The organism is Micromonospora sp. CNZ297 (assembly GCF_007827625.1).
On sequence record NZ_VISU01000004.1, the window covers coordinates 56,062 to 113,732 of the forward strand.

Below are 57,671 nucleotides of genomic sequence, written 5' to 3' on the forward strand. Positions count from 1 at the left end.
GTGCCTGTCGCCACCAGGACGGCGGGGCCGGAGAGCCAGCACGCATCGGCTGTCACGGTGACCGTCAGACGCCCGCCTGGCACGTCGACTGTCATCGTGCCGGTGTCCAGGCCGGCGTCGCGCAACGCCACCGCCGCCACCGCGCACGCGCCGGTCCCGCAGGAGAGCGTCTCGGCGGAGCCGCGCTCGTAGACCCGCATCAGCACGTGCCCGTCGGTGCCGTCGACCGGCTCGCCCGGCGTGGTGAACTCGACGTTCACCCCGGACGGGAACGCCGAGGCGTCGACCTCGGGCGCGCGGGTCAGGTCCAGGCCGGTGAGGTCCAGCGCGGCGGGCAGCGCGCAGACCAGGTGCGGGTTGCCGACGTCCACGGCGGTGCCGGCCAGCGTCAGCCCGCCGAGCGTGGCGATGGCCGTGTCGTACAGCCGGGGGCGGCGCATCTCGACCGCCGCGTCCGCGCCCTCGACACGGGCCCGCACCAGGCCGGCGCGGGTCGCGATCGGCAGCGTCCCGCCCGACGGGGCGGCCAGCGAACGGTCCAGCAGGTAGCGGACGAACACGCGGGCCCCGTTGCCGCACATCTCGGCGAACGAGCCGTCGGAGTTCCAGTAGTCCATGAACCACTCGGCCTCGCCCGCCAGCGCGACGCCCTCGGGGTGCTTGGCGGCCCGTACGACGCGCAGCACGCCGTCGCCGCCGAGGCCGCGCCGCCTGTCGCAGAGCGCGGCGACCAGGCCGGGTGTCAGGTCGAGGGTGCCGTCCGGGTCGGGCAGGATGACGAAGTCGTTGCCGGTGCCGTGACCCTTGGTGAACTCCACGCCCCCATCATCGCCGATGCTCGGCGACCACCCGCAGGGCAGTGTCGAGAAACGCGGGCGAAGCCGAGTCCAGCCAGTGGATGCGCGGGTCACGCCGGAACCAGGAGCGCTGCCGCCGCACGAACCGGCGGGTGGCGCGGATCGTCTCCTCGTGCGCTTCGGCCTCGGTCAGCTCGCCGGCCAGGAACCGCAGCACCTGCTGGTAGCCGAGCGCCCGGCTGGCCGTCCGCCCCTCGGGCAGCCCTTCGCCGACCAGCGCCCGCACCTCGTCGACCAGTCCGTCGGCCCACATCCGGTCCACCCGCAGCGCGATCCGCTCGTCCAGGAGCGGGGTGTCCAGGTCGACGCCGAGCTGCACGGACGGGTAGTACGGCGTGGGTGACGGCAGCGACGCGGTGAACGGCGCGCCGGTCAGCTCGATCACCTCCAGCGCCCGCACGATCCGCCGCCCGTTGGTGGGCAGGATGCTCGCCGCCGCGCCCGGGTCGGCCTCGGTCAGCCGCGCGTGCAGCGGCAGAGGGCCGACCGCCGCGAGTTCCGCCTCCAGCCGCTCCCGCAGCGCCGGGTCGGTGCCGGGGAACTCGAACCGTTCCAGCACCGCCCGCACGTACAGCCCGGAGCCGCCGACCAGCAGCGGCACCCGGCCCCGGGCCAGGATGTCGTCGACCGCCGCGCGGGCCAGCGTCTGGTATTCCGCGACGCTGGCCGGCTCGGTGACCGGCCAGATGTCCAGCAGGTGGTGCGGCACGCCCTCACGCTCGGCCGGCGTCAGCTTCGCGGTGCCGATGTCCATGCCCCGGTAGAGCTGCATCGAGTCGGCGTTGACCACCTCGCCGTCGAGCGCGTGCGCCAGCGCGATGCTCAGCGCCGACTTCCCGGCCGCGGTCGGCCCGACCACCGCCACGACTGTCACGACCGCTCCCAGTTCGCCACGAAGTAGGCAACGCCGTAGGGGGCGCGGTGGTAGCTCAGCTCGCCGCGCCAGTCGCCGCCCGCCGCGCCGACCGCGCCGGCCAGCACCTGCCACGGCGCCCGCCCGGCGACCCGCAGCTCGGCGGACAGCACCGGGTCCAGGCCGCGCAGGGCGTCGGCGTCCGCGCCCGCCAGCGCCGCGGCGACCCCCTCGTCGTACGCCTCGGCGCGCGGGTCGTCGTACCCCGGCGCCTTGACGCCCCGGCAGGCGGACCCGTCGCCGAGCACGAGCAGCGCGACCCGCGGGTCGTCGTCGAGGATCAGGCTCGCACCGAACGCCGCGCACTCGGCCGGTGTGGCGTCGTGCGCCACGGAGCGGGCCAGCCGGGGCAGCTCGGTGCCGGACCGGTTCAGCAGCCAGGCGCCGATCGTCAGGCTCAGCGGCAGGACCTCGCCACCGGAGCAGGAGGTCTTCCACAGCCGCACCGGCCGGTCGAGCCCGAAGCGCCGCAGCGAGCCCCAGTCGGCGGCGTTGAACCGGACCGTCTCCGGTCCGCCGCCGACGAGCAGGATCGCCTCCGGCTCGGCGGCGAGCAGCCGGGCGACGGCGGCGTCGGTGGCGGCGCGCAGGTCGTCCAGCTCGGGCGCGGCGGCGCCGGCCAGCTCGGGCACGATCAACGGCGGGTGGGGGCAGACGGCGGCGGCGACCAGGGGCACGCCCCCAAACCTATCGGGGTCCCCCGGTGCGTCCCCGCGCCGATCCGGTCATCGGGGGCGTACAACACCGTATGGTCACGGTCGGCGACAGGCGCTCGACACGGACGGGGGCGGACCTGTGACAATGCCGGGAGAAAGTTTGCTGCGCCGTGGCGGCGAACGAGGGGGCTGTCCCCTCGACGCCGGGAGAACGAGGATGGGCACATGAGCGACTGGACTGCCTTCGGACGGGTCGACGAGGACGGCACCGTCTACGTCAAGACCGCCGAGGGCGAGCGGGTGGTCGGATCCTGGCAGGCAGGGGCACCGGAGGAAGGGCTCGCCCATTTCGCCCGGCGCTACGCCGATCTGGTGACCGAGGTCGACCTGACCGAGGCGCGGCTCAACTCGGGCGCGGCTGATGCCGGCCACTCCCTGACCACGATCCGCCGGATCCATGGGTCGCTGGCCGAGGCGCACGTGGTCGGTGACATCGACGCCCTGGCCGCCCGCCTGGACAAGCTGGCCACCGTCGCCGAGGAGAAGGCCGGCGAGGCCAAGGCGGCCCGCGAGGCCGCCCGGGGCGAGGCGCTGGCGCGCAAGACCGCCCTGGTCGAGGAGGCCGAGAAGCTGGCCGCCGAGTCGACCGGCTGGAAGACCGCCGGTGACCGGCTCAAGGAGATCCTCGACGAGTGGAAGACCATCCGCGGCGTCGACAAGAAGACCGACGGTGAGCTGTGGAAGCGGTTCGCCGCCGCGCGGGACGGCTTCACCCGCCGCCGGGGCGCCCACTTCGCCTCCCTCGACCAGCAGCGCAAGCAGGCGCAGACGGTCAAGGAGGAGCTGGTCGCCGAGGCGGAGAAGCTCAAGGAGTCCACCGACTGGGGCGTCACCGCCGGTCAGCTCAAGGACCTGATGGCCCAGTGGAAGGCCGCGCCGCGCGCCGCCAAGGAGGCCGAGCAGAAGCTCTGGGAACGGTTCCGCGCCGCGCAGGACGAGTTCTTCACCCGCCGCAGCGAGGTCTTCTCGGCGCGCGACAACGAGCAGCGCGCCAACCTGGAGCGCAAGCAGGCGCTGCTGGCCGAGGCGGAGGCGCTGGATGTCGACGGCGATCCGAAGGGCGCCCAGGCGAAGCTGCGGGAGATCCAGGCGCAGTGGCACGAGGCCGGCCGGGTGCCCCGCGAGGCCGCCGCCGGGCTGGAGCGCCGGCTGCGGGCCGTGGACGACAAGGTCCGCGAGGTGATGGACTCGGCGTGGCGGCGCACCTCCAAGGAGGACAACCCGCTGCTGGCGCAGATGCGCGCCCAGGTCGCCGAGGCCGAGGACCGGCTGGCCCGGGCCCAGGCCGCCGGTGACGCCCGCCGGATCAAGGAGGCCGAGCAGGCGCTCGCCTCGAAGCGGCAGTTCCTCCAGCTCGCCGAGCAGGCCGGCTGACGGAAGCACCCCGGCCGGGCAGGCCGGCGGACAGACACATCGGGTGAGCCCCCGGCCGGGTCGGCCGGGGGCTCACCTGCGTCCGGGCCGGGTTGACGCATCGAGGTGGGCTGATCAGAATGAGCGGCGGAGCCAGGTTCAGGCACCGGCACGAGGGCACCGACGGCTGATCTCGCCGTCGACGATCGCCGGTGTGACATCTCGCGGGTGGCCGTCCACACGACACGGCCCGGCGCGCGCTGCGCGCGTACTCGATGACGAGCGGGACGTGCCTCCTGGTCCTGCCGCCCGCGGCGCCCGTGCGGCGCGGGCATCCGAAGTGGAGCTTCCATGCACCGACGCACCGCCCTCGGCGGCGCCCTGACGGCGCTCGCCACCGCAGCGGCCGGCGTTCTCGTCGCCGCCGCCGTCTCCACCGCACCGGCCGCCGCGGCGGCCGGTGGCACCGGTACCGGTTACCTGCACACCAGCGGCAACAAGATCGTCGACAGTACGGGCGCGACCGTCCGGCTGACCGGCATCAACTGGTTCGGGATGGAGACCGACAACAAGACGTTCCACGGCCTGTGGTCGAGCAACCCGTGGCGCTCGCAGCTCGACACCATGGCCCGGCTGGGCTACAACACGCTGCGCATCCCGTACTCGAACGACGCGCTCAAGTCCGGCGCGACCGCGACCGGCATCAACGACTTCGTCAACCCGGACCTGATCGGGCTGTCGCCGTTGCAGATCCTCGACAAGGTCATCGACTACGCGGGCAGCAAGGGGATGCGGGTCATCCTGGACCGGCACCGGCCCACGTCGGCCGGGCAGTCGCCGCTCTGGTACACCTCGACCGTCTCCGAGGCGACCTGGATCAACGACTGGAAGATGCTGGCCCAGCGGTACGCCGGCAACACCACTGTGATCGGCGCGGACCTGCACAACGAGCCGCACGCCGAGGGCACCAACCCGGCCGCCACCGGCGCCTGCTGGGGCTGCGGCGACACCGCCCGGGACTGGCGGCTGGCCGCCGAGCGGGCCGGCAACGCGATCCTCGGCGTGCAGCCGAACTGGCTGATCTTCGTGGAGGGGGTGAGCTGCCCGAGCGGCGGCCTGTCGAACGTCTGGGACAACGACCCCAGCAACGACGAGGACTGCGGCTGGTGGGGCGGCAACCTGTCCAAGGCCGGGCAGTTCCCGGTCCGGCTGAACGTGGCGAACCGGCTGGTCTACTCGCCGCACGAGTACGCCACGTCGGTCTACCGGCAGGCCTGGTTCGACGACCCGTCGTACCCGGCGAACATGCCGGCCATCTGGGACAAGTACTGGGGCTACCTCTACAAGCAGAACATCGCGCCGATCATGATGGGCGAGTTCGGCACCACGCTCCAGGACCCGAAGGACAAGATCTGGCTGCAGAACCTGATGGCGTACACCGGCACCGGCGTGAACGGCATGTCGTTCACGTACTGGTCGTGGAACCCGAACTCGGGTGACACCGGCGGCATCGCCAACGACGACTGGACCACGATCAACCAGCCGAAGCAGGACATCCTGACGCCGTACCTGATCCCGCCGACCGGCGGTGGCGGCACCACCAGCCCGTCCCCCACCGGCACGCCGAACACGTCGCCGGCGCCGACCACCCCGCCGCCTCCGGTGACCGGTGGCTGCACCGCCACCTACAAGCAGATCAACTCCTGGGCGGGCGGCTTCCAGGGCGAGCTGACCGTCAAGAACACCGGCACCGCCGCGGTGAACCCGTGGTCGGCCACCTGGACCTGGCCGTCCGGGGTGACGCTCGCCAGCGGCTGGAACGCCACTGTCACGCAGTCCGGCACCACGGTGACGGCGGCCGCGCCGGCCTGGGCGTCGTCGCTGGCGCCGGGCGCGTCGGTCACCGTCGGCTTCACCGCCAACGGCACCGCCGCGACGCCGGGCAGCGTGAAGCTCAACGGCACCGCCTGCTGATGTAAGGAAGGGCCCCTTCTTAACGCCTCCGGTAGAGGAAGGGCCCCCTTTTAACACCGAGTGTTAAAAGGGGGCCCTTCCTTACATGCGGTCAGGGGGCGGCGCAGCCGCCTACCGGGGCGGGTGGGGCGGCCGGGGCGCCGATCGTCGGCAGGCCGAGCAGCACCCCGGGGGTACGCGGAACCTGTCCCGCCTCGGCCGCGTCCCCGGCCCGGGTACGCCGGTGCGCCAGCGGCGCGCCGTCGGCGTTGAGGTGGTGCGGGGCGGCGTACGTGACAGTGGTGTGCACGATGTCGCCGGGACGGATCCGCCCGGCCAGGTCACCGGTGGCGAAGTGCACCAGCCGGCCGTCGCGGGCCCGGCCGGACATCCGGCCGGTGCGCTCGTCCTTGCGGCCCTCGCCGACGGCCACGAGCACCTCGACCGTCTCGCCGACGAGCTTCTTGTTCTCCGCCCAGGTGATCTCCTCGACGCAGGCGATCAGCCGCTCGTAGCGTTCCTGCACGACCCGCTTGGGCAGCTGCCCGTCCATCGTGGCGGCCGGGGTGCCGGGGCGCTTGGAGTACTGGAACGTGAACGCCGAGGAGAACCGCGCCTCCCGCACCACGTCGAGCGTGCGGGCGAAGTCGGCCTCGGTCTCGCCGGGGAAGCCGACGATGATGTCGGTGGTGATCGCCGCGTCCGGCATCGCCGCCCGGACCTTCTCGATGATCCCCAGGTAACGCTCCGACCGGTACGAGCGGCGCATCGCCCGCAGCACGTCGTCCGAGCCGGACTGCAACGGCATGTGCAGCGAGTGGCAGACGTTAGGCGTCTCGGCCATCGCGGCGATCACGTCGTCGGTGAAGTCCTTCGGGTGCGGGCTGGTGAACCGCACCCGCTCCAGCCCGTCGATGTCGCCGCAGGCGCGCAGCAGCTTGCCGAACGCGTACCGGTCGCCGAACTCGACGCCGTACGAGTTGACGTTCTGCCCGAGCAGCGTCACCTCCAGCACACCGGAGTCGGCCAGCGCGCGGACCTCGGAGAGGATGTCGCCGGGGCGGCGGTCCTTCTCCTTGCCGCGCAGGGAGGGCACGATGCAGAACGTGCACGTGTTGTTGCAGCCGACGGAGATCGAGACCCACCCGGCGTACGTCGACTCGCGCCGGGTCGGCAGCGTGGAGGGGAAGACCTCCAGCGACTCCAGGATCTCGACCTCGGCCGCGGCGTTGTGCCGCGCCCGGTCCAGCAGCGCCGGCAGCGAGCCGATGTTGTGCGTGCCGAAGACGACGTCTACCCAGGGCGCCTTGCGGACGATGTCGCCGCGGTCCTTCTGGGCCAGGCAGCCGCCGACGGCGATCTGCATCCCGGGGTGCTTCGCCTTCACGGGGCGCAGATGACCCAGGTTGCCGTAGAGCCGGTTGTCGGCGTTCTCCCGGACCGCGCAGGTGTTGAACACCACCACGTCGGGCTGCTCGTCGGCCTCCGCGGCGCGCACGTACCCGGCGTCCTCGAGGAGGCCGGAGATGCGCTCGGAGTCGTGCACGTTCATCTGGCAGCCGTACGTACGCACCTGATAGGTGCGCGGGCTGCCCGCGGCTGCGGTAGTCATGACCCGGACAGCGTATCCGGGTGGAGCCGATCGGATCGAACGAGGAGGAGTCGTGTGCCGGAGCATCAAGACCCTGCGTGAGCCGTACGTCCCGGTGGTGACCGAGGAGGACATCCGCGCCGCCGCGTTGCAGTACGTCCGGAAGATCTCCGGATTCCGTACCCCTGCGGCGCACAACGCGGCCGCGTTCGACGCCGCGGTGGACGCCGTGGCCGCCGTCACGGCGACGCTGCTCGACCAGCTCGTGGTGCGGGGGCAGCAGCCGGCGGCCCGGGGCTGAGCCCGGGGCCGCCACCGCTCGCCGCCGGAGGGGACACGGCGGCGAGCACCTGTCACGGGTGCCGGCCGGCGTCCGCGATCAAGCGGCGGCGAGCGCCGGGGCGACCGTGTCGGGGGCCCAGCGGGAGCGGTGGCACTGCGACCAGCCCCGGCAGCGCGCGTCGGCGACGGTGCAGAGCCGGTGGTGGCTGAGCACCTCGCCGTCGTCGGTGTCGGCCACGTCGAAGTGCACCGGCCGGATGGTGCCGTCCGGCGCGACCAGCAGGTGCCGGCCGGCGTCGAGCGTGTCGTCGCGCATCAGGCAGTTGCGGCCCAGCAGCCGGGCCAGCGCCGCGATCGCGGGCAGCTCGGACAGGCTCTCGGGCACCCCGTAACAGTCGACCACGGTGCCGTACAGCCCGGGCGCCTCCCACACGTCGCAGACCACCGCGTACGCGGGGAGCCGCATCGGGTCGGCGACGGCCATGGGCATCACCACCCGGCCGAGCGCCTCGGCCAGTGCCGGGTAGACCTCCACCGGCTCGCCGCCGTCGATTCTCCAGTTCCACAGCTCGGTCATGCCGCCTCCTCGCTGCGCTCGTTCCACCGGCCTCCGGATCGGGCCTTAATGTCGATGGTGGGGTGCATTTGACCTCAGCCGGGCGCAAGTTACCGGTCTGTGACCATTCCGGGCAAAATTCCCTCGGGCGACGTTGCCCGGAGTAGCTGGAAGATGACAGTTTATCGGGTACGGTGCCGCGGCGACGGCCCAGCCGCGCCGTGGATCCGGCGGCTCAGCGCACCCGGATCAGGTGCTCCGACGCGGGCAGCAACTCGCCGATCACAGTGCCGCCCGGCACCTCACCGGCGACCAGCAGGCCACCGGAGGTCTGCGCGTCGGCCAGCAGCAGCTGCTCCCCCTCGTCCGCGCCGCCGAAGTCGGTCCACGGGGTGACCCATTCCAGGTTGCGCCGGGTGCCGCCGCTGACGTACCCGTCGCGCAGCGCCTCCCGCGCGCCCGTCAGATACGGCACCGCCGCCGCGTCGATCGCCACCGTCAGGCGGCTCGCGCGGGCCAGCTTCGAGGCGTGCCCGAGCAGGCCGAAGCCGGTCACGTCGGTGCCGCAGCGGATGCCCGCGGCGATCGCCGCGCGGGCGGCGTCCCGGTTGAGCCGGGCCATCGACTCGACCGCCTCCGGGAAGCGCTGCCCGGTCTGCTTGTGCCGGGTGTTGAGCACGCCCACGCCGAGCGGCTTGGTCAGCGACAGCGGCAGCCCGGCCCGCCCGGCGTCGAGCGTGATCAGCTCCTCCGGCCGGACCACGCCGGTGACCGCCAGGCCGTACTTCGGGCCGTCGTCGTCCACGCTGTGCCCGCCGGCCAGGTGGCAGTTCGCCTCCCGGGCCACGTCCAGACCGCCGCGCAGCACCTCGCGGGCCATCTCCGGCGGCAGCACGCCGCGCGGCCAGCAGAGCAGGTTGAGCGCGACGAGCGGGGTGCCGCCCATCGCGTACACGTCGGAGAGCGCGTTGGCGGCGGCGATCCGCCCCCAGTCGTAGGCGTCGTCGACCACCGGGGTGAAGAAGTCGGCGGTGCTGACCAGGCCCGTACGCTCGTCCAGCCGGACCACCGCGGCGTCGTCGCCGTTCTCCAGGCCGACCAGCAGGTCGGCCGAGCCGCCGGTGGCGCCGAGACCGGCGACCATCGCCTCCAGCTCGCCGGGTGGGATCTTGCAGGCGCAACCGCCACCACGTGCGTAGTCGGTCAGCCGGATCGCGTCGGTCACCGCCTTATGATCTCCGGCCTGCCCCGGCGGCGCCACCCGGCCCCACCGGCGGGTGACGAAATTCGGACGGGCCGGTACGCCGGTGACCGGTGTTACCGCTCCGTGACCATCTGAGTTGCGATCTGCCACATCACCCCGCCTACAGTTGCCCAACCGGGGGTCGACCGACCCCCGAATTCCGCCATGGACGACAGGGACGGTGGACGACGTGACGACGGGCGACCCGCTGATCGTGCTCGACGGGGTGAACAAGTGGTTCGGGCCGCTGCACGTGCTCGACGACGTGTCCCTGTCCGTCGGCCGGGGCGAGGTGGTCGTGGTCATCGGCCCGTCCGGCTCCGGCAAGTCGACGCTCTGCCGCACCATCAACCGGCTGGAGCCGATCGACAACGGCACCATCACGTTCGACGGGCAGGCGCTGCCGGCCGAGGGCAAGCCCCTGGCCAAGCTGCGCAGCGAGGTCGGCATGGTGTTCCAGTCGTTCAACCTCTTCGCGCACAAGACCATCCTGGAGAACGTCACGCTGGGGCCGGTCAAGGTCCGCAAGGAGAAGCCGGCCGCGGCCCGTGAGCGGGGCCTGGCCCTGCTGGACCGCGTCGGCATCGCCAACCAGGCGGACAAGTACCCGGCGCAGCTCTCCGGCGGTCAGCAGCAACGGGCGGCGATCGCCCGCGCGCTGGCCATGCAGCCCAAGGCGATGCTGTTCGACGAGCCGACGAGCGCGCTGGACCCGGAGATGGTCGGCGAGGTGCTGGACGTGATGACGTCGCTGGCGAGCGAGGGCATGACCATGGTCGTGGTGACCCACGAGATGGGCTTCGCCCGGCACGCGGCCAACCGGGTCATCTTCATGGCCGACGGCAAGCTGGTCGAGGACGCGCCGCCGGCCGAGTTCTTCGCGAACCCGCGCAGCGAGCGGGCCAAGGACTTCCTCTCCAAGATCCTCACCCACTGAGCGTCCGTAGTGGAGTCGTCCCGTCGACTCCGTCGAAGAAGGAGATGAGTATGCGTTACAAGCGCGTGGCGGCGGTGGCCATGATGGCCTCGCTCGCCCTGTCCGCGGCCGCCTGCGGCAAGGAGGGGAACCCCGCTCCCAGCGGCGGCGGCAACGCCAGCGGTGGTGCGCAGGGCGACAACTGCAGCAGCTCGGGCGTCACCTTCACCCCCAAGACGGACGCCAACGTCGCCGGCAGCCCGGCCTTCGAGAAGATCAAGTCGGCCGGCAAGGTCGTCATCGGCGTCAAGTTCGACCAGCCGAACCTCGGCTACAAGGACGCCCAGGGCAAGCGCTGCGGCTTCGACATCGAGATCGCCCAGTACGTCGCCAGCACGCTCGGCGTCGACCCGGCGAAGATCGAGTACAAGGAGATCGCGTCCGCCAACCGGGAGACCGCGATCAAGGGCGGCGAGATCGACTACTACGTCGGCACCTACTCGATCACCGACAAGCGCAAGAACGACGTCTCCTTCGCCGGGCCGTACTTCGTCGCCGGCCAGGACCTGCTGGTCCGCAAGGACGAGTCGTCGATCACCGGCAAGGACACGCTCAAGGGCAAGAAGATCTGCTCGGCCACCGGCTCCACGCCGATCCAGAAGATCCGCGACGAGGGCCTGACCGAGGGCGAGAACATCGTCGAGTTCAAGACCTACTCCGAGTGCGTCTCGCAGCTGCTCGACAAGAAGGTCGACGCGGTCACCACCGACGACGCCATCCTCAAGGGCTACGCCGCGCAGAACCCGGACGAGCTCAAGGTCGTCGGCCAGCCGTTCAGCACCGAGAAGTACGGCATCGGCCTGCCCAAGGACGACAAGGCGCTGCGTGACTACGTGAACGACCAGATCGAGGCGGCGTTCACCGACGGCACCTGGAAGAAGATCTACGACGGCACGCTCGGCAAGTCCGGCTCGCCGGCCACCCCGCCGCAGCTCGAGCGGTACTGACGGTCCGCACCGACGTCGGACCGGGCGGGGAGGTCCTCCTCCCCGCCCGGTCCCGTCTGGAGAGAGTGAGAGCGAGGTATGGGCGAGTTCTTCCGCGTCCTGACGGACAACGCGAGCCTGTTCCGCGAGGGGTTCTACAACACCGTCAAGCTGTTCCTGATCGCCGGCGTCGGCAGTCTCGTCCTCGGCATGCTGCTCGGCGCGATGCGGGTGTCACCGGTCCCCGCGTTGCGGGCGTTCGGCGCCACCTACGTCAACCTGGTCCGCAACACTCCCCTGACGCTGGTGTTCGCGTTCCTCGTCTTCGCGGTGCCGAAGCTGGACGTCAACATCGACTACTTCAACAGCGCCTGCATCGCGCTGATCGCCTACACCTCGGCGTTCATCTGCGAGGTGGTCCGCTCCGGCGTGAACACGGTCGCCACCGGCCAGGCCGAGGCGGCCCGCGCGCTGGGCATGACGTTCGCCCAGGTGCTGACGCTGATCGTGCTGCCACAGGCGCTGCGGGCCATGGTCCCGCCCATGATGAGCGTGCTCATCGCCATGCTGAAGAACACCACGATCGCCGCCGGCTTCTCCGTGCTGGAAGCGGGCGCCATCCCGGCGTACATGTCGGAACGGGGTGAGCCGCAGTTCATCGTGCTCACCTGGATCGTGATCGGCTTCCTGATCCTGATCATCCCGCTGGTGGTGCTCCAGCGGATCCTCGAGCGCAAGTGGGCGGTGGCCCGGTGAGCAGCAGCAGCGTCCTCTACGACATCCCCGGCCCGAAGGCCCGCAGGCGCAACCGGATCCTCGGCATCGTCTCGATCGCGGCGATCGTCGCGCTGATCGCGTTCGTGGTCTACAAGTTCAACCAGACCGGCCAGTTCGAGGCCCGCAAGTGGGAGCAGTTCCAGTACGCGGCCGTGCAGCGGGAGCTGCTGAACGGCCTCTGGGCCACGCTGAAGGTCGCCGCCGTCGCCACCGTGCTGGCGCTGCTGTTCGGCGCGTTCTTCGCCAGTGCCCGGCTCAGCGACAAGGTGTTGTTCCGCGCTCCCGCCACGTTCGTGGTGGAGCTGTTCCGGGCCATCCCGCTGCTGATCCTGATCTTCTTCGGCTACTACGTGCCGCTCCAGTACGGCTGGCCGATCGACAAGTTCTGGGCGCTGGTCATCGGGTTGACGCTCTACAACGGCTCGGTGCTGGCGGAGATCTTCCGCGCCGGCATCAACGCCGTGCCGTACGGGCAGTCCGAGGGCGCGTACGCGATCGGCATGCGCAAGAACCAGGTGCTGCGGCTGATCCTGCTGCCGCAGGCGTTCCGGTCGATGCTCCCGGCGATCGTGAGCCAACTCGTCGTCCTGCTCAAGGACACCGCGCTCGGCTTCATCATCACGTACCCGGAGTTGCTCTTCGTGGGCAAGCAGATCGGCGGCCGGCTGGCGTTCGGCCTGCCGTACGTGCCGACGTACCTGATCGTCGCGGCCATCTACATCAGCATCTGCGGCCTGCTGTCGGTGCTGGCCTGGTGGCTGCAGAAGCGGCTGACCCGGCTGCCGCGCACCGCGGCCAAGCCGGTGGCGGCCACGCAGACCGACGGTGGCACCGGCGCCACGTCGCTGTGAGCTGACGTCGTCCGACGGACACGGAACGGGCGGGTGGGTTCTCCCCCACCCGCCCGTTCTCGGTCTTGCCGGTCTAGCGGGCGATCTCGGTGACCCGGGACTCGCGTACCACCGTCACCCGGATCTGACCCGGGTAGGTCAGCTCCTCCTCGATCTGCTTGGCCACGTCCCGGGCCAGCACCGCCGCGCCGATGTCGTCCACGTCGTCCGGCTTGACCATCACCCGGATCTCCCGGCCCGCCTGCATGGCGAAGACCTTCTCCACGCCCAGCTTGCCGGCCGCGATCTCCTCGATCCGCTCCAGCCGCTTGACGTACGCCTCCAGGCTCTCCCGCCGCGCGCCCGGCCGCCCGCCCGAGCAGGCGTCCGACGCCTGGGTCAGCACCGCCTCGATGGTCTGCGGCGGCACCTCGTTGTGGTGCGCCTCGATGGCGTGCACCACGTCCTCGCTCTCGCCGTACTTGCGGGCCACGTCCGCGCCGATGATCGCGTGGCTGCCCTCCACCTCGTGGGTGAGCGCCTTGCCGATGTCGTGCAGGAACGCGCACCGCTTGATCGTCGGCACGTCCAGCCGCAGCTCCGCGGCCATCACGCCGGCGATGTGCGCGGTCTCCACCAGGTGCTTGAGCACGTTCTGCCCGTACGACGTGCGGTAGCGCAACCGGCCCAGCAGCGTGACCAGCTCCGGGTGGATCTCGGTGATGCCGACCTCGACCAGCGCGTCCTCGGCGGCCCGGAGGCACAGCTCCTCCACCTCCTGCCGGGCCACGTCGTAGACCTCCTCGATCCGGTGCGGGTGGATCCGGCCGTCCAGGACCAGCTTCTCCAGCGTGACCCGGCCGACCTCCCGGCGTACCGGGTCGAAGCACGACAGCAGCACCGCCTCGGGCGTGTCGTCGATGATCAGGTTGACGCCGGTGACCGACTCGAAGGCGCGGATGTTGCGCCCCTCCCGGCCGATGATGCGCCCCTTCATCTCGTCGCCGGGCAGGTGCAGCACGCTGACCACGCTCTCCGCGGTCTGCTCGCTGGCGACCCGCTGGATGGCGTCCACCACGATGTTGCGGGCGCGCTGCTCGGCGCTGCCCCGGGCGTCCGCCTCGATCTCCCGGACCAGCAGCGCGGCCTCCCGCTTCGCCTGCCCCTCGATCGACTCGACCAGCTCGGCGCGGGCCGCGTCGGCGGTCAGGCCGGCCACCCGCTCCAGCTCCCGGCGGCGCTGCTCCTCCACCTCGGTCAGCGTCCGCTCGCGCTCGGCCAGGGCGGCCTCCCGGGCGGCGAGCGCCGCGGTGGCGGCGGTGAGCTGCCGCTCCCGTTCGGCCAGCCGCTCCACCTCCTCGGTGTGCAGCCGCTCCCGCTCGTCCATCCGGGCGGCCCGGCGTTCCACCTCGGCCGCCTGCTCCCGGGTGGTGGCGGCCAGCACCGCCACCTCCCGCTCGCCGCTGCGCCGGGCGGTGGCGCGTAACTGCTCGGCGTCCGCCTCGGCCTGCTTGTGCGCCCGCTCCAGCACCGTGTCCGCCTCGGCGCGGGCGTCGTCGAGCACCCGCCGCGCCTCGGCCCGGGCCGCCTTCGCCTCCGCCTTGGCGGCAGCCGCCTCGGCACGCGCCGCCGCGGCCGCGGACTTCGCCACGTCGATGGTGCTGTTCACCTCGTCGGCGGCCGTCCGCAACGCCGCGAGGGACTGTTCCTGCCGGTCCTTCTCCGCGATGAAGGCCGGGTCCTCCGGCGCGGGCGCCAGGCTGAGCCGCTTGAGGGTACGCACGCCGAACAGCACGGCGCCGACCACCACCACGACCAGCAGCAGCACGACCAGGAGGAGGACGACGTCGAAGGCGCTCATCGAGCCGCTCCGCACCGGTACGCGGGCACACTCGCCCGCCGCACTCCGGCGACCCGGCCGGCGTCGCCGGCCCGTCGGGGCTCGGTGGCCGGGCTGTCGCCCGCCGATGCGGGGTCGGGGCCGTGTGGCAGACCGCCGGTGAACCTGTGCCGCCCTGCCATGGCCGCCTCCCCCTGAAACGTCGGCGCCGCAGGACACGCGCGAAGGACACGCGCCTGCGGCTCTGGACGCCCGACCGGAGCGGCTGGCTGTGGGCAGCTTTCCGTCGGCGGTGTCCCTCATGGGGCACCGCTGGCGGCCGGTTGCAGTTGTCGGAGGCTCCGAAAGGTTCCGGAGCTTCCGTCAAGGGCCGGTGTAGCTGGCCAAAGTGATGCTGTTCTGTTACGAGATCTATGTTGTGCGCTTAGCCTGCGCTGGTCGGGCAAAGTGAGCCTGTATGGCGAGGCTAGGTCGCGAGGGGCCGTTCGGTCAAGGAGTCATGATCAAACCACCCGGACGGAGAGAAGTTACGACGTCACTCAGTGGTGATCAGATGCCGGACAGGCCAGGACAAACCCCGCCCGGTAGCGCCGCGACTCGGCCACTCCGACCTGCTCAGGCCCCTCTCGCACCCCCATGATCAGCTCCACCGTCACCGTCCCACCCCCGTGATCGAGGACTTGACGTCCACCCGCGACCGCCCAGACGACACAACCTCCTTGATCACCGTCCGGCCGCGCGGCCGCGCCGCCGGGGGTGGCAGGGCCGGCCGGTCCGGCCGGGCGCGCGCGATCATGAGGTTGGCCTGGACAAAGCGGACGGGAAGTGCCGCCAAGTTCATGATCAACCTGGCCGGGTGAGGGTCGCGCGAGGGCTGCGCCGAGCCTGCGCCGGGTGGGTCAGCGTGCGGCGGAGGTGAGGGCTGCGGTCACCAGGGTGGCGTTGTCGGGGGCGGGGGTGCCGTCGGGCAGCAGCAGCGTGTCCTCCAGGCCGATCCGGGTGTGCAGGCCACGCCGGACCGCCTCCGCGTACACCGGCCAGGTGGCCGGGCCTTCCCCGTGCAGCAGAACCGGCGGGTGCCCGCCGGGCAGCGCGGCGAGGATCGCCGCGGCGTCGGCGAGTGCCGTCTCGACCTGCTCGGCCATGCACTCGACGAGGACCCGCCCGGTGGGCGTAGACCAGCGGCGCCAGGCGTCGACCGCCGCCGGCGTCCACAGACCGGCCTCGACCATCACGCCGCGCTCGTGCAGGGCGGCGGCGACCTCGGCCGCTCCGGGTTCGTGGGCGTTGACCGAGGCGAAGTCGGGCAGCACCGTCCAGGCGCGGACGGCGGCGGCCCGCTCGGCCGGGTCGGGGACGATCCAGGCGCCGGTGCTCACGCCGACCGGCAGGCCGGGACGGGCGTCGCGGATGGCGGTGACCGCCGCCGCGATCACTGCCGGATCGAGCGACTCGGTGCCGCTGTCGTCGCGCGGGTGCACATGCACCGCCGCCACCCCGGCGGTCGCGCAGCGCACCGCGTCGGCGGCCAGTTCGGCCGGGGTGAGCGGCACGGCGGGGTGCTCGTCCAGCCGTCGGGTGCCGTTGAGACACGCCTTCAGCACGGGTGTGCGCCTCCCTCGGGACGGCGGCCGCGACACCGGCGGCCGGTCGGTCAGTCGAGCCGGCGGGAGTCGAGGTCGTGCTCGGCGTCGGCCATCGCGTCGGCGTCGATGTGCTCGGCGAACTCGGCCGCCTCGGCGCTCTGCGCGGCGAGCGCGTCCTTCACCGCCCGGATCGCCACCCCGGCCGGGTAGCCCTTGCGCGCCAGCATGCCGACCAGACGCCGGAACACTGCGTCCGGCTCGCCTCTGGCGCTGCGCAGCTTGCGGTCCACCAGGGCGCGGGCGGTCTCCGCCTCGGTCTCCTCGTCCAGCCCGTCCAGTGCCGCGCCGGCCACCTCGACGTCGACGCCGCGCTGGCGCAGCTCGTTGGCGAGTGCCCGGCGGGCCAGCCCGCGGCCGTTGTGCCGGCTGCTCACCCAGGCACGCGCGAAGGCGGCGTCGTCGACGATGCCGACCTCGTCGTACCGGTCGAGGACCTGCTCGGCGACCTCCTCGGAGATGCCGCGCCGGGCCAGCGCACCGGCCAGCTCGGCCCGGGTCCGCGGGCGGACCGCGAGCTGCCGCAGGCAGATCTCCCGGGCCAGCTCGGCCTCGTCGCGCGGCGGAGCCGGAGCCTCCCCTGCATCGGGCTCCGCCGCGCGATCACGGCGCCCCCGGCGAGGCCGGGGCGTACCTGTGGCGTCGCCCGTACGGGGTGGACCGGCATCCCAGCCCCGGCCCGTACGGGCGCGTCGTCCTGCCACGGGTCAGCGGATCAGAAGTCGACCGGCGGCAGTTCCGGGCCACCGGCGGCGTCGCCCGCACCACCGGTGCCGACGCCGAGCTTCTCCAGGATCTTCTTCTCGATCTCGGCCGCCACGTCCGGGTTCTCGCGGAGGAACTCGCGGGCCTTCTCCTTGCCCTGGCCGAGCTGGTCGCCGTCGTAGGTGTACCAGGCGCCGGACTTGCGGATGATCGCCTGCTCCACGCCGACGTCGATCAGCGAGCCCTCGCGGGAGATGCCCTTGCCGTACATGATGTCGAACTCGGCCTGCTTGAACGGCGCGGCGACCTTGTTCTTCACGACCTTGACCCGGGTGCGGTTACCGACCACGTCGGTGCCGTCCTTGAGGCTCTCGATGCGGCGCACGTCGAGCCGGACCGAGGCGTAGAACTTCAACGCCCGCCCACCGGTGGTGGTCTCCGGGCTGCCGAACATCACGCCGATCTTCTCGCGGAGCTGGTTGATGAAGATCGCGGTGGTGCCGGTGTTGTTGAGCACGCCGGTGATCTTCCGCAGCGCCTGGCTCATCAGCCGGGCCTGGAGACCGACGTGGCTGTCGCCCATCTCGCCCTCGATCTCGGCGCGCGGCACCAGGGCCGCCACCGAGTCGATCACGATGATGTCGATCGCGCCGGAGCGGACCAGCATGTCCGCGATCTCCAGCGCCTGCTCGCCGGTGTCCGGCTGGGAGACCAGCAGGGCGTCGGTGTCGACGCCGAGGGCTCGCGCGTACTCCGGGTCGAGCGCGTGCTCCGCGTCGATGAACGCGGCGATGCCGCCGGCGCGCTGGGCGTTGGCCACCGCGTGCAGCGCGACGGTGGTCTTACCGCTGGACTCCGGACCGTAGATCTCGACCACCCGGCCGCGGGGCAGACCGCCCACGCCGAGCGCCACGTCGAGCGCGATGGAGCCGGTCGGGATGACAGCCGTCTGCACGACGGGCCGCTCCCCCAGCCGCATCACCGAACCCTTGCCGAACTGCTTGTCGATCTGAGCGAGAGCAAGGTCGAGCGCCTTCTCCCGGTCAGGCCCTGCTGCCATCGTTGCCACCCCTGCCTTCGCCGGCGTCTTTCCTGAGCTTCGCGTCACGCGGGACACGCTAGGCGCTGGGTCCGACAGAAAACCAGCCGACGGGCCGTGAGCTGTGGACGAGCACCCCGCTGTGGACAATAGCCGAACAGGTGTACGACTGGGCAAGCGACACGCGGGATCGACGAAAAGGCTGCTCAGCGTAGTCGGGCGGGCACCCGGTCGGGATACGCGGCGACCACGGCGCGCCACACCACGTGCGTTTGCTCACCGGCCGCGAGCGCCTGCTCGATGGTCCGCCCGCCGAGCTGGGACAGCACCTGGTCCCTGGCGATGCTGGTCGCGTACCCGGGCCCGAACGCCTCCTCCAGCCGCGTCCAGAAGTCGGTCAGCCGCACGTGTTCAGTCCTCCTCGTCGAGTGGTTGCGTGCCGGTACGGCGCAGCGCCAGCGCCACCAGCGGCACCACAGCGATCGCCGCCAGCAGGGTGAGCGTCGGGTACCCCACGGCCCGCATGACGAACCCGCTCGCCGCTGCCGCGCCCGCCCCGGCCAGCCCCATGAGCAGGTCGGACAGGCCCTGAACGCCGGGCCGGTCGGCGGTGGGCACCGACTCCGACAGCAGCGTCGAGCCCGCCACCATCGTGCCCGACCAGCCCAGCCCGAGCAGCGTCAGCCCCACCGACAGCAGCGCCGTGTGGTGCCCGGCGGTGCCGGAGACCGCGCACGCGGCCAGCAACAGCGCCACCCCGCCGAGGATCACCGGCCGGCGGCCGACCCGGTCCGTGAGCCACCCCACCACCGGCGACAGCGCGTACATGCCGGCGATGTGCAGGCTCAGCACCAGGCCGACCACGGGCAGCACGTCCTCGTCGGAGTGCCACTCGCCGAGGTGCACCGGCGTCATCGACATGACAGCGACCATCACCAGGTGCCCCACCGCCACCGCGGCGATGCCGAGGCGTGCGGCCGGCCGCCCGCGTACCGTGCGCCATGCGGCGACCATGCCACCGCGGCGGGTGACAGCCGGCGCGGCGCCGGGTGCCGGCTCGGCCGCCGCCAGCCGGCGCGCGGTGAGCAGCGGGTCCGGCCGGAGCAGGACCAGGAGTACGACGGCGGTGAGCGTGAACGCGACGGCGCTGAAGGCGAACGGGCCGGCCAGCGCCGGCAGGCCCCAGCCCCGGGTGGTGTCGTCGGCGAGCGCGGCGAAGTTCGGCGCGGCCACCGCGCCGATGGTGGTGGCCCACACCACCAGCGAGAGCTGCCGTCCCCGGCGTTGTGGCTCGGCCAGGTCCACCGCCGTGTAGCGGGCCTGGAGGTTGGCCGCCGTGCCGCCGCCGAACAGCAGCATGCCGACGAAGAGCAGCGGTACCAGGCGCGTCACGGTGGCGACCACCACCAGCACGCCGCCGACCGCGCCGACCGCGTACGCGAGGACCAGCCCTGGCCGCCGACCCCGCGCGGTCATGAGCCGGGTGACCGGGATGGCGAGCAGCGCGGCGCCGACCACACCGGCGCTCTGCGCCAGCCCGGCCAGGGCAGTGCCGGCGACCCGGGCGGCGAGCAGCGCGCCGACCGAGATGCCGATGGTGACGCCGATGCCGCCGATGATCTGGGTGAGGAAGAGCAGCCGGACGGTACGCCGCTGGATGCCGGCGACGTCGGGCCGGGGCGGGGCCGGCGCGGTCAGGTCGGTGGACATGCGGCGCTCCTGGTGGGGACGGGTGCCCCATCCTCCCGCACCGGCCCGCCCGGCCGGCACCCGGTTTCGCTACAGGCCGAGGCCCCGGCCGATGATCTCCTTCATGATCTCGGTGGTGCCGCCGTAGATGGTCTGCACCCGGCTGTCCAGCCACGCCTTCGCCACCGGGTACTCCGCCATGAAGCCGTAGCCGCCGTGCAGCTGCACGCACCTGTCGGCGACCTTGGTCTGCAACTCGGTCGTCCACCACTTGGCCTTCGCCGCGTCGGTCACCGAGAGGCGGCCCGCGTTGAACTCGGTGACGCAGTGGTTGACGAACGTCCGCGCGATGGTGACCTCGGTGTCCAGCTCGGCCAGCAGGAACCGGTTGTGCTGGAACCGGCCGATCGGCCGGCCGAACGCCTCCCGGGAGCGGGCGTACTCGATCGTGAGCGCGAGCAGCTTCTCGCAGGCCGCCACGGCTGCGACGGCGATGCTCAGCCGTTCCCGGGGCAGGTTGGCCATCAGGTGGTAGAAGCCGTGGTTCTCGGTGCCGATCAGGTTCTCCGCCGGCACCCGGCAGTCGTCGAAGAACAGCTCGGCGGTGTCGTTGGCCTTCAGGCCCACCTTCGCCAGGCGGCGGCCCCGGCTGAAGCCCGGCGTGCCGCTCTCCACCACGACCAGGCTCACCCCGTGCGCGCCCTGGTCCGGCGCGGTCTTGGCCACCACGACCACGAGGTCGGCCATCTCACCGTTGGTGATGAACGTCTTCTGCCCGTTGAGGACCAGGCTGTCGCCGTCGCGGACCGCGCTGGTGCGGATGCCGGCCAGGTCGCTGCCCGCGCCCGGCTCGCTCATCGCGATGGCGGTGACCAGGTCGCCGGAGCAGAAGCCCGGCAACCACCGCTTGCGCTGGTCGCCGGTGGTCAGCTCGGTCAGGTACGGCGCGACCACGTCGTTGTGCAGCCCGAACCCCAGACCGGTGCACCCGGCGGCGACGATCTCCTCGTCGAGCACCGCGTTGAACCGGAAGTCGCGCTGCCCGCCGCCGCCGTACTCGGGGTCGACGTCCGGGCCGAGCAGCCCCGCCGCGCCGGCGGCACGCCAGACCTCCCGGTCGACGATCCCGTCGGCCTCCCAGCGCTCGTGGTGCGGCACCGCCTCCCGGGTGAGGAACCGGCGGCACAGGTCACGGAACTCGTCGTGGACGGGCTCGTAGAGATGCTGCTCCATGCCGGCCAGTCTGGCACCGCTCACCCGCGCCGGACAGGGGCGAACCGGACGGGGTGGCCCGCCGCCGCGCGGTGGACCAGGATGACCGGATGAGCACACTCACGGGGAAACAGGTGGCCGAGGCCGGGCTGGACGGGTGGACGTACCTGCTGGGGGCGTTGCAGACGCGCATCCGTACCCCCGATTTCGCGGCCGGACTGGCGCTGGTGGCCGCGGTCGGCGCGGAGGCCGAGCGGGTCGATCATCATCCGGATCTGGACCTGCGCTACACCCACGTGGACGTGCGGCTCTGGTCGCACGACGCGGGTGGGGTGACGCAGCGTGACCTGCGGCTGGCCCGGACGATCGCGGCGCTGGCCACGGACGCCGGGCTGACCCTGTCGCCGGCCGGGCTGGCCCGCCTGGAACTCGCGCTGGACACCCCCGAGCACGCCGCGGTGCTGCCGTTCTGGCGGGCGGTCCTGACCTGGCAGTCGCCGGACGGCCGCGGACCGGACGACGACGAGGTACGCGACCCGGACGGCGTGCTGCCGACCGTCTGGTTCCAGCGCTCCGGCCGGGACGAGCCGCGGCAGCGGTGGCACCCGGACGTGTGGGTCGACCCGGCCGAGGTGGACGCGCGTATAGCGGCGGCGCTGGCGGCCGGCGGGACGCTCGTCAGCGACGCGGAGGCACCGAGCTTCTGGGTGCTCGCCGACCCGGACGGCAACCGGGTCTGCCTCTGCACCTGGCAGCAGCGCTCCTGAGAAACCGGGGCAGCGGCGGGCGCGGCCCGGCGCTAGCGTGCCCGATGTGGACGCACGCGCGCTGATCGAGGAGTTCAACGCGGCCTGGCTGCGGGGCGACCTGGCCGCGGTGTCGGCCTGCCTGGCCGAGGACGTCACCTACTGCCCGAACGCCTGGGACGGGCCGGCCGGCACGGTACGGGGGCGGGCGGCGGTGGCCGACGTCTTCGCCGGGCAGCTCGGTCCGGGCGACGGTCCGGCGCTCGGCGCGGTCTGGGCCACCGACGACCGGGCGGTCTGCGAGTGGGCCTGGCCGCCGACCGAGGACGGCACCGTGCTTCGCGGGCTGGACGTCTACCGGGTCCGGGACGGGCGGATCGTCGCCAAGGACGTGTTCGGCAAGATCACTTCTTGAGCGCCTTCGCGGCCACCTTCAGGTCGGCGACCAGGCCCTCGTAGGCCACGTCCTGGTTGTCGGCGCGCAGCACCGCGGACGGGTGGATGGTGGCGAGCAGCCGGGCCGCCGGGGCGTCGGCCACAGTGCCCGTCCGGTCGACCGGCACCCGCTCGAAGTCCTCCGGGTGCTGGGCGGCGGCGGGCCAGGGCAGCAGCTCACCACGCTGCTTGGTCACCCGGAACGACGGTCCGAGCAGCGCCTTGGCGGCGGTGGCGCCGAGCACCACCACGATCTCCGGGCGCAGCCGGGCGAACTCGGCGACCAGCCAGGGCCGGCAGGCGGTGACGTGCACCCGGTCCGGGGTCTGGTGGATGCGCCGCCTGCCGCGCAGCTCGAAGCGGAAGTGCTTGACGGCGTTGGTCAGGTAGATCTGGGCGGGGTCGAGCGCCGCGTCGTCGACGGCCTTGCGCAGCAGCCGCCCGGCCGGCCCGACGAACGGCAGCCCCTTCTGGTCCTCGATGTCGCCCGGCTGCTCGCCGACGAAGACCACGCGCGCGTGCTCGTCGCCGCGGCCGAACACGGTCTGGGTGGCGTCCCGGTACAGCTCGCAGCCCCGGCAGTCGCCCGCCGCGGCGCGCAGCTCGTCGATGGTGTCCGCCGACGGCGGGATGAACTCCTGTGCGCCGGGTGCGCTCTCGGTCTCGGCCATGCCGATCGTTCTACCCCGTCGGGCGGCGCGCACGCGAGCGGCCCGCCGCGCTGTCCGGAGGTGTTAAGAAGGGGCCCTTCCTATACCGAATGCGTTAAGAGGGGGCCCTTCCTTCCCGCGGTGAGGGCGTCGGCGAGCGCGGGGACGTCCGCCTCGTCGAGCGCGCTCACCGAGACGCGCACGGCGGGGGCGGCGGCGATCCGGTACAGGCCGCCGGGGGCGAGTGACCACCCGGCGTCGCGCAGCGTCGTGATCGCCACCGTCTCGTCGGGCACCGGCACCCAGACGTTGATCCCGGTACGCCCGTGCGCTGTCACCCCGCGCGCGGCGAGCGCTGCAACCAGCCCGTCGCGCCGCCTGTCGTAGCTGTCCGCCGCGCGCCGTACCAGCCCGGCGGTGGCCGGGTCGCGCCAGAGCGACACGACCAGCCGTTGCAGCACAGTGGAGACCCAGCCGGCGCCGACCCGCGCCCGCCCGGCCACCCGGGCCACCGTGGCCTCGTCGCCGGTCAGCACCGCGAGCCGCAGGTCGGGCCCGTAGGGCTTGCTCACCGACCGGACGAAGGCCCACGCCGGGGTCGCCCCGGCGAGCGGATGCAGGGGTACGCGGGCCAGCTCGGCGGCGTGGTCGTCCTCGATCAGCAGCAGGTCGGCCCGGCCGGCGAGCAGCGTCCGCAGCGCGCCGGCCCGGTCGGCGGAGACGGCGGCGCCGGTCGGGTTCTGCGCCCGGCTGGTCACCACGAGCGCCCGGACGCCGGCGGTGAGCGCCGCCCGGACGCCGCCGACTGTGGGGCCCTCGTCGTCCACCGGCACCCCGACGGTACGCAGCCCGAGTGCGGCGATCAGGTCGAGCAGGTTGGCCCAGCCCGGATCTTCGACCGCCACCGCGTCGCCGGGGCGCAGGTGGGCCGCGAGGAGCCGTTCGATGCCGTCGAGCGCGCCGCCGGTGACTGTGAGAGCGCCGGCCGGCACGCGATCGGCGGCGAGCCGGTCCCGGGCCAGGGCGGCCAGGTCGGGCAGCACGGCGTCGGTCGCGTACCCGCCGGGGGGTCCGATCTCGGCGGCGAGCGCTGCCAGGTGCGGGCCGAGCGGGGGCAGCAGCCGGGGGTCGGGCTGGCCGGCGGAGAGGTCACGGCCGCCGGGCAGCGGCGGGGGCAGCAACGCGGCGCGGCGACCGGCGACCGGCGGGCGGGGGCGGACCCGGGTGCCGTGCCGGCCGGCGGTCGCGACCAGGCCACGTTGCCGCAGTTCCTGGTACGCCTTCGCGACTGTGGCCGGGCTGACGTCCAGCTCGGCGGCGAGCGCGCGGACGGCGGGCAGGGCGTCGCCGGGGGCGAGATCGCCGGTGCGGATGCCGGATTCGACGCTGGCCGAAATCGCGGCGGAGGTGGAACCGGCGATCTGATAATGTGCTGCCACAGTTCGGAGATTGTACTAGAACAAAGGTGGGATGTCACGTGTACGCCCCGACCGAACGCACCACCGCCACCCGCACCCGCGACCGGATGCACTACGACCGGGCCACCGCGCACGCGCTGCTCGACGAGGCGTACCACTGCGCACTGTCGTTCACTGTGGACGGCGAGCCGCGCATCCTGCCGACCCTGCACGTGCGCATCGGAGACACGCTCTACCTGCACGGGTCCACCGGCAGCCGGCCGCTGCTCGCCGCCCGGGGCGAGGCCGGGCTGAGGGTCTGCGTCGCCGTCACCCACCTCGACGGGCTGATCTACGCCCGCTCCCAGTTCCACCACAGCGCCAACTACCGGTCGGTGGTGGCGCACGGCACCGCCCGCCTGGTCGACGACGCGGGCGAGAAGGCGGCGGTGCTGACCGCGCTGGTGGAGAAGGTCGCCGCCGGCCGGTCCGCCGACAGCCGCCCGCCGAACCGGCGCGAACTGGCCGAGACCGCGGTGCTGGCGCTGCCGCTGCGCGAGGTGTCGGTACGGATGCGCACCGGCGGCGTCAACGACGAGCCGGCCGACGAGGCGCTGCCGCACTGGGCCGGTGTGGTTCCGCTGCGGCTCACGCCGGGCCGCCCCGAACCCACGCCCGGGGTGATCGCGCCGGTGCCGACGTACCTGCGTGCGGCCCGCTCGCCGTGGCACGAGCCGGCGGTGCTGCGCGGCGAGCACGTGGTGCTGGAGCCGCTCGACCTCGCCCACGCCGACGAGCTGTACGCCGCCACCGCCGACCCGGAGGTGTGGCGGCACCTGGGCGGCACGCAGCCCGCCGACGCCGCCGGGATGCGCCAGGTGGTCGCCGCCTACCTGGACGCGCAGGAACGCGGCGAGCAGGTGTGCTGGACCCAGCGCTGCGCCGTCACCGGTGCGGTGATCGGCACGACCTCCTACTACGAGATCGACCCGGTCCGCCGGTCGGTGGCGATCGGTTACACCTGGCTGGGCCGCCCCTGGTGGCGTACCGGCGTCAACACCGAGGCGAAGCTCCTGCTGCTGGGCCGGGCCTTCGACGACCTGGACGCGGTCCGGGTGGTCTGGCACACCGACATCCGCAACGAACGCTCGCAGCGGGCCATCGAACGGCTCGGCGCGAGCCGGGAGGGCGTGCTGCGCCGGCACAAGCAGCGCGCCGACGGCTCCTGGCGAGACACCGTCCAGTACTCGATGCTCGCGCAGGAGTGGCCGACGGCACAGGTCAGCCTGCGGGAAAGGCTTCGCCCGACGGCACCCGCGGCGTCATGATGTCCGGCGTGCTGGGGATCACCGACATCTGGACGTACGTGCTGGGCACCGTGGCGATCGTGCTGCTGCCCGGCCCCAACTCGCTCTTCGTGCTGGCCACCGCCGCCCGCCGGGGCGTGGCCACCGGCTACCGGGCCGCCGCCGGGGTGTTCGTCGGCGACGCGGTGCTGATGGTGCTCTCCGCCGCCGGGGTGGCCTCGCTGCTCCAGGCGTATCCGCCGCTCTACCTGGTGATCAAGTACGCCGGCGCGGCGTACCTCGGATATCTGGGGCTGGCCATGCTGCGCGGCGCGTGGCGGCGCTGGCGCGACCGCAACGACCCGGCCACGCCGCGCCTGATCGACGAGGTGGAGCCGGCGGAACAGCGGGAGCCGTTCCGCCGGGCGCTGGTGATCAGCCTGCTCAACCCGAAGGCGATCCTGTTCTTCGTCTCGTTCTTCATCCAGTTCGTCGACCCCGGGTACGCGTGGCCGGCGCTGTCGTTCCTGCTGCTCGGGCTGATCGCACAGGTCGCGAGCGCGCTCTACCTGACCGTGCTGATCTTCACCGGCACATATCTGGCGGCCCAGTTCCGGCAGCGCCGGCGGCTCGCCGCGAGCGGCACGACTGCCGTCGCGGTGCTGTTCCTCGGCTTCAGCCTCAAGCTCGCCGCCGGCTGAGGTGTAAGGAAGGGCCCCTTCTTAACGCCTCCGGTAGAGGAAGGGCCCCTTCTTAACAACGCACACGCACGCGCACACGCACGCGCACACGCACGCGCTCACGTGCCGTCGCCGCCTCCGCCACCACCGCCGATGCCCGCGCCGCCGGCCGTACCCCCGAGGCCGTAACCCGGCGCGACCGGACGGTCCGGCGGGCGGCTGACGTGCGCCGACTCGCGGATCGTGGCCGACCAGTCGGCGTGCGCGGCGGCGGCCGCGTGCCTGTCGATGGCGTGCCGCAGCCAGCCGTCCACAGTGGCCACCCAGTCGCGCTCATCGGCACCGGCGTGCCAGACCCGGAACCGGCTGATGCTCTGGTGGGTGATCCCGGCCAGGGAGAGCCGCCGGTCCAGCCAGAGCAGCACCTCCACGCCGGCCGAGTCGGTCAGCATGATCATTTCGAGTTCGGTCATCGGGCCGGCGTAGAGCGGGGCGGCCCAGAAGCCGTACCACTGCTGGAACGGCAGCGTCTGCTCCACCCCCGGCAGCCGTCCCTCGCGCAGCCCGGCCTGCCGGATCGCGAAGCCGAGCCTGTCCAGCGCGGCGAGCACGTGCTCCTGGGAGGGCAGCGGGTGGATCAGCACCGGCACCATCGCGCCCTGGTCCACCTCCGGGTCCACCGACACCTCGGTACGCAGCCCGGTACGCAGGCTCAGCAGCGGCACCCCGCCGTACGTGGTCACCGGCGACTCCCACGGCAACGGCACGGCGAACTCGACGGCGCGCCGCCGTCCGGCCGGCACCACGAACCGTCCCGCGATCGTCCACGTCTGGAACTGCACCAGGCGGCGCGGCGCCTCCGGGTCCTCCGGTTCGACCTGGGTGACCAGCCCGAGCCGGATGTGCCGGACCGGTACGTCCGACCCGCCGGCGCTGAGCGTCACCCGGCCCGGCAGGCGCAGGCCCGGCCGGGTGCTCGGGTTGGGCAGCGTGGTGCTCACCGAGAGCCCGGTCCAGGCGGAGTCCCGCGATACGCCGGTCAACCGCATGCCGGGGCTTTCCCGCTGCCCGCCCGGCCATGCCCGGCCGGAACGGACGCCGGCCCGGCGAAGTGGTTGTCCCACCTCGCCGGGCCGGTACGGATCACGACGGTCAGCGCATCCGGCGGCCTCGCGGCACCGGGTCGGTCTCGTCGTCGAACTCGCCGATGACCTCCTCCAGGAGGTCCTCCAGCGCGACGAACCCGATCGGCCGGGTCGGCCCGCCACCGTTGCTCACCAGCGCGAGCTGCGCCTGCCGCGCCCGCATGGCGGCCACCGCCTCGGTCACCGACGCCTCGGCCGGCAGCGTGAAGGCGCTGGTCATCAGCTCCTCCGCGGTCGCCGGGCGGCCGGTGGTGACGGCGCGCACCGCCTCGCGTACGTGCACCAGGCCGCACACCTCACCACCGGTGTCGACCACGGCGAGCCGGGACCGGCCGCTGTCGCGGGAGACGTGCTCGATCCGCTCGGCGGTCTCGCTCCGGCCCACCGTGACGATCTGGTCGAACGGCTCCATGACCTGGGCGACTGTGGTGCCCTGGAGTTCCAGCATGCTGGTCAGCAGCTGGTGCTGCTCGGCGCCGAGCAGCCCGTGCTCCCGGGACTGCTCCAGCAGGATGCGCAGCTCGTCCGGGCCGTGCACCTGGGCGAGCTGGTCCTGCTGCTGCACCCCGAACAGACGCAGCATCGCGTTCGCGAGCCCGTTGAGCAGGGACAGCACCGGCCGGGCGATCCGGGCGAACGCCCGGAACGGCAACGCCAGCAGCATCGCGGACCGCTCCGCGTCGGTGATCGCCCACGACTTCGGGGCCATCTCGCCGACCACCAGGTGCAGGAACGTCACGAGCGACAGCGCGAACACCAGCGCCACCACGTGGCTGACCGCCTCGGGCAGGCCGACCGCGTGCAGCAGCGGGCTGAGCAGGTGCTCGATGGCCGGTTCGGCCAGCGCGCCCAGACCCAGCGTGCACAGCGTGATGCCGAGCTGCGCGCCGGCCAGCATCAGACTCAGCTCGCGGACGCCGTCCAGCGCCGCGCGGGCCGCCCGGCCGCCACCGGCCGCCGCCTGCTCCAGCCGGTACCGCTTGGACGCGACGAGCGCGAACTCGGCGGCCACGAAGAACCCGTTGAGCGCCAGCAGCACCACGGAGGAGAACAACGCGAATCCGGGGCTCATGCGGAACCCTCCCCGGACACGGAGGCGGCGGGCCGCAGCCGCACCGAGTCGGCCACGTGCCGGTCCACCGCCAGCACCTCGACGAGCACCCGCGGGCCGCCGGCCGGCTCGTCGCCGTCAGTGGCGACCGGGATCTCCAGCCGGTCACCGACCTCGGGCACCCGGCCCAGCTCCCGCATCACCAGACCGGAGAGCGTGTCGTACTCGGGCGCCTCGGGCAGTTCGATGCCGGTGCTGTCGGCGACCTCGTCGATGCGCCAGCGCGCCGGGACCACCCAGGAGCCGTCCTCCTGCCGGGCCGCGGCCCGGTCCGGCGGGTCGTCCTCGTCGCGGATCGGCCCGACCAGTTCCTCGGCCAGGTCCTCCAGCGTGATCACGCCGGCGAAGCCGCCGTACTCGTCGACCACGCAGGCGAGCTGCCGGTGCCCGGACCGCAGGCGGTCCAGCACCGTCGGCAGCGGCAGCGTCTCGGGCACCAGCAACGGGGGTACGGCCACCGCGTCGACCCGGGTGGTCGCGCGCTGCGCCGGGGGCACCCCGAGCACGTCGGCGATGCCGACCACGCCGACCAGGTCGTCGACGCCCTCGGCGCCGCTCACCGGGAACCGGGAGTGGCCGGTGTCGAGCAGCTCGACGATCCGGCTGACCGGCTCGTCGGCCCGGATGGTGTGCACGTCGACGCGCGGCACCATCGCCTCCCCGGCGGTCAGCTCCCGGAAGTCCAGACCCCGGTCCAGCAGGTCGGACATCTCGGCGTCGAGGTGTCCCTCCTCCCGGGACTCGGCGATGATCTGTTCCAGGTCCTGTGGGGTGGCGCCGCTGGGCAGCTCCTCGATCGGCTCGATGCCGATGCGGCGGAGCAGCCGTACGGCGGCCCGGTCGAACAGCGTGATCAGCGGACCGGCGATCTTCAGGTAGATCAGGGTGGACCGGGACAGCGCCCGGGCGAGCGGTTCGGCCCGCGCGATGGCCAGGTTCTTCGGGGCCAGCTCGCCGAGGACCATCTGCACCACTGTGGCGATGATCAGGGCGAGGGCCACCGACAGCGGCAGCGACACCGAGCTGGACAGCCCGGCCACGCCGAGCAGGTCGGCCAGCCCGGCACCCAGGTACGGCTCGGCGACGTAACCGACGAGCAGGGCGGTCACTGTGATGCCGAGCTGCGCGCCGGACAGCATGAAGGAGAGCCGCCCGGTCACCTCCAGGGCCCGGGCCGCGGCACGGTCGCCACCGTCGGCGAGCTGCTTGAGCTTGCCCCGGTCCACGGCGACGTAACCGAACTCCTGGGCCACGAAGTAACCGGTGGCGGCGGTGAGGACGGTGATGAGAAGGAGACCGACGAGGATCAACACGGGAGGTTCAGTGCTCCCGGGGTCGTCGGGGAGGGAATTCGCCGGGTATTACCCGGCCGGCTACTGCTGCCCTCCGGGGCAGGAGAGTCGATCATGCGGCCCATTTTATCGGTACCCGCTGGACGTTCGCTGAGGGTGCCGGGAAGCCTCCCGCACGTCCGGTTCAGCGTCCGGCCAGCTCGTCGGCGTCCAGCAGCGTCCGGTCGACCCGCCCGGAACGGTACGCGGCCCGGCCGATCATCTGCGCGGCCACCGGCGCGGTGGAGAGCTGGAAGATCGCCACCAGGACGAGCATGCCCAGATCCGAGGGGGTACGCAGACGCAGCGCCAGCCCGGCCAGCAGCAGCAGGACGCCCAGCACCTGCGGCTTGGTGGCCGCGTGCATCCGGTCCAGCACGTCCGGGAAGCGCACCAGCCCGATGCCGGCGACCAGGGCCAGCACCGCCCCGACCAGTAGCAGCACCCCACCGACCCAGTCCGCGACGGCGCTCACGCCGAGCCTCCTTCCGTTCGCGACTGCGGGGCTCGCAGAACCGGCTCACTCCTCGCGCTCACGCTTCAGCCCGGACCGCGAAGCGCACCAGCGACACCGAACCGATGAAGCCGAGCAGCGAGAGCACCACCAGCACGGGCAGCGTGGTGGCGTGCCGGTTCACGGCGGCCTCCGCCCCCACCGCGGCGAGCATCGCCGACAGCAGCAGGTCGGCGCCGACGACCCGGTCGAGCAGGGACGGGCCGCGGTAGATCCGGGCCAGGGCGAGCAGCGCGGTGGCCGAGAACAGCACGGTCAACGCGACGGCGAGCAGGACTGTCACTGATGGTTCCTCCGTTCGGCGGGTTCGAGGTCGAGCCGGCGTACCTCGTCGGGAGATCCGATGGCGCGCACGATGCGCCGTTCGACGGCGAGCACGCGCTGGCGGCTCTCGGCCAGGTCGTCGGGTCCGCGTACGTCGAGCACGTGCACGTAGAGCACGCCTGCGGCCCGGTCGACGTCGAGGATCAGCGTGCCCGGCACCAGCGAGATCACCTCGGCGGTGAGCGCCAGGTTGAGATCGGTACGTACGCGCAGCGGCACCGCGATGATCGCGCCGCGCGGGCGGTAGCCGAAGCGCAGCGCCACGGCTGCCACGTGCACGCTGGCGCTGACCAGCTCCGCGACGAACGTCGCAGCGAACACCAGCAGCGCGCGGGGGCGTACCCGGCCACCGAACGTGACCGGCGGCAGCGGGAAGAACAGCAGCACCGCCACACCGATCACCAGGCCGGCGACCAGGTTGCCCCAGGACACGTCGCCCCACAGCAGCATCCAGGCGACGACCAGCCAGCCGAGCGCGACCGCCTGGTCCCGCCGCCGCCCGCCCCGCCCCACGGTCGGCACCGGCGCGTCCGGGGCGGGCGCCGCACGGGGTACGCCGGCGGGATCACCGGTCGCGCCCCCGCCCGGGGGCAGGTCGTCGGTCACGGCACGTCCCGGGGCAGGACCGCCCGCACGTACGGGGTGCGCTCGCGCAGGTCGGTGGCCGCGTCCGCGGTGACCTGGAACAGCGGCCCGGCCGCCAGCGTGAACAGCACGCCCAGCGCCACCAGGGCGGTGGTGGCCCCGACCATCATTCCGGGCAGCCGGGCCGGCGGGTTGGTGGTGGCCAGCCGGGGCGCCCGCCAGAACGCGATGTTCCACACCCGGGAGGCCGCGTAGAGCGTGAGCAGGCTGGTCAGCGTGCCGGCCGCGACCAGCACGGCGGGCAGCGTCCCGCCTGCGGCCACGCCGGCCTGGAGCAGGCCGAGCTTGCCGAGGAAGCCGGAGAACGGCGGGATGCCGGCGAGGTTCATCGCGGGGACGAAGAAGAGCACGCCGAGCATCGGGGCGATCCGCGCCAGGCCGCCGATCCGGCGCAGGTCGGTGCTGCCGGCGCGTTCCTCGACCAGGCCGGCGACCAGGAACAGCGTGGTCTGGATGGTGATGTGGTGCACCACGTAGAAGATCGCCCCGGACAGGCCGGCGACGCTGCTCAGCGCCACCCCGAAGATCATGTAGCCGATGTGGCTGACGAGCGTGAAGGACAGCAGCCGCTTCAGGTCCGACTGGGCCACCGCGCCGAGGATGCCGACCACCATGGTCAGCCCGGCCACCACCATCAGCAGCGTGGCGACCTGGCCGCCGGGGAACAGCAGCGTCTCCGTGCGGATGATCGCGTACACGCCGACCTTGGTGAGCAGGCCGGCGAAGACCGCCGTGACCGGGGCGGGCGCGGTCGGGTAGCTGTCCGGCAGCCACGCCGACAGCGGGAACACGGCCGCCTTGATCCCGAACGCGAGCAGCAGCGTCAGTTGCAGGGTCAGGCGTACGCCGGACGGCAGCGCGTCCAGCCGGCCGGCGAGCTGCGCCATGTTCAGCGTGCCGGTGGCCGCGTACACCAGCCCCACGGCGGACAGGAACAGCAGCGACGACAGGATGCTGACCACCACGTACGTCGACCCGGTCCGCAACCGCACCTCGGTGCCGCCCAGCGTGATCAGCACGAAGCTCGCGGCCAGCAGGATCTCGAAGCCGACGAACAGGTTGAACAGGTCCCCGGCCAGGAAGGCGTTCGTCACGCCCGCGGTCAGCACCAGGTACGTGGGGTGGAAGATGCTCACCGGCGCGGTCTCCCCGGTCTCCCCCCGGCCCTGGCCGATCGAGTAGAGCAGCACGCACAGCGTCACCGCCGAGGAGACGAGCACCATCAGCGCCGCCAGCTGGTCCGCCACCAGCACGATGCCCACCGGCGCCGGCCAGCCGCCCACCTGCACCACCACCGGCCCGAACCGGTACGCCTGCACCAGCAGCACCGCCGCCACCACCAGGACGCTGGACAGGCAGAGCACGCTTATCGACCGCTGCAGGCGGGGCCGGCCGGACAGCAGGAGGGTGAGCGCCGCGCCGAGCAGCGGCACCACCACCGGCAGCGGGACGAGGGCGCTCATGGTTTCTCACCGTCCCGGTGCAGCCGGCGGCGCGCCGGCTCCGGGTCGACCTGTTCCGGGTCCTCGTCCGGGCCCTCGCCGCCGAGGTCGGCCGTGGACACCTCGTTGCTCTCGGCGAGCCGGACGATCTGCCGGTCCTCCAGGTCGTCCTGCACCTCGTCGTCGCCGCTGGTGTACCAGCTCCGGTAGGCGACAGCGAGCAGGAACGCGGTCAGCCCGAACGTGATCACCACGGCGGTGAGCACCATGGCCTGCGGCAGCGCGTCGCTCATCTCGCCCTGCGAGGTGGAACCGACGAGCGGGGCGGCGCCGGACCGCCCGCCGAGCAGGATGAGCAGGTTCACGCCGTTGCCGAGCAGGATGATGCCGAGCAGGATCCGGGTCAGGCTGCGTTCCAGCAGCAGCGTGACACCGGCGGCGACGAGCACCCCGACCGCCAGCACCAGCACCAGCGTCGGCCCGGCCGCCCCGCGCGTCATGACTGACCCTCGCGCTGGACGACCAACCCGCGCCCCGCCTCGCCCGCGGCCTCCACGTGCCGGTCCACCTCGGCGCCCAGGCTCCGCAGGATGTCCAGCACCAGCCCGACCACCACCAGGTACACGCCGATGTCGAAGAACAGCGACGTGACCAGGTAGAAGTCACCGACCACCGGCAGCCACAGGTTGACCTTCACGCTCTGGAGCACCTCGCCGGTGAGCGCCAGGCCGAGCACGCCGCTGCCGACCGAGATGCCCAGGCCCGCGCCGAGCACCGTGCCGGCCCCGACCGGCGCCGCCTCGGCCAGCTCGTACCGGCCGCCGGCCAGGTAGCGCAGGGCCAGCGCGAGGCCGGCGACGAGCCCGCCGGAGAAGCCGCCGCCGGGGGCGTTGTGCCCGGAGAAGAGCAGGAACAGCGAGAAGATCAGTACGGTGTGGAAGATCAGCCGGGTGACCACCTCGAACACGATCGAGCGCCGCCGTTCCGGCAGCGTCTGCCCGCCGCGCAGCCACACCGTGCGCCGGTCCCCGGCGCGCAACGCGGCCGGTGGGGGACGGCGGGGACGCGGCCCGGTGCGGGACCGCTCGTAGATCAGGCTGGCCACGCCGGTCGCGGTGACCACGAGCACCGAGATCTCCCCCATCGTGTCCCAGGCCCGGATGTCGACGAGCGTCACGTTCACGACGTTGCGGCCGTACCCCTCGATCAAGGCCAGGTCCGGGAAGTCGGCGGAGATCGACGGCGCCCGCCGTGCCCCGGCCGCGGCCAGCGCCAGACCGGCCATCACCACACCGGCGGCGATCCCGATGCCGCGGCGGACCCAGCGGCTGCGGCGCAGCGGACGGGCCGAGAAGCGCTCCGGCAGCCGCCGCAGCACCAGCACGAACACGGCGATCGTCGCGGTCTCCACGAGGAACTGGGTCAGTGCCACGTCCGGCGCGCCGTAGAGGACGAACATCATCGCGGTGCCGTAGCCGGTCACGCCGACGAGCAGCATCGCGGTGAGCCGGCGGCGCGCGCCGACCGCGAGCAGCGCGGCGACCGCGATCACCACGCAGACCACGAGCTGGGCCGGGTTGTCCCAGGGCGCCAGGTCGACCCGCCACGGCGTGGTGGCGATCATCGCCCCGCCCGGCACGAACACCAGCACGAGCAGCACCGTGCCGAGGTACTGCGGCAGCGAGCCGCGCTGGGTGGCGCCGGTGACCTCGATGGCGAGCCGGTCGAAGGCGTGCGTCACCCACTCGTACCCCTGGTTGCCGCCCACCGGCGAGCGCAGCCGGGCCAGCGCGGGCGCCAGCGGGCCGCGGACCAGGTGCAGCACCACACCGCCGGCCAGCACGAGGGCGGACAGGCCGAGCGCCGCCGTGGGTCCGTGCCAGAGCGCCAGGTGCTCCTCGACCGGTCCGAACAGCTCGGCGTACGGCTCGAACAGGCCGCTCAGCCACCCGGCCGCCGGACCGGCGGCGAGCCCGGCCACGGCGAGCAGCGCCGGGGGTACGAGCATCGCGGCGGGCGGGCGGGCCAGCTCGGTGTCCGGCGTGCCGGGCCGGGTGCCGAACGCGCCCCAGAGGAACCGGATGCTGTACGCGACGGTGAGCGCGCTGCCCACCACCAGCACGGTCAGCACCAGCGGATCACCGGTGAACGCGGCGAGCGCCGCCTCCTTCCCGACGAACCCGAGCAGCGGCGGAACCCCGGCCATCGAGGCGGCGGCCAGCGTGGCGACGACGGCCAGCACCGGCGCGGTCCGCCTGACCCCGGACAGCTCCCGCAGGTCACGGGTGCTGGCCTCGTGGTCGAGGATGCCGACGACCAGGAACAGTGCCGCCTTGAACAGGGCGTGTGCCGCCAGCATCGCCACCCCGGCCAGCGCCGCCTTCGGGGTGCCCGCGCCGAACACCACTGTGAGCAGGCCGAGCTGGCTGACCGTCCCGTACGCCAGCAGCAGCTTCAGGTCGGTCTGCCGCAGCGCCGCCCAGCCGCCGATGACGAGCGTGACCAGTCCGGCGACCACGGTGACCGGCCGCCACCCGTCGACCGGGGCGAGCACCGGGCCGAGCAGTCCGATGAGGAAGATGCCGGCCTTCACCATCGCCGCCGCGTGCAGGTACGCGCTCACCGGCGTCGGGGCGGCCATCGCCACCGGCAGCCAGGCGTTGAACGGGAACACCGCGGACTTCGCCAGCGCCCCGGCGAGGATCAGCAGCACGGCGACGACCAGGTACCCGCCGCCGGGCAGCGGTGCCGCCGCCACCGCCGACCACCGGTAGCCCCCGGCGTGGTGGCCGAGCAGCAGGAACCCGACGAGCATTGCCAGCCCGCCCAGCGTGGTCACTGTCAGCGCCTGCGCGGCGGCCCACCGGCTGGACCGGCGCTCGGTGCTGTGCCCGATGAGCAGGTACGAGAAGACGGTGGTCAGTTCCCAGAACACGTAGAGCAGCAGCAGGTCGTCGGAGACGACGAGGCCGAGCATCGCCCCGGCGAAGGCGACCATGACGGCGGCGAAGCGGGCCAGCCCGGTGGACCCGGGCGGGAAGTAGCGGGCGGAGTAGACCAGCACCAGCGCGCCGACGCCGCCGACGAGCAGCAGCATCAGCCAGGACAGCGTCGTGACGCGCAGCGCCACGTCGAGCTGGAGCTGCGAGATCCAGGGGTACGTCTCGACCACCGCGCCGCCGTCGCGTACCGCCCCTGTGTGCGCCGCCGCCCAGACCGCTGTGGCGGCCGGGGCGAGCGCCAGCATCAGGCAGGCGCGCGGACCCCACCGGCGGACCAGCAGCGGGGCGAGCAGCGCCGCCACCAGGTGCACGATCAGCAGGACGAGCACGCGTACTCCCGGTCGAGGTGACAGCGCGCGAACACGCTGGTGTCACAACCGATCACACGCCACAGAGGCACCGAACCGGGCGGTTTTCCCCAAAACCCACCCTTACCTCACCGGCCCACCCGACGTGCGCCCGCCCGCCGCCCGGTGATCAAGGAGTTCGTGTCCGGGAACGCGCCGGCATCCACCGCAAACTCCTTGATCACCGGAGTGGGGGTGAGGAGGGGCGGGTGGGAGGGGTGGGGTCAGGGGGTGGCGTTGGGGGTGGCCAGCTGGCGGGCGGCGCGGTCCACCGCGCGCTGGGCGGCGACCAGGGAGCGCAGCGGCAGCCGGGCGTCCCGGCTCTCCCGGCGCTGAACGAAGTAGTGCACAGCGGCCCGGACCCGGGCGCGGTCGGCGGCACTCGACCGGGCGGTCGCGAGGATCATCTCGCGCAGCCGCGCGGCCAGCTCCTCGGCCAGCTCCAGATCGGGACCGTGCAGCGCGGCGCGGAGCGCGGCCAGTCGACTGTCGACCTTGCGGATGAGCACGTCGGTTCCGGAGCCCAGGCCTCGTTCCTCGACGGTCATCCACGCCTCCACCCCACGCCGCATCGCGAGTGAAGTTACTTTATGTTGCAGCCCACAAGCAAGCAGTTAAGTAAGACTTAACGGAATAATCGCCCATTCCATTCTTGGACTGCTGCGGGCGGGACGGAACGGTCCGGCGGCGGGCCGGATGTCACACCCGCGCGGCAGGATGGGAGCGTGGCGGACGAGGTGACCCCGTCGGGCCGGCCAGGCGGGTCAGGCGGGCAGGGCGGGTCAGGCGGGCAGGGCGGGCCAGGCCGGTCGGGCGGGGTGCTGGCGGAGTTCGGCGCGGCGACCCGGGAGTGGTTCACCGCGGCCTTCGCCGCGCCCACCCCGGCCCAGGAGGGCGCCTGGCGCTCGGTGGCCGTCGCCCGCAACGCCCTCGTCGTCGCGCCGACCGGCTCCGGCAAGACGCTCGCGGCGTTCCTCTGGTCGCTCGACCGGCTCGCCAAGGAGCCGCCGCCGGCCGATCCCCGGCGCCGCTGCCGGGTGCTCTACGTCAGCCCGCTCAAGGCACTCGCCGTCGACGTGGAACGCAACCTGCGCGCCCCGCTCACCGGCATCCGCCAGGCCGCCTCCCGGCTCGGCCTGGTCCCGCCGGACGTCACCGTCGGCATGCGGACCGGCGACACCCCGGCCGACGAGCGCCGGGCCTTCGCCCGCACCCCGCCGGACATCCTCATCACCACGCCCGAGTCGCTGTTCCTGCTGCTCACCTCCGCCGCCCGCGACTCGCTGCGCGGCGTCGACACGGTCATCGTGGACGAGGTGCACGCGGTCGCCGGCACCAAGCGCGGCGCGCACCTGGCGCTGTCCCTGGAACGGCTCGACGCGCTGCTGGAGCGGCCCGCGCAACGGATCGGGTTGTCCGCCACCGTCCGGCCGATCGACGTGTGCGCCCGCTTCCTCGGCGGCGCACGCCCGGTCGACGTGGTGCAGCCGCCGTCGAACAAGACCATCGAGGTCAGCGTCCAGGTTCCGGTGGAGGACATGACGCGCCTCGACGAGCAGGAGCCACCCGAGGACGATCTCGGCGGCCTCGCGCCCCGCCGCCCCTCGATCTGGCCGGCGGTCGAGGAACGCGTGTTCGCGCTGATCCGCGCGCACCGGTCCACGATCGTGTTCACCAACTCCCGGCGCAGCGCCGAACGCCTCTGCGCCCGCCTCAACGAGCTGGCCGCCGAGGAGGTCGAGGCGGCGTCCGCCCCGGAGGGCAGCCGCGTGGCCCGGGGCGGGGAGCCGGTGCGCGTATCCGATCTGCTGCCCGGCGCCGACGGCCCGCCAGCCGGCGACGGCGCCGGGCCGGTGCGTGCGCCTCGGCAGCCGGCGGAGGTGATGGCGCAGTCCGGCGCGGCGGCCGGGGCGCCGGCGGTGATCGCGCGGGCGCACCACGGCAGCGTGTCCCGGGAGGAGCGCAAGCAGATCGAGGAGGCGCTCAAGTCCGGCCGGCTGCCCGCCGTGGTCGCCACGTCCAGCCTGGAGCTGGGCATCGACATGGGCGCTGTCGACCTGGTGGTGCAGATCGAGGCCCCGCCGAGCGTGGCGGCCGGGCTGCAACGGGTCGGCCGGGCCGGGCACCAGGTCGGCGCGGTCTCGCGCGGCGTCGTCTTCCCCAAGCACCGGGGCGATCTGCTCTCCTGCACGGTGGTGGCCGAGCGGATGGGCGCCGGGGCGATCGAGGAGCTGCACTACCCGCGCAACCCGCTGGACGTGCTGGCCCAGCAGATCGTGGCGATGGTGGCGCTGGAGCCGTGGCGGCTCGGCGACCTGGCGGTGCTGGTCCGGCGGGCGGCGCCGTTCGCGGAGCTGCCCGACTCGGCGCTGCACGCGGTGCTCGACATGCTCTCCGGGCGTTATCCGTCCACCGCGTTCGCCGAGCTGCGGCCGCGCCTGGTCTGGGACCGCACCACCGACGTCCTGACCGGCCGGCCCGGCGCCCAGCGGCTCGCCGTGACCAGCGGCGGCACCATCCCCGACCGGGGCCTGTTCGGCGTGTTCCTGGCCGGCGCGGAGCGGGCCGCGCGGGTCGGTGAGCTGGACGAGGAGATGGTCTACGAGTCCCGGGTGGGCGACGTGTTCCTGCTCGGCTCGTCGTCCTGGCGGATCGAGGAGATCACCCCCGACCGGGTGCTCGTCTCCCCCGCGCCCGGTCAGGCGGCCCGGATGCCGTTCTGGAAGGGCGACCAGCTCGGCCGCCCGGTCGAGCTGGGGCGGGCGATCGGCGCCCGGGTCCGGGCGCTGCTGCGGCAGTCCGACGCCGACGCGGTCGCGGCGCTGCGGGCCGGCGGGCTCGACGACTGGGCCGCCGGCAACCTGATGAACTACCTGCGCGAGCAGAAGGCGGCCACCCGGTCGCTGCCGGACGACCGGACGGTGGTGGTCGAACGGTTCCGCGACGAGCTGGGCGACTGGCGGCTCGCCGTGCACTCGGTGCTCGGCGCGCGCGTCAACGGGCCGTGGGCGCTGGCGATCGGCCGCCGGCTGGCCGAGCGGTACGGCGTGGACGCCCAGGTCATGCCCTCCGACGACGGCATCGTGGTGCGCCTGCCGGACACCGCGGAGACGCCGCCCGGCGCCGACGTTGTCGTGTTCGAGCCGGACGAGATCGCCCAGCTCGTCGAGGAGTCGGTGGGCACATCGGCGCTGTTCGCGTCCCGGTTCCGCGAGTGCGCGGCCCGGTCGCTGCTGCTGCCCCGGCGTGACCCCCGGCGGCGGCAGCCGCTGTGGCAGCAACGCCAGCGCGCCGCGCAACTGCTCGACGTGGCCCGCGAGTACGCCGACTTCCCGGTCACGCTGGAAGCCGCCCGCGAGTGCCTCCAGGACGTCTTCGACCAGCCCGCCCTGGGCGAGCTGATGCGCGACCTGGCCGCCCGCAAGGTACGCCTGGTCGAGGTGGAGTCCGAGCGCCCGTCGCCGTTCGCCAGGTCACTGCTGTTCGGGTACGTCGGCGCGTTCCTCTACGAGGGCGACGCGCCGCTGGCCGAGCGGCGGGCCGCCGCGCTGGCGCTCGACTCCGGCCTGCTCGGCGAGCTGCTGGGCCGGGTCGACCTGCGGGAGCTGCTCGACCCGGAGGTGCTCACCGAGACGGCACGCCAACTGCGCTGGCTCACCGAGCAGCGACGTCCCCGCGACCCGGAGGACGTGGTCGAGCTGCTGCGCGTGGTCGGTGACCTGAGCAGCGCCGAGCTGGCCGAACGGGGAGTGCCGGAGTCGTGGACCGACGAGCTGGCGGCGGCCCGGCGGGTGCTGCGGGTCCGCATCGCCGGCGAGGACCGCTGGGTGGTCGTCGAGGACGCCGCCCGGCTGCGTGACGCGCTCGGGGTGGCGCTGCCCGTCGGGGTGGCCGAGGCGTACCTCGCGCCGGTGGCCGATCCGCTCGCCGACCTGGTCGCCCGGTACGCCCGCACGCACGGCCCGTTCGCGGCCGCCACCTGCGCGGCCCGGTTCGGGCTCGGCGTGTTCGTGGTGGAGCAGGCGCTGCGGCGGCTCGCCTCGGGCGGCCGGGTGGTCTCCGGCGAGTTCGCCCCGGACACGGTGGGCTCCCAGTGGTGCGACGCGGAGGTGCTGCGCATGCTGCGCCGTCGCTCGCTCGCGGCCCTGCGCCGGGAGATCGAGCCGGTGCCGCCGCGCGCGCTCGCCGCGTTCCTGCCCCGCTGGCAGCAGGTCGGCTCGTCGGCCCGGGGCGTCGAGGCGGTCGCCGCCGCCGTCGAGCAGTTGCAGGGCGTGAGCGTGCCCGCGTCCGCACTGGAACGCCTGGTGCTCCCGGCCCGGGTCGCCGACTACTCCCCCGCCCAGCTCGACGAGCTGTGCGCCGGCGGCGAGGTGGTGTGGGCCGGCGCGGGCGCGATCTCCGGCGGCGACGGGTGGGTGACGCTCGCGTACGCCGACGTGGCGCCGCTGCTGCTCCCGCCGCCGGAGGAGGCACTGACGCTGACCCCGCTGCACGAGTCGGTGCTCGACGCGCTCGCCGACGGGCAGGCGTTGTTCTTCCGCTCGCTGTCCGACCGGGTCGGCGCCACAGACGACGCCGCGCTGTCGGGCGCGGTGTGGGATCTGGTGTGGGCCGGTCACCTCACCAACGACACGCTCGCCCCGTTGCGGGCCGCGCTCGGCGCCGGCGGGGCACACCGGTCCCGGCCGTCGGCGCCGCGCACCCGCTACCGCCGTCCGGGCCGGGTGGCGCTGCCCAGCCGGGGCGGTCCGCCCACGATGGCCGGTCGCTGGTCCCGGCTGCCCGGACGCGACCTCGACCCCACCCGCCGGGCCGCCGCCCTCGCCGACCTGCTGCTGGAACGGCACGGCGTGGTGACCCGGGGCGCGGTCGTGGCCGAGCAGGTCACCGGCGGCTTCGCCGGGGTCTACCCGGTGCTGTCCGCGATGGAGGAACGCGGGGCGGCCCGGCGCGGCTACTTCGTCGAAGGGCTCGGCGCGGCGCAGTTCGCGGTGCCCGGCGCGGTGGACCGCATCCGCGCGCTCGCCGACGACACCCAGCGCCGGGGCGGTCCGACAGTCGTGCTCGCGGCCACCGACCCGGCGAACCCGTACGGCGCGGCGCTGCCCTGGCCGGAGCGCGTGGTCGACTCCGGCGACGGCGCGGCACCGGCCACCGGCCACCGGGCCGGGCGCAAGGCGGGCGCGCTTGTCGTGCTCGTCGGCGGTGACCTGGTGCTCTACGTGGAGCGGGGCGGCCGGACGATCCTGTCGTTCACCGACGACACCGACACGCTCGCCGCGGCCGGCAAGGCACTCGCCGACGCGGTGCACTCCGGTGCGCTCGGCGCGATCTCGGTGGAACGCGCCGACGGCGAGGCCGTGCACGCGTCCCCGCTGCGCGACGCGCTGACCGCCGCCGGTTTCCGCGCCACCCCGCGCGGGCTGCGTCTGCGCGGCTGACCGCCCGGCGTTACGGGGAGCGGGCACGTAGGGTGGGCCGGTGGCCTCGATCCGGGTACGCCAGGCGCGCGACGAGGACCGTGCCGCGCTGACGGCGCTGCACGAGCGGGAGTGGGGCGGACCGATCGTGGTGGTCCACGAGCTGCGCCTGGCGCGGCAGGTCACCAGGGCGGGCGACGAGTGAACGGCATCCCGCGGTGTGTCTCGCTGACCACCGACTACGGGCTGTCCGACGGGTTCGTGGCGGCGTGCCACGGCGTGCTGGCCCGGCTCGCCCCGGCCGTCCGGGTGATCGACGTGACGCACCTGATCCCGGCGGCCGACGTACGCCGGGGCGCGGCGGTACTCGCACAGACGGTGCCGTACCTGCCGTGGGGCGTGCACGTGGCGGTGGTCGACCCGGGCGTCGGCACGACGCGGCGCGGGATCGCGCTCGCCGCGCCCGGCGGGCTGCTGGTCGGGCCGGACAACGGGCTGCTGGTCCCGGCCGCGGAGGTGCTCGGCGGAGTGACCGAGGCGGTGGAGCTGACCAACCCGGACTGGCTCGGCCCGGTCGTCTCCCGCACGTTCCACGGGCGGGACGTGTTCGCGCCGGTGGCCGCCCGGCTGGCGCTCGGCGCGCCGCCGGCCGAGGCGGGACCGGCAGTGGACCCGGGCACGCTGGTCCGGCTGCCGGAACCGGTGGTACGCGCCGAGCCCGGCGGCTTCAGCGCGGAGGTGCTGACCGTCGACCACTTCGGCAACGTCCAGCTCGCCGCGCCGGGCACGCTGCTCGACGGCCTGCCGTCCCGGGTGCTGGTGAACGGCCACGAGGCGGTCCACGGCCGTACCTTCGGCGACGCGGAACCCGGCGCCCTGGTGGTCTACGTCGACTCCGGCGCCCAGGTCGCGATAGCGGTGAACACCGGCCGAGCCGCCGACACCCTCCGAGCCACCCCAGGCGCCCTGGTCACCATCACCCGTCTCCCCCGCGATCTTGCAGTTGATGCCCCGGCATAACGGGCGAATGCCCCCGGGGCAGGGCCGAAACTGCAAGATCGCGGAGGAGAGCGGGGACGGGCGGGGACGGACGGGGACGGGGGCGTCAGCAGCGGGGGACTGTGCCGCCGTAGATCGAGGACAGGTACGCGTGGCTGACGTAGTTGCCGCCCACCAGGCGGTACCACCTCGTCGTCGTGCGGTACGTGCCGGCGATCCGCTGCCCGGTCACGTAGCACTGCACCGGCACGTGGGCGTACGTGGCGGCCAGGCCCCGGCTCGCGTAGGAGGTGCTCGCCCCGGCCCGCAGGTTCAGCGGCCCGGAACCGACCACCGCCCGCGCCCCGCCGCCGGTCCACAGCAGCGTCACGTCCACCCACGCGTTGTCGGTGAGCCGCAGCCCGTCCCAGAACGTCCCGTCGGCCAGGTCCAGCCCGGCCGGGTTGCGGACGGTACGGCCGAACTGGTCGCGCCCGCCGTTGTAGCCGTTCTGGTACGCCGCCTGCGCCTCGGGCAGCCCGCGCGGCAGGTCCTTCCAGTTCTCCCTGATCGACGCCGGGTTCCACCAGTCGTCGCGGGTGTTCCACGGGCCGACGTCCCACACCGGGGCGTACTCGCAGCGGCTGCCGTTCGTCGTGCAGACCTTGACGGTGTAGTCGCCGGTGTTGCGCGGGGACAGGCCGCGCCGGGTGGGCAGCGCCGCGAAGTGGTCCCGGGTACGCACCGTGTGCCCGTTGGCGGTGATGCCGCCGACCAGGCCGATCCGGGTCGCGTACACCCGGTACTTGAGCGCGGCGGCCGGCTGGACCGCCGTGGTGGCGACCTTGTCGGCGGCCAGGGTCAGGCCGGTGACGGTGGCCTCCGACGCGCTGCCGCTGGTGGTCATCACGACGCGCGCCTGCACCCGGCTGACCGGTGCGTCGAACACCGCCTCGGTGGCGTCGCGCCACTCGGTCCAGCCTCGGCCACGCCAGCCGCGTACCTGTGCCACCGCCGTACCCCCGTCGCCGGTGCGGGCGGCGAACTGTGCGCGTACCCGGGTCGCGGGCCGGTCCAGGGTGCGCGGCGCGGACAGCAGGATGCCCTCGGCGACCGGTCCGCCGACGGCGGCCGGGCGGGTGCGGGCGTTGGGCCGGGGGTCGGCGAGCCGCAGGCGGCCGGACCGCCAGGCGACGTTGACGTCGTCGCCGCCGGCGACGGCGAGGTCGACGGACCAGCGTTCGGGGCCGGGCGCGGCGGCGCGGGCCGGTACGGCGGTGGGCGGGGGCGCGGCCGACGCGGGCGTGCCGGGCAGTCCGGCGGCCACGGTGAGCAGGGCGGTCAGGGCGACGACGGTACGACGTCGTGTATGTGCCATGGGCATCTCCTCAGAACCCCCTGATCGTGGCGTTTCCGCAGATCAAGTGGAACCTCAGTACAAATAGCGACACATGCGAATTCTGCTCGGCCGGGGGACAATGGCCGGGTGCCCGAAGGCGACACCGTCTGGAACACCGCACGCGTCCTGCAACGCGCGCTCGCCGGGGCCCGGCTCACCGGGTCCGACTTCCGCGTGCCGCAACTCGCCACCACCGACCTCACCGGCTGGGCCGTGCGCGAGTCGGCCAGCCGGGGCAAACACCTGCTGCTGCGCCTCACCCGCACCGACGCCGAGCCGTGGACGCTGCACTCGCACCTGCGGATGGACGGCGCCTGGCGGGCGTACGCCCCGGGTGAGCGCTGGAGCGGACGGCCGGCGCACCTGATCCGGGTGGTGCTGCGCTCCCCCGCCGCCGTCGCCGTCGGCTACCACCTGCACGAGCTGGCGCTGGTGCCGACCGCCGAGGAGGAGTCGCTCGTCGGCCACCTCGGCCCGGACCTGCTCGGCCCGGACTGGGACGCCGACGAGGCGGTCCGCCGGCTCGCGGCCGACCCGGACCGCACAATCGGTGAGGCGCTGCTCGACCAGCGCAACCTGGCCGGGGTGGGCAACCTCTACAAGTGCGAGGTGCTGTTCCTGCGCGGCGTGTCGCCGTGGACGCCGGTGGGCGCGGTGCCGGATCTGCCGGGCACCGTCGCGCTGGCCCAGCGGCTGCTCGCGGCCAACCGGGGCCGCTGGACGCAGAGCACCACAGGAGTGCTGCACCGGGGCGGGACCAGCTACGTCTACGGCAGGCGGGCGCAGCCGTGCCGCCGCTGCGGGACGGCCATTCGCAAGGAGGAACTGGGCGAACGGGTCACCTACTGGTGTCCGGCCTGCCAACCCGGCGTGGAACTTCCACGAAACGCCCAAGATCGGCCGAGATAGGGACGATTGGGTACTTCCGCCTCACCCCTGTGACGTCGCATGCTGCGGTGGACCGCTCACGGATCGTCAGCAGCGCGTACGCCCGCCACGCCGGGGTGTCGGCCGGCGCGCCCCGACCCCGGGGAGAGCCATGGTGCTGTTCCGCCGCAGCCGGCCCGGACGCCCGGACCGCGCCGCCGTCGTCGCCATCGCCGAGGAGACCGCGCCCACCGGTGACCCGACGCCGGCCGGTTCCGTCGCGCCCGCCGTTCCGGCCGCCCGGGACGGCGACGACGAGCAAGGTCCGGCGCCTGCGAGCCTGGACCCGGCCGCCGTCCCGCGCCTGTTCGGCCCGGTGCCGAACACCGCCGCCAGCCCGCTGCCCACGCTCGACCCGGACGGCCGCCCGGTAGCCGGCACCGGCATCCGCAAGTTCGTCGACCCGCTGCCGCTGCCCGGGCAGCCGGCCACCGCCGGCCTCGGCGCCCGCCTGCCGGTCGCCGTCCCGGACACCATCACCTGGCCGGGCTGCGACTACTACGAGATCGGCCTCCAGGAGTACGCGCAGCGCCTGCACCGCGACCTGCCCGCCACCCGGCTGCGCGGCTACCGCCAGCTCAGCCTGGGCACCGACGCCTCCGGGCACAACACTGTCGGCCCACCCGACCGCCCCTGGCACCTCGGCCCGATGATCGTGGCCCGGCGGGGCCGCCCGGTGCGGATCAAGTTCATCAACCAGCTCCCCACCGGACGGGCCGGGGAGCTGTTCCTGCCCGTGGACGAGACGGTCGACGGCGCGGGAGCCGGACCGCTCGACGGTCCCGCCCCGTACCCGCAGAACCGCGCCGTACCGCACCTGTCCGGCGCGCAGACCGGGTGGATCAGCGCCGGCAACCCGTGGCAGTGGTTGACCCCGGCCGGCGAGATCACCCCGTACCCGACGGGTGTGGGTGTGACGCCGGTGCCGGACATGCCGCCGCCCGGCGCGGGCGCCACCACGCTGTACTTCCCGAACGGCCAGAGCGGCCGGCTCATGTGGCTGCACGACAACACGCTCGGCCTGTCCCGGCTCACCGTCTACTCCGGGCAGATCGCGCTCTACCTGCTCACCGACCCGGCCGAGGAACGGCTCGTCGACGACGGCGTGCTGCCCGCCGACCAACTCCCGCTGGTGATCGAGGACAAGACGTTCGTACCCGACGACGCGCAGCTCGCCGCCCAGGACCCCACCTGGGACCGGGACCGCTGGGGCGCCAAGGGCAGCCTGTGGCACCCGCACGTCTACCAGCCGCGGCAGAACCCGTACCGGCTCACCGGCACCAACCCGACCGGGCGCTGGGACTACGGACCGTGGACCCACGACCCGGACGGCGGCGCCAGCCCGTGGGTCGCCCCGGTGCCGAACCCGCACCACGACCCCGACACCGACCCGGACGAGCCGCCGCTGGTACCGGGCGTGCCGCACCCGTCGGCGGTCCCCGACGCGTACGGCGACACTCCGCTCGTCAACGGCGTCGCATACCCGTACCTGGAGGTCGCGCCGCGGGCGTACCGGTTCCGGATCCTCAACGCCTGCGCGGACCGCGCGCTCAACCTCCAGCTCTACCGGGCCGCCTCCGACGCGCCGATGTGGGCCGAGGACGGCAGCCCGGCCGACCCGGACGCCGGTGAGGTGCCGATGGTCGAGGCGGTACGCGCCCCCGGACGGCCCGCGTACTGGCCCGCGGACGGGCGCGACGGCGGCGTGCCCGACCCGGCCGCCGCCGGACCCGAGATGATCCAGATCGGCAACGAGGGCGGCCTGCTCCCCGCCCCCGTGGTGCTGACCAACCGGCCGGTGGACTACCGGTACGACAGGCAGGACCCGACGGTGCTCAACGTGGACGGGCACGCGCTGCTGCTCGCCCCCGGCGAACGGGCCGACGTGGTGGTGGACTTCTCCACTGTGCCGCCCGGCAGCACGCTCATCCTCTACAACGACTGCCCCGCGCCGCTGCCCCGGTTCGACACCCGCTACGACCACCACACCGGGGCACCCGACCGGACCGCCGCCGGTGGTCTGCCGCCGACCCGCCCCGGGTACGGCCCGAACACCCGTACCCTGCTCCAGATCCGGGTCACCGGCACCCCCGCGCAGCCGTACGACACCCGGCGGCTCGCCGAGCGGCTACCCGGGGCGTACGCCCGCAGCCAGCCGCCGCCGATCGTGCCGCAACCCGCGTACGACACCGCGATCGGCACCTCCACCCCGCGCCCGACGCTCGTCGCCGCGCGGGCCACCTCGGTCACGTTCACCCCGGCGGGCGCGACCGCCCCGGTCACGTTGCCGCTGGCCGTGAAGTCGGTCGGGCAGGTGTTCGAGGCCCGGCACGGCCGCGCCGTGGGGCGCCTCGGCGTCGGCCACCCGGTCGCCGGACCACTCGCCCCGGCCACGCTACCGCTGGGACCGGCCGACCCGGCCACCGAGGTCCTGCACGCCACCGACCCGGCGGTGGCGGTCGGCGCGCCCGGCGACGGCACGCAGCTCTGGCGGATCGTCGGGGACGCCCCGCGCACCCATCCGGTGCACATCGAGGGCTGCGACGTACAGCTCGTCAACCGGGTCGGCTGGGACGGCACGGTCCGCGCGCCCGACCCGGGCGAGCTGGGCTGGAAGGACACCGTCCGGGTCAACCCCCGGGAGGACGTCGTGGTGGCGCTGCGTCCCGTCCCACCAGCCCTGCCGTTCAAGATCGGCGACAGCGTACGGCTGCTCGACCCGACCCGCCCGGCCGGCGCACGGCTGGACGCCGGTCCGGTCAGCCCGGTCGACGGCCGCCCCGCGGTCGTGGTCAACCAGCTGGTCAACCTCGGCTGGGAGTACCGCTGGCAGACCCGCTCGGCCGGACTCCGCGACCAGGGCATGAGCCGGCCGCTGGTGGTGCGCGTGGCACCCAAGGCGCCGACCGGCCTCACCGCCACCCCGGCACCCGGCAGCGCCACCGCGCTCCCCGCCATCGCGCTGACCTGGACCGGCAACGGCAGCCGGCCCGTACCCACCAGCCACCGGCTGCAACGCGCCACCGACAGCACCTTCACCACCGGACTGACCGAGATCACGGTGGCCGCCACCGCCACCCGGTACACCGACGCCACAGTCACCCCCGGCGTCACCTACCACTACCGGATCCGTGCCGAGAACGCGGTGAGCTGCTCATCCTGGTCCAACGCCGTACCGGCGGCGGTGCACCTGTCCGCGCCGACCCGGGTGACAGCGGTGCTGCCGCCGACCGGGCCGCTGCGGGTGGCGCTGCGCTGGGCCAACCACTCCTTCGCCACAGGCGTGGACGTGCAGCGGGCCACGAACCCGACGTTCACCAGCGGTCCGGGCACCACGGCCATCGCCGTGGGCGAGTCCCACGTGGACCCGGCCGTCGCGCCGGACACCACGTACTACTACCGGGTACGCACGACGTACCTGGGCGCCGCCTCGCCCTGGTCGACTGTGGCCACCGTGACCACGCCGGCCCGGCCGGTCGCGCCCACCGGCGTGAGCGTCACCGCGAGCGTGTCCGGGCCGGACACCGCCAGCGTGACGGTGACCTGGTCGGCGCCGACGCCGGCCGGACCGGGCGCCGGTTTCGTCGTGCAGCGCGCCACCGACGCCGCCTTCACCCGTGAACCGGCGACGTTCCACGTGACCGGCCGAGGCTTCACCAACACCGGCCTGGCCCGAGGCATGACCTACCACTACCGGGTACGAGCGACAAACGTCGTGGGCACGTCCCCCTGGACCCCCCCAGCCCGAACCACAACCCCCACCTGACCCCGCCCCCTCTCCCCGCGCCCCCTTCCCTCCCCGTTGATCATGAACTTAGCGGCAGTTTCAGAGATCAACACCACCGCCAACTTCATGATCGAGCCCGTGGGTCGGCCCGCCACCGCCCCCTCCCTCCCCCGTGATCAAGGAGTTTGTGTCCGGATCAGGCGCGCATCAGGACACAAACTCCTTGATCACCGGAGTGAGCGGCGCGGGTGGGGTGGGTGGGGTGGGTGGGGTGGGTGGCGCGGATGGCGGGAGGACCGGCAAGCCCGGGGCGCGAGAGGGCAGGGTGCCGGGCGGAACGCCGCCCCGGAGTGCCGGAGCCCGGCGATCATGAAGTTGACGGCCGAAATGGAGATCGAAACTGCCGTCAACCTCATGATCGATCGCGCTGGTCGGGCGCCGCGCTTGGACGGTGATCAAGGGGTTTGTGTCGGGATCCGGCTGCGGGGAGGACACAAACTCCTTGATCAACGGGGAGACCGGGGCGGGAGGGGCGGGGCGGGGAGGGGAACTGTCAGGGGGCGCGGAGAGGGGTGCGGAGTTCGGCCAGGGCGGAGGCTACGCCGTGCAGCAGGTCGGTGGCCTCGGTCAGGCGCGCGGCGGCCGGGTGCTCGGTGTTCGGACGGGCGTCCTCGGCCACGTAACCGGCGGCGGCCACCACCAGCCGCTCGTACGCGGCCACCCCGTCCTCCAACTGGGCCACCAGCGTGGCGTGCACCTCGTTCAGCGTGCTCTGCGGGGTCAGCTTCGCCGCGCGTTCCACGCTCGCCACCCGGGTCGCCAGCTCACGCAGTGAACGATCGGCCTCGGCCGCCTCCCGGACCGCCGGCTCGGCCAGTCCGGTCAAGCGCCCGGCCAGCCCGGCCAGGGTGAGCGCGGCCCGGTCCAGCCGGGCCCACGGCTCGGCCGCGGCGGTGCCGCGCAGCGCGAGGCGGGAGCGGACCCGGCGTACCTCGGCCACGACGCCCGGGCCGACGGGCAGCCGCTCGACGGCGGCGACCAGCCGGGCGCGGGAGCGGGCGGCGGCCTCCGCCGGGTCGAGGGCGGGCGGGGGCGGCACGGCGGCCAGCGCCCGGTGGTCGACCCAGCGCCAGGCGGCCACCGCGATCGCGCTGCCCGCGGCGCCGGCCCAGGCCGCGTCCGCCAGACCGAGTCCGGCGTACGGGGTCAGCACCGCGGCGGCGCCGCCGAGCCCTCCGGCCAGCACGCTCCACCGCCGCGCCGAGTTGCGTAGCCTGCGCAGCCTGCGGAAGTGCCGGGCCCGTTCGTCCGCCATCGTGTCCGCCCCTCCGTCAGCCGGTCGTGGTCTCCCCGGTGCCGCGTTCCCGGCTCATGCTGGCCCGGATCTCGTCGAGACGGGCTGCGGCTGCCGGATCGGCCGGCTGCCCCACGGCGGGGGTCTCGGACCGGCTGCCGAGCTGCTCGCCGGCCATGCTCGACCGGATCTGCTCCAGTCTCGCCGATCCGGCCGAGTCGAGCGTGGCCTTCTGGATCTCCAGCATCCGGCCCTCGACCGAGTTGCCGGCCAGCTCGGCCCGGCCCATCGCGGTGGCGTAGCGGCGTTCGATCCGGTCACGGACCTCGTCCAGCGAGGGGGTGTTGGCGGGCGCGGTGAGCGACGACATCGACTCCAGCGAGCGGGCCACGCTCTCCTGCATCTTGGCCTGCTCCAGCTGGCTGAGCAGCTTGGTGCGCTCGGCCAGCTTCTGCTGGAGGATCATCGAGTTGTTCTCGACCGCCTTGCGGGCCTGTGCGGCCGCGCCGAGCGCCTGGTCGTGCAGCGTCTTGAGGTCTTCCAGCGCCTGCTCCGCGGAGACCAGCTGGGTGGCCAGCATCTGGGCGGTCTGCTCGTAGCGCCCGGCCTCGGCCTCGTCGCCCCGGCCCCGCGCCTGGTCGGCCACCGCCAGCGCCTGCCGCGCGTTGCCCTGGAGCTGTTCCACCTCGGTCATCTGCCGGGACAGCTTCATCTCCAGCTGGCGCTGGTTGCCGATCACCGCTGCCGCCTGCTGCACCAGCGCCTGGTGCTGGCGCTGTGCCTCCTCGACGGCCTGCTGGATCTGCACCTTCGGATCGGCGTGCTCGTCGATCTTCGCGCCGAAGAGCGCCATCAGGTACTTCCAACCCTTGACGAACGGGTTCGCCATCTCCGCCTCGTCCCCTCAGTAGCGTCGCGCCTACATCGTCCCAGCCGGACGCCACTCCGGCACCCGTACGCTCCTGATCAACAGTACGACGCGAACGCCAGCACTGCCCACGACGTGACAGCCGGGGTCAGGCGGCGCAGACCACATCCCGCTCGGCGGGGCGTACGCGGGTGCTGCGCAGCGTGGCCTTGAGCGGCGAGTCCTGCCGGACCTGGACGGCGACCCCGCCGTCGGAGGTGACCTGCCGGACACCGCGGTTGGTGGCCTTGCGCACGGCGGACGGGCCCACCGGAGCCGGCTCGACCCGCTCGTCGGTCACCGGCACCAGCACGCCGGGCATCTGCTCGGCCAGGGCGACCGTGTCGCTCACCTCGCGCAGCAGCTCGGACAGGCGGGCGCCGAGCGCGTCGCAGATCGCGGCCAGCAACTCGCTGGAGGGTTCCTTCTGGCCGCGTTCGATCTCGGAGAGGTAGCCGAGGCTGACGTTGGCGGCGGAGGAGACCTCGCGGAGGGTGCGGTGCTGCCCTTGCCTGCGTGCTCGCAGCGCGTCACCGATCACCCGGCGTAGCAGGACCATCGCACCTCCCCCTGAACGGGACCACCATCTCCGGCCGGAACACGTCGCGCCGGACGCGGCGGACCGCTCCGGCGCCGACGGCGACCGCCGGAGCCTTCCCGCAACCGTACCCGTTGGTCGCCACGACGACATCCCACCCCGCCTCTGAAAATCCGGGCGGATCGACAGGTCCGGCGATCCCGCCGCCGGGCGTGTCGGCGCCGCGCGGGCTCACCGGCGGCCCGCCCCCGCCGCCTCGGCGGCGTCGGCGTCCGCGGGGAGCTGGATGCAGTCGGCGAGCAGCCGCAGCGCCTCGATCACGGCAGCCGAGCGGATGTGGTCGCGGCCGCCCTTGAGGTCGAGCCGGCGCACCTCGGTGCCGTCCGGTCCGGCGACCGCCACGTAGACCAGGCCGACGGGCTTGTCGTCCTGCGGCTCCGGACCGGCCACACCGGTGGTGGCCAGGCCCCAGTCGGCGCCGCACCGCTGCCGTCCGCCCTCGGCCAGCGCCGCCGCCACGTCCGGGTCGACCGGGCCGCGCTCGGCCAGCAGGTCCTCCGGTACGCCGGCGAGCGTCGCCTTGAGTTCGGTGGCGTAGACCACCATGCCGCCCCGGTAGATCGAGCTGACCCCGGCGATCTCCACGATCGCGGCGGCGAGCAGGCCGCCGGTCAGCGACTCGACGGTGGCCAGCGTCTCGCCGCACTCGTGCAGGCGGTGCACCACGGCGGCCGCCGGGCTGCCGGCGGGCCGCTGGTTACTCGCGTCGGTGTCCATGCCCGCCCCCATTTCCCGCCCCACGCCGGCTTACTCGTCCGCCGTCCGGGCCGACGGACCCTCGCCCCGGACCGACTGACCCGCCGCCCGGACCGACTGACCCGCCGACCGGCTCAACGGGCCGGGCGGCGCAGTCGCAACGCCTGGGCGATGTAGTCGAACCCGGTGACCACGGTGACCACGACGGCCGCCCCCATGATCCACGGTCCGATCGCGGCGAGCGCCTCCGGCATCGGCCAGAGATACCAGGTGATGGCCAGGATCTGCAGCGCGGTCTTGACCTTGCCACCACGGCTGGCGGCGATCACCCCGTGCCGGATCACCCAGAAGCGCAGCCCGGTGATGCCCAGCTCGCGGACCAGGATCACCACGGTCACCCACCAGGGCAGCCGGTCGTAGAAGGAGAGCAGCACCAGGGCGGCGCCGGTGAGCGCCTTGTCGGCGATCGGGTCGGCCACCTTGCCGAGTGAGGTGACCAGTTCGTACCGGCGGGCGATCCAGCCGTCGACCAGGTCGGTCGCGGAGGCCACCACGAAGATCACGCAGGCGGCCGTCCGCCAGCCCGCGTTGCTCATGCCGGAGGCGATCACGGTGGCCACGAAGACCGGCACCAGCACCAGGCGCGCGCCGGTGAGCAGGTTCGCCGCGTTGAGCAGCGGTACGGGGGCAGCCGCCGTCGACTCCGCTCCCGTCATGTCCCGCATCGCCCCACGTGGCTTCCCCACTCCATCAGGGCCCGCCGTCACCGTACCGCGCCGGGCGCCGCCGAGATCATCTCATCCGGTACGGCGACCAGGTCCACGCCCTCTGTCGCCGTCACCGTGGCCCGGACCAGGTCACCGGGGCGCAGCGCGGCCAGATCGACGCCGCCGCCGACGGGCGCGACGAGTGTGGTCGAGCCGTCGACCTCGGGCGCCTGGTGGGCGGCCCGCCCCTCCACCACGCCGTCGGCGGTCGAGTCCACGAGCACCTCCACCGTCGCGCCGAGGCGCTCCTCGGCGCGCTGCGAGCAGAGTTCGTCGGCCAGCGCGCTGAGCTTGTCGTACCGCCGCTTGATCGTGGCGGCGGAGACCTTGCCGGTCAGGCCGGCGGCCTCGGTGCCGTCCTCGTCGCTGTAGTCGAACATGCCGATCGCGTCCAGCCGCGCCTCGGTCAGGAACCGGACCAGCTCGGCCACGTCCTGCTTCGTCTCGCCGGGGAAGCCGACGATGAAGTTGCTGCGCGCGCCCGCGTCCGGCGCCAGCGCGCGGGCGGAGGCGAGCAGTTCCAGGAACCGGTCGGTCGAGCCGAAGCGCCGCATCCGGCGCAGCACCGGCTCACTGGAGTGCTGGAACGACAGGTCGAAGTACGCGGCCACGCCCGGCGTGGTGGCGATCACCTCGACCAGGCCGGGCCGGGTCTCGGCCGGCTGGAGGTAGCTGGCGCGGACCCGCACGATCCCGTCGATCGCGGCGAGCTGCGGCAGCAGCTTCTCCAGCGCGCGGGGGTCGCCCAGGTCCTTGCCGTACGAGGTGGAGTTCTCGCTGACCAGCACCAGCTCGCGGACGCCGGTCTTGGCCAGCCACTCGGCCTCGGCGAGCAGCTCGTCCGGGGTACGCGAGACGAAAGCGCCGCGGAAGGCAGGGATGGCGCAGAACGCGCACCGCCGGTCGCAGCCGCTGGCGAGCTTCAGCGAGGCCACCGGGCCGGTGTCGAGCCGGTGCCGCAGCACCTGCCGCAGGTGGGCCGGGGTGTGCGCGTCGGTCTCCGGTGCGACCCGGGCCGGGGTGCCGTGCCCTGGTAGCGACACCGCCGCGTCGCGGCGCTTCACCGGGGTCAGCGGCAGCAGTTCCCGCCGGTCGCGGGGGGTGTGGGCGCCGATCGCCTCGCCGGCGAGCACCGAGTCGAGGCGGGCGGCGATGTCCGGGTAGTCGTCGAAGCTGAGCACGGCCTGCGCCTCGGGGAGACTGTCGGCCAGCTCACGGCCGTACCGCTCGGCCATGCACCCGGCGGCGACGACCTTCGCGCCGGTGTCGGCGGCGGCCAGCAGCGTCTGGATCGAGTCCTGCTTGGCCTTCTCGACGAACCCGCACGTGTTCACCACCACCACGTCGGCGCCCTCGCCGTCGGTGGTGACCTGCCATCCGTCGGCGTGCAGCCGGGCGGCCAGCTCCTCCGAGTCGACCTCGTTGCGGGCGCAGCCGAGGGTCAGCAGGGCGACGCGGCGCCCGTCGGATCGCGGGGTGGAGGAGGAGGCAGACACCATCCGAGGGTACCGGGCCGGTTCCGGTGCGCCGCGCACCCGTCCGGCCAGGGTCAGCGCGCGGACACGGCCACCCGGGCCAGCCGATCGAGGAGGAACACCTCCGTGCCGGCCAGGCCGGTGGAGCAGAAGACCGAGATCTGGTCCGCGGTGGTCCGGCCGGGAGCCGCGCCGGCCAGCACCGCGCCCAGGTCGCGCAGCCGCCCGGCGTACGGCTCGACGGCGGCGAGCATCGGCGGGACGTACGCGGCGGCCTGCCCGGGTGAGTCGGTGACCAGCAGGTCGGCGGCGTCGAGCAGGTCGGGGCCGAACTCGTGCCTGTCGACCTGCTTGAAGCCGACGGTGTTGACGTGGGTGCCGGGGGCCAGGTCGGCGGCGTCGAGCACCGGGACGGTGCTGGTGGTGGCGAGCACCACGACGTCGCGGTCGCGTACCGCGGCGGCGGCCGAGCCGACGGCGCGGGCCGGCACGCCCAGCTCGGCGCGGACCCGCGCGGCGAACGCGTCCCGCCGGGCCGCCGAGCGGCTGAACACCGTCACCTCGCGCAGCGGCCGGACCGCCGCCGCGGCCCAGACCTGGGTCCACGCCTGCCGGCCGGACCCCACCACGCCGACCGTGGCGGCGTCCGCGCGGGCCAGGGCGTCCACCGCCACGCCACCGAGTCCTCCGGTACGCCGGGAGCCGAGTTCCTCGCCGACGGCGATGGCGCGTACCGCGCCGGTGGTCGCGTCGTGCAGCACGACGAGCTGACCGCTCTCCGGGTGGCCGAACGTGTCGTACGAGCGGAAGCCGTACCACTGCCCGGTGAGGTGACCGGCGGTGAGCACCATCCGGCCCCCGCCCAACGGCGCGGACGCCCGGGGCGGGGCGATGAGCCGCCCGGCGTGCGCGGCCAGCAGCGCGTCGCGCATGGCCGCGACGGTGAGCGGGGCGTCCACGGCGGCCGCGACGTCGTCGTCGGAGAAGAGCACGGTCATGCGTTCCATCGTGCAACCTGAAGTTGACGTCAACTCCACTCATGGTGGGCTTTCTCACCCCGCCGCCGGTCCGGCCCGCCCGGTGCTACCGTCGGCCACGACGGCCCGCGGGCCGTCCCGGACGAGTGGTGGGCGTACCCGGTCAGGCCAAGACGCCCCGCGTGACCTAACCGTCGCCCGGCCCGCTCCGCGCCGGGCCCGCCCGTCAGAGGTGATGTCCCATGGCCTGGATCGTGCTGGTGATCTCCGGACTCCTGGAGACCGCGTGGGCGATCGCGCTGGACCGCAGCGCCGGCTTCACCCGTCCCCTCCCCTCCGCCGTCTTCGCCGTCACCCTGGTCGGCAGCATGGCCGGCCTGGCGTACGCGCTGCGCGACATCCCGGTCGGCACCGGCTACGCGGTGTGGGTCGGCATCGGCGCCGTGGGTACCGCGCTGGTCGGCATGCTCGCGCTCGGCGAACCGGTCAACCTGCCGCGCGTGGCCTGCCTGCTGCTGGTGGTGGCCGGTGTGATCGGACTGAAGCTGTTCGCCTGATCGATGCCGCCTCCGGTTTGGACGGTACGGCGCCCGGGGTACCCGATCTCCCGTCGACACGTAGCGAGATCACCCACGGAGGAAACCATGGCCGACATCCACGCCACCGCCCGTCCGCGCAGCAGCGCCGCCCGGATCTGCACGATCATCGCGTTCGTCTTCGCGGCCATCGCGATCTTCATCCTGCCGCCGCTGTTCGGCCTGGTCGGCCTCGTGCTCGGCATCGTCGGCGCGGTGCTCGGCGACAAGCCGCTCGGCTGGTACGCCGCCGCCGCGAGCGTCGCCGGCGCCGTGATCGGCATGATCATCAGCTACGTGGTCCTCACCAACTGAGACCGCCGAACCGCGAACGGGCCCGCCGGGACGACCGGCGGGCCCGTTCGCGTGTACGGGTCAGTCCTCGCCGCCACGCAGGCCGGCCAGGACCTCCTCCAGCTCGTCCGGCTTGACCAGCACGTCGCGCGCCTTGGAGCCCTCGGACGGGCCGACCACGCCCCGGGTCTCCATCAGGTCCATCAGCCGGCCCGCCTTGGCGAAACCGACCCGCAGCTTGCGCTGGAGCATCGAGGTCGACCCGAACTGCGAGGTGACCACCAGCTCGACGGCCTGCACGAGCAGGTCGAGGTCGTCGCCGATGTCCTCGTCGATCTTCTTCTTGCTGTCCTGCGCCGGGGCAAGCACGTCCGGGCGGAACTCCGGCTCGCGCTGGTCCTTGCAGAACTTCACCACGTCGGCGATCTCGCGCTCGGTGACCCAGGCGCCCTGGATGCGCTGCGGCTTCGACGCGCCCATCGGCAGGAACAGGCCGTCGCCGCGGCCGAGCAGCTTCTCCGCGCCCGGCTGGTCCAGGATGACCCGGGAGTCGGCGAGCGAGGAGGTGGCGAACGCGAGCCGGGACGGCACGTTCGCCTTGATCAGGCCGGTGACCACGTCGACCGAGGGCCGCTGGGTCGCGAGGACCAGGTGGATGCCGGCGGCCCGGGCGAGCTGGGTGATCCGGACGATGGAGTCCTCCACGTCGCGCGGCGCGACCATCATCAGGTCGGCCAGCTCGTCCACGATCACCAGCAGGTACGGGTACGGCCGCATCTCCCGCTCGCTGCCCGGCGGCGCCTTGATCTCGCCGTTGCGCACCTTGCGGTTGAAGTCGTCGATGTGCCGGACCCCGTTGGCGGCGAGGTCGTCGTAGCGCATGTCCATCTCGCGGACGACCCACTCCAGCGAGTCGGCCGCCTTCTTCGGGTTGGTCACGATCGGCGTGACCAGGTGCGGGATGCCCTCGTAGCCGGTCATCTCGACCCGCTTCGGGTCGATCAGCAGCAGCCGCACCTCGTCCGGCGTGGCCCGGGTCAGGACGGAGACCAGCAGCGAGTTGAGGCAGGACGACTTGCCCGCGCCGGTGGCTCCCGCAATGAGAATGTGAGGCATCTTCGCGAGGTTGGCCACCACGTAGCCGCCCTCGATGTCCTTGCCGAGCGCCACCACCATCGGGTGGTGGTCGCTCGTCGCCTCGCGGGAGCGCAGCACGTCGCCGAGCGACACGTTCTCCGGGTCGGTGTTCGGGATCTCCACACCGACCGCGCTCTTGCCCGGGATCGGGCTGAGGATGCGCACGTCCGGCGACTTCACCGCGTACGCGATGTTGCGGGACAGCTGGGTGATCCGCTCGACCTTGACGCCCGGGCCCAGCTCCACCTCGTACCGGGTGACTGTCGGGCCGCGGGTGAAGCCGGTGACGGCGGCGTCCACGTCGAACTGCTCGAAGACGCCTGTGAGCGCCGCGATCACCTCGT

General features: G+C 73.5%; 51 protein-coding genes, 1 pseudogene and 1 riboswitch (2 of these 53 only partly in view). Of the genes and pseudogenes, 18 read left to right on the plus strand and 34 right to left on the minus strand.

The genetic code is table 11. The annotated features are described in order from the left end of the window. The 3 genes in view from dapF to FB454_RS09150 are tightly spaced (at most 7 nt apart) and all read right to left on the minus strand, a layout consistent with a single transcriptional unit that may run on beyond the window. On the minus strand, positions 1-818 hold the 5' portion of the coding sequence (gene dapF / locus FB454_RS09140; protein ID WP_145822807.1) for a diaminopimelate epimerase. It extends 28 nt beyond the left edge of the window; the window shows 818 of its 846 coding nt (coding positions 1-818); it begins with the start codon at positions 816-818; the stop codon falls past the left edge of the window. Between the two features lie 7 nt (positions 819-825). Continuing rightward, on the minus strand, positions 826-1,845 hold the full coding sequence (gene miaA, locus FB454_RS09145; protein WP_393155562.1) for a tRNA (adenosine(37)-N6)-dimethylallyltransferase MiaA: 1,020 nt from the start codon (positions 1,843-1,845) through the stop codon (positions 826-828). Beyond that, positions 1,728-2,447 (minus strand): class III extradiol ring-cleavage dioxygenase family protein, encoded by a 720-nt coding sequence (locus tag FB454_RS09150; protein ID WP_145822809.1) that lies wholly within the window; start codon positions 2,445-2,447, stop codon positions 1,728-1,730. Before FB454_RS09150 ends, miaA begins: the two co-directional genes overlap by 118 nt. 204 nt (positions 2,448-2,651) lie before the next feature. Between FB454_RS09150 and FB454_RS09155 the strand changes: the two genes are divergently transcribed. Continuing rightward, complete coding sequence (locus FB454_RS09155; protein WP_145822810.1) at positions 2,652-3,860, plus strand: DUF349 domain-containing protein; 1,209 nt, start codon at positions 2,652-2,654, stop codon at positions 3,858-3,860. A 330-nt stretch (positions 3,861-4,190) separates the two neighbouring features. Next, a complete protein-coding gene (locus FB454_RS09160; protein ID WP_120571051.1) occupies positions 4,191-5,813 on the plus strand; it encodes a cellulase family glycosylhydrolase in 1,623 nt (540 codons plus the stop codon). 91 nt (positions 5,814-5,904) lie between these two features. Here FB454_RS09160 and miaB read toward each other — a convergent pair whose 3' ends face one another. Continuing rightward, positions 5,905-7,404: a tRNA (N6-isopentenyl adenosine(37)-C2)-methylthiotransferase MiaB gene (gene miaB, locus FB454_RS09165; protein WP_145754714.1), complete on the minus strand. Its 1,500-nt coding sequence runs from the start codon at positions 7,402-7,404 to the stop codon at positions 5,905-5,907. A 52-nt stretch (positions 7,405-7,456) separates the two neighbouring features. Between miaB and FB454_RS09170 the strand changes: the two genes are divergently transcribed. Further along, a complete protein-coding gene (locus FB454_RS09170) occupies positions 7,457-7,684 on the plus strand; it encodes a DUF2277 family protein (protein WP_145754717.1) in 228 nt (75 codons plus the stop codon). Between the two features lie 78 nt (positions 7,685-7,762). Here FB454_RS09170 and FB454_RS09175 read toward each other — a convergent pair whose 3' ends face one another. Both FB454_RS09175 and selD read right to left on the minus strand, forming a co-directional pair. Next, positions 7,763-8,242, minus strand: coding sequence for a hypothetical protein (locus FB454_RS09175; protein WP_013284739.1), 480 nt, complete (start codon positions 8,240-8,242; stop codon positions 7,763-7,765). Between the two features lie 214 nt (positions 8,243-8,456). Next, complete coding sequence (gene selD, locus FB454_RS09180; RefSeq protein ID WP_013474478.1) at positions 8,457-9,446, minus strand: selenide, water dikinase SelD; 990 nt, start codon at positions 9,444-9,446, stop codon at positions 8,457-8,459. A gap of 199 nt (positions 9,447-9,645) precedes the next feature. On the opposite strand from selD, the gene FB454_RS09185 reads away from it, so the two are divergent. The 4 genes from FB454_RS09185 (at position 9,646) to FB454_RS09200 (ending at position 12,994) form a co-directional block, all read left to right on the plus strand. Then, entirely contained in the window at positions 9,646-10,401 is a 756-nt protein-coding gene (locus tag FB454_RS09185; protein ID WP_030269781.1) for an amino acid ABC transporter ATP-binding protein, read from the plus strand. 50 nt (positions 10,402-10,451) lie between these two features. Then, entirely contained in the window at positions 10,452-11,387 is a 936-nt protein-coding gene (locus FB454_RS09190; protein ID WP_145754720.1) for a glutamate ABC transporter substrate-binding protein, read from the plus strand. 78 nt (positions 11,388-11,465) lie between these two features. After that, a complete protein-coding gene (locus FB454_RS09195; protein WP_013284735.1) occupies positions 11,466-12,122 on the plus strand; it encodes an amino acid ABC transporter permease in 657 nt (218 codons plus the stop codon). Continuing rightward, positions 12,119-12,994 (plus strand): amino acid ABC transporter permease, encoded by an 876-nt coding sequence (locus FB454_RS09200; protein WP_071098841.1) that lies wholly within the window; start codon positions 12,119-12,121, stop codon positions 12,992-12,994. The genes FB454_RS09195 and FB454_RS09200 overlap by 4 nt, the downstream gene beginning before the upstream one ends. Positions 12,995-13,067: 73 nt before the next feature. Here FB454_RS09200 and rny read toward each other — a convergent pair whose 3' ends face one another. The 7 genes and pseudogenes from rny to FB454_RS09235 all read right to left on the minus strand — a co-directional run bounded on the left by rny (position 13,068) and on the right by FB454_RS09235 (position 21,122). Further along, positions 13,068-14,834 (minus strand): ribonuclease Y, encoded by a 1,767-nt coding sequence (gene rny / locus FB454_RS09205; RefSeq protein WP_013284733.1) that lies wholly within the window; start codon positions 14,832-14,834, stop codon positions 13,068-13,070. A gap of 878 nt (positions 14,835-15,712) precedes the next feature. Next, entirely contained in the window at positions 15,713-16,417 is a 705-nt protein-coding gene (locus FB454_RS09210; protein ID WP_145754723.1) for a 3-keto-5-aminohexanoate cleavage protein, read from the minus strand. Between the two features lie 50 nt (positions 16,418-16,467). Beyond that, positions 16,468-17,160 (minus strand): regulatory protein RecX, encoded by a 693-nt coding sequence (locus tag FB454_RS09215; protein WP_145754725.1) that lies wholly within the window; start codon positions 17,158-17,160, stop codon positions 16,468-16,470. A gap of 11 nt (positions 17,161-17,171) precedes the next feature. Further along, positions 17,172-18,221: a recombinase RecA gene (recA, locus tag FB454_RS09220; protein ID WP_013284729.1), complete on the minus strand. Its 1,050-nt coding sequence runs from the start codon at positions 18,219-18,221 to the stop codon at positions 17,172-17,174. 185 nt (positions 18,222-18,406) lie between these two features. Continuing rightward, a complete protein-coding gene (locus FB454_RS09225) occupies positions 18,407-18,607 on the minus strand; it encodes a DUF3046 domain-containing protein (RefSeq protein WP_013284728.1) in 201 nt (66 codons plus the stop codon). After that, positions 18,598-19,910, minus strand: a pseudogene (locus FB454_RS09230) (MFS transporter). The gene FB454_RS09225 and the pseudogene FB454_RS09230 overlap by 10 nt, the downstream one beginning before the upstream one ends. A gap of 69 nt (positions 19,911-19,979) precedes the next feature. Next, the gene (locus FB454_RS09235; RefSeq protein ID WP_013284726.1) at positions 19,980-21,122 is read right to left on the minus strand and encodes an acyl-CoA dehydrogenase family protein; all 1,143 of its coding nucleotides are present in this window, start codon (positions 21,120-21,122) and stop codon (positions 19,980-19,982) included. 89 nt (positions 21,123-21,211) lie between these two features. Here FB454_RS09235 and FB454_RS09240 point away from each other — a divergent pair, with 89 nt between their 5' ends. Then, on the plus strand, positions 21,212-21,868 hold the full coding sequence (locus FB454_RS09240) for a 4a-hydroxytetrahydrobiopterin dehydratase (RefSeq protein ID WP_145822811.1): 657 nt from the start codon (positions 21,212-21,214) through the stop codon (positions 21,866-21,868). Between the two features lie 46 nt (positions 21,869-21,914). Continuing rightward, the gene (locus tag FB454_RS09245; protein ID WP_486485407.1) at positions 21,915-22,262 is read left to right on the plus strand and encodes a nuclear transport factor 2 family protein; all 348 of its coding nucleotides are present in this window, start codon (positions 21,915-21,917) and stop codon (positions 22,260-22,262) included. On the opposite strand, the gene FB454_RS09250 is transcribed toward FB454_RS09245, so the two are convergent. Continuing rightward, a complete protein-coding gene (locus tag FB454_RS09250) occupies positions 22,252-22,953 on the minus strand; it encodes a UdgX family uracil-DNA binding protein (protein ID WP_013474470.1) in 702 nt (233 codons plus the stop codon). The genes FB454_RS09245 and FB454_RS09250 overlap by 11 nt on opposite strands. A gap of 80 nt (positions 22,954-23,033) precedes the next feature. Then, the gene (locus FB454_RS09255; RefSeq protein WP_145822813.1) at positions 23,034-24,371 is read right to left on the minus strand and encodes an aminotransferase class I/II-fold pyridoxal phosphate-dependent enzyme; all 1,338 of its coding nucleotides are present in this window, start codon (positions 24,369-24,371) and stop codon (positions 23,034-23,036) included. Between the two features lie 38 nt (positions 24,372-24,409). Between FB454_RS09255 and FB454_RS09260 the strand changes: the two genes are divergently transcribed. Both FB454_RS09260 and leuE read left to right on the plus strand, forming a co-directional pair. Continuing rightward, entirely contained in the window at positions 24,410-25,657 is a 1,248-nt protein-coding gene (locus FB454_RS09260) for a bifunctional pyridoxamine 5'-phosphate oxidase family protein/GNAT family N-acetyltransferase (protein ID WP_145822814.1), read from the plus strand. Next, positions 25,654-26,316 carry a leucine efflux protein LeuE gene (leuE, locus tag FB454_RS09265; protein WP_013284720.1) on the plus strand — a complete coding sequence of 221 codons (663 nt, stop codon included), beginning with the start codon at positions 25,654-25,656 and terminating at the stop codon, positions 26,314-26,316. Before FB454_RS09260 ends, leuE begins: the two co-directional genes overlap by 4 nt. 98 nt (positions 26,317-26,414) lie before the next feature. Here leuE and FB454_RS09270 read toward each other — a convergent pair whose 3' ends face one another. The 10 genes from FB454_RS09270 to FB454_RS09315 form a co-directional block, all read right to left on the minus strand. Continuing rightward, positions 26,415-27,344, minus strand: coding sequence for a sporulation protein (locus FB454_RS09270; protein WP_145822815.1), 930 nt, complete (start codon positions 27,342-27,344; stop codon positions 26,415-26,417). 103 nt (positions 27,345-27,447) lie between these two features. Beyond that, positions 27,448-28,512, minus strand: a complete 1,065-nt coding sequence (locus FB454_RS09275; RefSeq protein WP_013284718.1) for a hemolysin family protein — start codon at positions 28,510-28,512, stop codon at positions 27,448-27,450. Then, complete coding sequence (locus tag FB454_RS09280) at positions 28,509-29,864, minus strand: hemolysin family protein (RefSeq protein WP_013284717.1); 1,356 nt, start codon at positions 29,862-29,864, stop codon at positions 28,509-28,511. Before FB454_RS09280 ends, FB454_RS09275 begins: the two co-directional genes overlap by 4 nt. 163 nt (positions 29,865-30,027) lie before the next feature. Beyond that, complete coding sequence (mnhG, locus tag FB454_RS09285; protein ID WP_013284716.1) at positions 30,028-30,357, minus strand: monovalent cation/H(+) antiporter subunit G; 330 nt, start codon at positions 30,355-30,357, stop codon at positions 30,028-30,030. A gap of 58 nt (positions 30,358-30,415) precedes the next feature. After that, entirely contained in the window at positions 30,416-30,679 is a 264-nt protein-coding gene (locus FB454_RS09290; RefSeq protein WP_145822816.1) for a monovalent cation/H+ antiporter complex subunit F, read from the minus strand. Continuing rightward, positions 30,676-31,326, minus strand: a complete 651-nt coding sequence (locus FB454_RS09295) for a Na+/H+ antiporter subunit E (RefSeq protein WP_013284714.1) — start codon at positions 31,324-31,326, stop codon at positions 30,676-30,678. The genes FB454_RS09290 and FB454_RS09295 overlap by 4 nt, the downstream gene beginning before the upstream one ends. Next, complete coding sequence (locus tag FB454_RS09300; RefSeq protein WP_013284713.1) at positions 31,323-32,828, minus strand: Na+/H+ antiporter subunit D; 1,506 nt, start codon at positions 32,826-32,828, stop codon at positions 31,323-31,325. Before FB454_RS09300 ends, FB454_RS09295 begins: the two co-directional genes overlap by 4 nt. Continuing rightward, positions 32,825-33,307 carry a Na(+)/H(+) antiporter subunit C gene (locus FB454_RS09305; protein WP_013284712.1) on the minus strand — a complete coding sequence of 161 codons (483 nt, stop codon included), beginning with the start codon at positions 33,305-33,307 and terminating at the stop codon, positions 32,825-32,827. The genes FB454_RS09300 and FB454_RS09305 overlap by 4 nt, the downstream gene beginning before the upstream one ends. Beyond that, positions 33,304-36,138 carry a Na+/H+ antiporter subunit A gene (locus tag FB454_RS09310; RefSeq protein WP_145822817.1) on the minus strand — a complete coding sequence of 945 codons (2,835 nt, stop codon included), beginning with the start codon at positions 36,136-36,138 and terminating at the stop codon, positions 33,304-33,306. Before FB454_RS09310 ends, FB454_RS09305 begins: the two co-directional genes overlap by 4 nt. Before the next feature lie 242 nt (positions 36,139-36,380). Continuing rightward, the gene (locus FB454_RS09315; protein WP_013284710.1) at positions 36,381-36,704 is read right to left on the minus strand and encodes a hypothetical protein; all 324 of its coding nucleotides are present in this window, start codon (positions 36,702-36,704) and stop codon (positions 36,381-36,383) included. A 270-nt stretch (positions 36,705-36,974) separates the two neighbouring features. Here FB454_RS09315 and FB454_RS09320 point away from each other — a divergent pair, with 270 nt between their 5' ends. Genes FB454_RS09320 through FB454_RS09325 form a run of 3 tightly spaced genes read left to right on the plus strand, consistent with a single transcriptional unit; the run spans position 36,975 to position 42,596 of the window. Beyond that, positions 36,975-41,597, plus strand: a complete 4,623-nt coding sequence (locus tag FB454_RS09320) for an Lhr family helicase (RefSeq protein WP_145822892.1) — start codon at positions 36,975-36,977, stop codon at positions 41,595-41,597. Between the two features lie 40 nt (positions 41,598-41,637). Further along, positions 41,638-41,781, plus strand: a complete 144-nt coding sequence (locus tag FB454_RS34820) for a hypothetical protein (RefSeq protein ID WP_186461565.1) — start codon at positions 41,638-41,640, stop codon at positions 41,779-41,781. Beyond that, entirely contained in the window at positions 41,778-42,596 is an 819-nt protein-coding gene (locus FB454_RS09325; RefSeq protein ID WP_145822818.1) for an SAM-dependent chlorinase/fluorinase, read from the plus strand. The genes FB454_RS34820 and FB454_RS09325 overlap by 4 nt, the downstream gene beginning before the upstream one ends. Before the next feature lie 85 nt (positions 42,597-42,681). On the opposite strand, the gene FB454_RS09330 is transcribed toward FB454_RS09325, so the two are convergent. After that, positions 42,682-43,932: a hypothetical protein gene (locus tag FB454_RS09330; protein WP_114919707.1), complete on the minus strand. Its 1,251-nt coding sequence runs from the start codon at positions 43,930-43,932 to the stop codon at positions 42,682-42,684. A gap of 108 nt (positions 43,933-44,040) precedes the next feature. Between FB454_RS09330 and FB454_RS09335 the strand changes: the two genes are divergently transcribed. Next, complete coding sequence (locus tag FB454_RS09335) at positions 44,041-44,862, plus strand: DNA-formamidopyrimidine glycosylase family protein (protein WP_145822819.1); 822 nt, start codon at positions 44,041-44,043, stop codon at positions 44,860-44,862. Between the two features lie 130 nt (positions 44,863-44,992). Next, positions 44,993-48,646, plus strand: coding sequence for a fibronectin type III domain-containing protein (locus FB454_RS09340; protein WP_145822820.1), 3,654 nt, complete (start codon positions 44,993-44,995; stop codon positions 48,644-48,646). A gap of 514 nt (positions 48,647-49,160) precedes the next feature. Here FB454_RS09340 and pspM read toward each other — a convergent pair. The 7 genes from pspM to FB454_RS09375 form a co-directional block, all read right to left on the minus strand. Further along, positions 49,161-49,922, minus strand: coding sequence for a phage shock envelope stress response protein PspM (gene pspM, locus FB454_RS09345; protein ID WP_013284703.1), 762 nt, complete (start codon positions 49,920-49,922; stop codon positions 49,161-49,163). Positions 49,923-49,938: 16 nt separating this feature from the next. Beyond that, on the minus strand, positions 49,939-50,790 hold the full coding sequence (locus FB454_RS09350) for a PspA/IM30 family protein (RefSeq protein WP_013284702.1): 852 nt from the start codon (positions 50,788-50,790) through the stop codon (positions 49,939-49,941). Between the two features lie 127 nt (positions 50,791-50,917). Next, a complete protein-coding gene (locus FB454_RS09355; protein ID WP_013284701.1) occupies positions 50,918-51,367 on the minus strand; it encodes a helix-turn-helix domain-containing protein in 450 nt (149 codons plus the stop codon). Positions 51,368-51,577: 210 nt separating this feature from the next. After that, positions 51,578-52,123 (minus strand): CinA family protein, encoded by a 546-nt coding sequence (locus FB454_RS09360; protein ID WP_145822821.1) that lies wholly within the window; start codon positions 52,121-52,123, stop codon positions 51,578-51,580. 113 nt (positions 52,124-52,236) lie between these two features. Next, on the minus strand, positions 52,237-52,818 hold the full coding sequence (gene pgsA / locus FB454_RS09365) for a CDP-diacylglycerol--glycerol-3-phosphate 3-phosphatidyltransferase (RefSeq protein ID WP_030269816.1): 582 nt from the start codon (positions 52,816-52,818) through the stop codon (positions 52,237-52,239). Positions 52,819-52,865: 47 nt separating this feature from the next. Further along, positions 52,866-54,368 (minus strand): 30S ribosomal protein S12 methylthiotransferase RimO, encoded by a 1,503-nt coding sequence (gene rimO / locus FB454_RS09370; RefSeq protein ID WP_013474455.1) that lies wholly within the window; start codon positions 54,366-54,368, stop codon positions 52,866-52,868. A 50-nt stretch (positions 54,369-54,418) separates the two neighbouring features. After that, positions 54,419-55,342 (minus strand): ornithine cyclodeaminase family protein, encoded by a 924-nt coding sequence (locus FB454_RS09375; RefSeq protein ID WP_176921768.1) that lies wholly within the window; start codon positions 55,340-55,342, stop codon positions 54,419-54,421. 96 nt (positions 55,343-55,438) lie between these two features. Further along, positions 55,439-55,504: riboswitch (guanidine-III (ykkC-III) riboswitch) on the plus strand. Between the two features lie 59 nt (positions 55,505-55,563). Between FB454_RS09375 and FB454_RS09380 the strand changes: the two genes are divergently transcribed. Then, positions 55,564-55,878, plus strand: a complete 315-nt coding sequence (locus FB454_RS09380) for a DMT family transporter (protein WP_013284696.1) — start codon at positions 55,564-55,566, stop codon at positions 55,876-55,878. A gap of 87 nt (positions 55,879-55,965) precedes the next feature. After that, complete coding sequence (locus FB454_RS09385; protein WP_013284695.1) at positions 55,966-56,211, plus strand: hypothetical protein; 246 nt, start codon at positions 55,966-55,968, stop codon at positions 56,209-56,211. A gap of 60 nt (positions 56,212-56,271) precedes the next feature. Here FB454_RS09385 and FB454_RS09390 read toward each other — a convergent pair whose 3' ends face one another. Further along, on the minus strand, positions 56,272-57,671 hold the 3' portion of the coding sequence (locus tag FB454_RS09390) for an FtsK/SpoIIIE family DNA translocase (protein WP_145822822.1). 1,057 nt of this gene lie beyond the right edge of the window; the window shows 1,400 of its 2,457 coding nt (coding positions 1,058-2,457); the start codon falls outside the window, past its right edge — the gene reads right to left on this strand; its stop codon occupies positions 56,272-56,274.

What these genes read in the sequence shown, in the direction of transcription:
- FB454_RS09360 (WP_145822821.1), bottom strand. Translation starts at nt 52,123, where the DNA reads ATGGACACCGACGCGAGTAACCAGCGGCCCGCCGGCAGCCCGGCGGCC.
- FB454_RS09190 (WP_145754720.1), top strand. Translation starts at nt 10,452, where the DNA reads ATGCGTTACAAGCGCGTGGCGGCGGTGGCCATGATGGCCTCGCTCGCC.
- FB454_RS09175 (WP_013284739.1), bottom strand. Translation starts at nt 8,242, where the DNA reads ATGACCGAGCTGTGGAACTGGAGAATCGACGGCGGCGAGCCGGTGGAG.
- recA (WP_013284729.1), bottom strand. Translation starts at nt 18,221, where the DNA reads ATGGCAGCAGGGCCTGACCGGGAGAAGGCGCTCGACCTTGCTCTCGCT.
- FB454_RS09160 (WP_120571051.1), top strand. Translation starts at nt 4,191, where the DNA reads ATGCACCGACGCACCGCCCTCGGCGGCGCCCTGACGGCGCTCGCCACC.
- FB454_RS09330 (WP_114919707.1), bottom strand. Translation starts at nt 43,932, where the DNA reads ATGGCACATACACGACGTCGTACCGTCGTCGCCCTGACCGCCCTGCTC.
- leuE (WP_013284720.1), top strand. Translation starts at nt 25,654, where the DNA reads ATGATGTCCGGCGTGCTGGGGATCACCGACATCTGGACGTACGTGCTG.
- pspM (WP_013284703.1), bottom strand. Translation starts at nt 49,922, where the DNA reads ATGGCGGACGAACGGGCCCGGCACTTCCGCAGGCTGCGCAGGCTACGC.
- FB454_RS09305 (WP_013284712.1), bottom strand. Translation starts at nt 33,307, where the DNA reads ATGACGCGCGGGGCGGCCGGGCCGACGCTGGTGCTGGTGCTGGCGGTC.
- FB454_RS09375 (WP_176921768.1), bottom strand. Translation starts at nt 55,342, where the DNA reads ATGACCGTGCTCTTCTCCGACGACGACGTCGCGGCCGCCGTGGACGCC.
- FB454_RS09385 (WP_013284695.1), top strand. Translation starts at nt 55,966, where the DNA reads ATGGCCGACATCCACGCCACCGCCCGTCCGCGCAGCAGCGCCGCCCGG.
- FB454_RS09235 (WP_013284726.1), bottom strand. Translation starts at nt 21,122, where the DNA reads ATGGAGCAGCATCTCTACGAGCCCGTCCACGACGAGTTCCGTGACCTG.
- FB454_RS09315 (WP_013284710.1), bottom strand. Translation starts at nt 36,704, where the DNA reads ATGACCGTCGAGGAACGAGGCCTGGGCTCCGGAACCGACGTGCTCATC.
- miaB (WP_145754714.1), bottom strand. Translation starts at nt 7,404, where the DNA reads ATGACTACCGCAGCCGCGGGCAGCCCGCGCACCTATCAGGTGCGTACG.
- rny (WP_013284733.1), bottom strand. Translation starts at nt 14,834, where the DNA reads ATGAGCGCCTTCGACGTCGTCCTCCTCCTGGTCGTGCTGCTGCTGGTC.
- FB454_RS09155 (WP_145822810.1), top strand. Translation starts at nt 2,652, where the DNA reads ATGAGCGACTGGACTGCCTTCGGACGGGTCGACGAGGACGGCACCGTC.
- pgsA (WP_030269816.1), bottom strand. Translation starts at nt 52,818, where the DNA reads ATGACGGGAGCGGAGTCGACGGCGGCTGCCCCCGTACCGCTGCTCAAC.
- FB454_RS09380 (WP_013284696.1), top strand. Translation starts at nt 55,564, where the DNA reads ATGGCCTGGATCGTGCTGGTGATCTCCGGACTCCTGGAGACCGCGTGG.
- FB454_RS09240 (WP_145822811.1), top strand. Translation starts at nt 21,212, where the DNA reads ATGAGCACACTCACGGGGAAACAGGTGGCCGAGGCCGGGCTGGACGGG.
- FB454_RS09195 (WP_013284735.1), top strand. Translation starts at nt 11,466, where the DNA reads ATGGGCGAGTTCTTCCGCGTCCTGACGGACAACGCGAGCCTGTTCCGC.
- FB454_RS09270 (WP_145822815.1), bottom strand. Translation starts at nt 27,344, where the DNA reads ATGCGGTTGACCGGCGTATCGCGGGACTCCGCCTGGACCGGGCTCTCG.
- FB454_RS09355 (WP_013284701.1), bottom strand. Translation starts at nt 51,367, where the DNA reads ATGGTCCTGCTACGCCGGGTGATCGGTGACGCGCTGCGAGCACGCAGG.
- FB454_RS09300 (WP_013284713.1), bottom strand. Translation starts at nt 32,828, where the DNA reads ATGAGCGCCCTCGTCCCGCTGCCGGTGGTGGTGCCGCTGCTCGGCGCG.
- FB454_RS09350 (WP_013284702.1), bottom strand. Translation starts at nt 50,790, where the DNA reads ATGGCGAACCCGTTCGTCAAGGGTTGGAAGTACCTGATGGCGCTCTTC.
- FB454_RS09275 (WP_013284718.1), bottom strand. Translation starts at nt 28,512, where the DNA reads ATGAGCCCCGGATTCGCGTTGTTCTCCTCCGTGGTGCTGCTGGCGCTC.
- FB454_RS09340 (WP_145822820.1), top strand. Translation starts at nt 44,993, where the DNA reads ATGGTGCTGTTCCGCCGCAGCCGGCCCGGACGCCCGGACCGCGCCGCC.
- FB454_RS09250 (WP_013474470.1), bottom strand. Translation starts at nt 22,953, where the DNA reads ATGGCCGAGACCGAGAGCGCACCCGGCGCACAGGAGTTCATCCCGCCG.
- rimO (WP_013474455.1), bottom strand. Translation starts at nt 54,368, where the DNA reads ATGGTGTCTGCCTCCTCCTCCACCCCGCGATCCGACGGGCGCCGCGTC.